Source organism: Promicromonospora sp. NPDC110617 (genome assembly GCF_055598465.1).
In genome coordinates, this window is sequence record NZ_JBVKBM010000005.1 from 278,205 (window position 1) to 334,783 (window position 56,579).

Genomic DNA, 56,579 nt, shown 5'->3' on the forward strand with positions numbered 1-56,579 from the left:
CCAGGACCACGCCCTGTCCCCCGTGGCACAACGCTTCTTCGCACAGCGCATGCACGCGCACACCACCACGATCAACGCCTCGCACGCCGGGTACGTCTCGCACCCGGCCGAGACGGCGAAGGTCATCGAGAACGCGGCCCGCGCGACCCGCTGACGCACCGACCGCCGGGCGTCCAGGTCACCGACCTGGGCGCCCGGCGCGCTGTTCACGACGCTCGACGGGGACGCAGACGGCCCACGACCGTCCACGCGATCATGCGCGCCATCCGCAGCGGCCCGTAGCGGACGCCGGACGCGAACGGCGCCTCACCACGGAGCGTGGCCTCCGCCCCGCCGTCGACGAAGAGCACCTGCCCGGTCACGAACGCGGCGTCCGGCGCCAGGAGCCAGGCGATCGCCGCGGCGACCGGCTCGACCGGGCCGGGCATCCCGAGGGGCTGCGGCAGGGCGTCCTGGAGCACGCGCACGCTCGCGGCGTCGGCGAGCAGGGTGCGCCGCGCGGTGCCGGTATCGACGACACCCGGGGCGACGGCGTTCAGCGGGATGCCCGCACCAGCCCACTCCTCGGTGACGGCGGTGCGGCGCAGCCACCGGTTAAGGGCGATCTTGGTCGACCGGTAGACGACGCCCCCGCGACCACGTGCGGCCATCCGGTCCGCGACCGCCAGGGCGCGGGCCTCGTCGCCGGCGAGGCACGCCTCGACGAGATCGCCCTCACCGGCGGAGAGCGAGGAGGCCGAGCTGACGACGACGGCCCGGGGAGCGGTCCGGCGCGCCAGGTCGCCGCGCAGGGCGGCGAGCAGCCCGACGGTCCCGAAGTAGTTGAGGCCGACGGCGACACGCGCGTCCGCGCTGCCCGCGACGAGCGCCACCCCGTCGATCCCGCACGGGGCCAGCTCCCGGACCCGCGCGACGGCGGCATCCCGCCCGCCCGCGGTGGTCAGGTCGGCGCGGACGTCGGCGGTGTCGGCGAGGCCGCACCGCAGCACCCGCGCACCCTCCCGGTCGAGCCGGTCCGCGACGGCGGCGCCGATCCCGGAGTCGGCGCCGGTCACCACGCAGGTCCGGCCGGCGTGCTGCGACATGGGCCCCTCCTCGATCTCGAATTGATGCACTAGTGCATTTCTACACTAGTGCATCCATCTCGCGCTACGCTGGGCGCATGAGCAAGGAGACCGGGATCCGGGAGCGCAAGCGGGCTCAGACGCGGCGCGCGATCGTCGCCGCGGCAACGACGCTGTTCCTCGACCGGGGCATCGCCGGGACGTCGATCGAGGACATCGCGGCCGGCGCCGGGGTCGCACGGCGCACGTTCTTCCTCCACTTCCCCTCGAAGGAGGACGTGCTCTTCCACTACCTGGAGGGCCACGTCCGGCGGGCGGTCCTGGCGCTGGACGACCTCCCCGCCGACGCGGACGCGGCGCAGGGCGTCCGGGCGGTGATGACGGCGTTCGTCGACCTCTTCGAGGACCCGGGCGCCGGCACCGACGAGCTCGCGGACCTGCGGGCCGAGCTCGTCACCACCTCGCACGGCCTGCCGGCGTCGCTCCTGGTGCGCCTCCAGCGGGCGCAGACCGACCTGGTCGGCGCCCTGCGCGCCCGGTTCCCGGACCGCGCGGGGTGGCCGCTGATGTCGGCGCACCTCGGCGCCTGCATGGGCGGCGCGACGGCGGCGGCGGTCGCCGTCGAGCGGCCCGAGGACCGGGACGCCGCCATCCGCGCGGCCGTGGACCGGGCGAGCGCGGGGTTCGAGGGCTGACCGCACGGACGCAAGGGACGGGGCGTTACGCTCCAGGCGACGAGCTCCCGGCGACGAAAGGATGCCCATGCCCGCAACGGCCGACCTCTACGACGAACTCGGCGAGACGGTCCAGTCCGTACCGGTCCAGTTCCAGCTCCACGGCGGCGTCGCCCGGTTCGAGGGGCACGTCCGCACCGTGCGGTGCTTCGAGGACAACGCGCTGCTGAAGTCGATCGTCTCGACACCGGGCGACGGCGCCGTGCTGGTCGTCGACGGCGGCGGGTCGCTGGAGCGCGCGCTGATGGGCGACATGATCGCCCAGATCGCCGCCGACAACGGCTGGGCGGGCGTCGTCATCCACGGCGCGGTCCGCGACCGCGTGGCACTGGCCGAGATCCCGATCGGGATCAAGGCCCTGGGCACCAACCCGCGCAAGAGCACCAAGACCGGCGCGGGCGAGGCGGACGTCGAGGTCGCCTTCGGCGGCGTCACGTTCCGGCCGGGCGCCCGGCTCTGGAGCGACGAGGACGGGATCCTCGTCGAGCGCTGACGCGCCCCGGCGCGGAGCCTCAGCCCCGCCGCACCACCTCCAGCCGGGTCAGGCGCCGCCCCTGGACCGCGGTGACGACCAGGTCGACGTCCGCGACGTGGACCTGGTCGCCCACCTCGGCGATCCGGCCCAGCCGGCTGACGACGTACCCCGCGACGGTCTCGTAGGGCCCGTCGGCCAGCTCCACGCCGGTCCGGTCGGCGAACTCCTCGATCGTGACCCCGGCGTCGACGACGGACGTGCCCTCGGCCTGCTGCGGTGCGCCCTCCAGCGCGTCGTACTCGTCCTGGATGTCGCCGACCATCTCCTCCACGAGGTCCTCGAGCGTGACGATCCCGAACGTGCCGCCGTACTCGTCGACCACCACCGCCAGGTGGCGGCGCTCCCGCCGCATCTGCGACAGCGCCGGGATGAGGTGCGCGGTGGCCGGCAGGTAGAGCATGCTGCGCGTCAGCTCGCGCACCGGGGTGGTCCCCGGCGCCCCGAACAGGTCCCGCACGTGCAGCAGGCCGGTCACGTCGTCGAAGTCCCTGCCCGTGACCGGGTAGCGCGAGTACGGGCTGGCCCGGACGATCTCCAGGACCTCGGACACCGTCAGGTCGCCGTCGACGAACGTGACCTCGCCGCGCGGGCGCATCACCTCGCCGACCGACCGCTCGGCGGCGTCGAACACGTCGCTCAGGATGCGGCGCTCCTCCGCGGGCAGGCCCTCGTGCGCCACGACGACGTCGCGCAGCTCCTCCTCGGTCATGCCCTCGGACGTGGCCCGCGGGTCGCCGCCGAGCAGGCGCACCACCGCGTTGGTGGAGACCGACAGCAGCCAGACGACCGGGCGCATCAGGTTCGCGAACACGTCGAGCGGCGGCCCGACCACCAGGGCGACCCCCTGGGAGCGCTGCAGCGCGAACCGCTTGGGGACCAGCTCGCCCAGCACCAGCGAGAGGTACGCGATCACGAGCGTCAGGGCGATGAGCGAGACGGTCGCGGCGACGTCGGCCGGCAGCCCGAGGCCCTCCAGCACGGGCACGAAGTCCGGCGCGAGCGTCGAGGCGCCGTAGGCGGCGGAGAAGAACCCCGCCACGGTCACGCCGATCTGCACCGCGGCGAGGAACCGGTTGGGGTCCCGGGCCACCGCCGCGACCCGGGCGCCCCGCCCGCCCCGGGCCTCCAGCCGGCTGATCTGGCTCTCCCGCAGCGAGACCAGGGCGAGCTCCGTGCCGGCGAAGACGCCGCCGACCAGGATGAACACCAGGACCAGCGCGACGTTGACCCACGTGTCCTGGTCCATCAGCCGCCCACCGCCCCGGTGCGGCGCGGGCGGCGGGCGCAGAGACTGTGAGCGTCGTCCATGGCGTCGAGTAGATGGTCCGTGACCTCGTGTGTCAAACCGGCACGACCCGGGCCCGGGGCCGACGCGCAGGCACGCGTCAGGCGGCGCGGCGCTCCGCGGCGAACGCCAGGATCCGGGGCACGGCGCGCTCGACGAACGCGTCGAAGTCGCGCTGTTCCGTGTACAGGTGCACGGACAGACGCAGGTAGCCCACACCCCAGATGCTCGTGAAGGCCGACTCGACGCCGGCCAGGTCGAGCAGGCGCAGGCGCAGCTCGTCGGCGTCCGTACGGTCCCGGCCCAGCCCGGCGGGCAGCCGGAGCAGGCGCATGGAGGCCACGGGCATGCCCACGTCGGTGGCCACCGGGGCGTCGACGTGCGGCTGCAGGGCGGCGCCGATGACGGCGGCGCCGTGGTCCGCGAGCGCCGTCATCGTATCGCGCGCCCGCGCCCAGCCGTGCTCGCGCTCGACGAACTCGATCGCACGGCCGGAGGCGAGGTAGCCGGTCGCGTCGAGGGTGCCCTGCGAGTCGAACCGCGCGGGGTAGCGCTCCTCGGCGCCCCACGAGTCGATGAGCGGCCACAGGTCGTCCCGGTCGGCGGCCTCGGTGACGAGCAGCGCCGAGCCGCGGGGCGCGCAGGGCCACTTGTGCAGGTTGCCGAACCACCAGTCGCCGCCGGCGGCGGCCGCGGCGTCGGGCACGAGGCCCGGGGCGTGCGCGCCGTCGACCAGCACGCGGGCGCCGCGCTCGTGGGCCAGCTCGGTGATGCGGGCGGTCGGGAGCAGGCGGGCGGTGGGCGACGTGATCTGGTCGACGACGACGAGGCGCACCGCGTCGGTGAGCGCGGCCCGGAACCGGTCGACGACGTCGTCCGCGCTCGCCGCGAGCGGGATCGCGACCGTCCGTACCCGGGCGCCGAAGCGGCGGGCGAGCCGCAGCGCGCCCATCGTGATGGCCCCGTACCCGTGGTCGGTCACGAGGATCTCGTCGCCGGGTGCGAGCCGCAGCGAGTTGAGCACGACGGTCGCCGCGGCCGAGGCGTTGGGCACGAACGCGGTGTCCTCGGCCCGCGCGCCGACGAACGGGGCGACCTCGTGGCGGGCCGCGGCGACGAGCTCCGCGACCCGCGGGAACCAGCCGACGGGGCTCAGGTCCGCCTGGCGGCGCAGCTCGTCCTGGTGGCGCAGCACGTCGGTGGGTACCGCGCCGAACGAGCCGTGGTTGAGGTGCACCACGGCGGGGTCCAGCGGCCATGCCTCGCGGGCCGGGATGCCGGACGCGAGCCGGACGGGCGCCGGGGCAGGTGCTGTGCGTGTCTGGTCCATCGACGCCTCTCTCGGGTTGTGCCGGACAACCATGGCAGGCCGGACCCGGCAGCACCAGAGCGGCTGCCCGGCGGACGGACACGGCCGGACCCACGCCCGCGTGGGTCCGGCCGTCCGACGGCGGGTCAGGACACCTCGACGTCCAGGTACGGCCGCTGCGCGGCGTCCCCCTCGCGCGACGTCACGAGCACGAGCGGACCGTAGTTCGCCACCGCGCCCGTCAGCGCGAAGCCGGCGGGCGTGCCGTCGTCCTGCGCGGCGCGGACGGCGTCCGTCACGTCGATCTCGTACCAGCGCGGGGTGGCGTCCTGGACCGTGACCGTGCCGAGGCTCGGCGCGCGCTCCGGCATGGTGCTCCACGTCAGCGCGGCCTCGGTCCAGGTCGGGTTCGCGACCTGGTGCACGCCCACGGCGGTGGCCGCCCCCGCGCTGCTCAGCCGGCCGTACACGTGCAGCGTCGCGGCGGTCGCGGCCCGGTCGCCCACGGCGTCCAGCGGGAACGTGAGGTACGAGACGCGCTCGAACCCGCTCGCGTTGTCCGGGTTGTTGCGGACCTCCAGGTTACCTGTGCCGAACACCCCGTCCGGCGCGGCGTTGCGCACCACGGCGTCCGCGGTGGGTTCGATGTGCCCCGGGTCCTGCACGGTCACCGTGGTGCGGACGGTGCTCCAGCCCACGCCGGAGCGGACGACGGCGCCGACCGTCACCGAGCCGCCGGAGACGCCCGTGACGGTGCCGTCCGCGGCGACCGACGCCACGCCCGGGTTCGCGGAGAACCACAGCACCTCGGCGCCCGCCAGGTCGACGGCGCCGCCGCCGGTGCTGGTCCCGGCCAGGCTCAACGCCCGGTCCTCCCCCACCGACAGCGCCGGGACGGGAGCCGGTGCGAGCTCCAGCCCGCTCAGCCGGTCCTGCGGTACCGGCTGGTCGGCCCGGGCGGTGGCGCCCGAGGCGTAGGCGCGGATCTCGGTGATGCTGTTGAAGGCGCTCGCCGAGTTGCCGTGCCCCACGAGCCGCACGTAGCGCGCCGTGCGGGCGGCGAAGCCGTGCACCTCCAGGTCGTCGGTGGTGCCGCTGGTCGTCTCGCCCGTCAGCGCGGTCTGCCAGGCCGCGCCGTCGGTGGAGGTCAGCACGTCGAAGGTCGAGGTGCGGGTGTGCCCGTTGTAGTAGGCGACGGAGACCGCGCCCACGGTCCGGGCGGCGCCGAGGTCGAGCGTGACGTGCTGGCCGTCGCCCTCCGCGCTCCACCGGGTGCCGAGGCTGCCGTCCACGACGGACGACGCCGCGTTGCCGTCGTCGGCGCTGGCCCGGACGGACGCGACCGGGAGGGACCGGCCGAGCACGCCCGGCTGGTGCGCGTGGATCACGTAGGTGGGGCCGGCCACGGTCCCTCGCCTGGTGGTGACGCGCACGACGCCGGGCAGCGTGCCGGACCGCTCGACCTTGGCCTGCACGCCGGGGGCGGCCGTCGCGGTGACGGCGGGCGGCCGGGTGGCCGCGGCGCCGGTGGTGACGTCGTAGCGGAACCGGCCGGTGTCGAACCCGGGCAGCGCGGCGCCGTCCACCTTCAGGCCGGTCAGCCACTCGGCGTCCGCTCCCCCGGCGTCCCAGCCGGCGATCGGGCCCACGGCCGTCGTGTCGGACGGCGGCTGCTGGCCGGAGTCCAGCGGGACCATGCGCACCGCGACGGACGTGTCGGTCACGTCGGGGACCGAGATCATCAGGCTCGTCACGCCGGTCATGGCCTTCTGGCCGCCCGGGTCCTGCACCCAGGGCAGGGGCGCGGCGCGGCCCGCGGTGATCGTGCCGTCGGGGGTCAGGAGCTGGAGCCACAGGCGCTGGCCGCCGCGTTCGAGCAGGGCGCTGCGACCGCCGTCGGCCACCGTGACCTGGGCGCGGGTGAGCAGGAACTGCCGGTAGTCGATCGGCTCGGCGGACTCGACCTCGTCCTGGACCAGCACCTGCCGGCGGTCGTCGAACAGCAGGACGCCGCGCTCGGCGCGCTCGACCCGCCCGCCGTAGAGGCCGGTCAGGTCGGTCACCGCGTACCAGCGGCGGGCGGTCGACCCCGTCCGGGTCACGGGCGCCCCCGCGGTGAGGGCCGCCGACGGCACGGGCCCGTCGCCGAGCACCATGGTGTTCTGCCCCTCGGCGCGGGTGGCGAAGTAGCCCCAGCGCCCGCCGGAGTCGGTCTTCCAGGTGAAGTACTGGTCCTGGTACGTGTCGGCGCCGAGCTCCTCGAACCAGCGCATGCCGTTCGCCTCGACCACGAGGTCGCCGGCGTCGAGGTTCATGTGCGCGTTGACCTGGTCGTACCCGGCGCGCAGCCCCTTGGTGGCGACGTAGACGGCGTAGGGGTCGTCCCAGGCGCTGCGGGCCGTGGCGATCTCGGTGTTGCCGAACGTCGCGTCCGTGGCCTCCGGGTGCGGTGCGGCGCCCGCCGTCGCGGGGTCGTACCAGAGGATGTCGAGCGGGCTCGGCGACCGGTCGGCGCGCTCGGCCTGCCAGGCGGCGAGGTGTCCGGCGTCGTAGCGGCCGGCGAGCCACATCATGAACGGCGAGTGCCAGCCGCCGGTGACGCCGCCGTACATGTCCGTGCCGCCGTCGCCGTAGTTGAACGTGTGCCCGGCGGGGCCGGTGACGTGGATGCCGAAGTCGCCGGTGCCGGACAGGCCGGGCAGCCCCGAGAGGCCGAAGTCCGTGCCGGTCGCCGTCGTCATCGCGGCGAGGTAGCTCACCAGGTAGTCCGTGCCGTACTGCCAGTAGGCGGGGCTCTCGGCGTAGGCGCCGTCCGGCGCGTACTCGGAGATGCCGTACTGGATCGATGTGATGCTGCGGGTCAGCACGGCGTCCGCGAGCTGCGGCGACTCGTCGCCGATGGCGAGCGCGCCCAGGGCGACGTTGTTGGTGATGAGGTTCCAGTTGTGGGTCTGCCCCACGAAGAAGTTCGACCCGGTCGTGTCGTAGTACGGCAGCGCGACCTCGAGCGCCTTGTCCTCGATCGCGGTGCGCACCGTCGCGCGCTGCGCCGCGTCCATCGCGTCGTACATCCAGTCGTAGCCGACGGCGACGGCGCCCGTCATCTCGCCGACGTCGAGGAAGTGCGCGGGGCTCCAGTCGGTGTAGCCGCTGGCGGAGAGCAGCTCCTCGATCCCCCGCTCGGCGTACTTGTCCTCGCCGGTGAGCTGCCACAGGAAGCCGAGCGTGAGGACGCGGCGCTTGACCTCGCGCACGGCGCTGAGGATGTTCGAGCCGCCGGGGCGCGCGACGGGCGAGGTCGGCAGGATCGCGTCGCCGGTGGCACGGATCGCGGCGAACCAGCCGGCGACGCGCTCGTCCTGCTCGACGCGCAGGCGGGCGGCGTCGAAGTCTGTCTCGTCGGCCAGCAGGCGCGGGTGGCCGTCGCGGAGCAGGGCGACCACGCTCGACGGCGGCTCGATGGCCGGGGCCGCGGCGACGGTCTCGGCGGCGGCCGGGACGGAGGCCCCCGCGCCGGGTACAACGGTTGCAGAGGCTGGTGCAGCGAGCAGGCCCAGGACGAGCGCGGCCACGGCGAGCGCGCCGGTCCCGAGCTGAGCCCTGGTACGACGGGGTCTGGAGAGGTGCACGAGGTTGCCCTTCGACGTTGAGGGGGTGGACGTTCATGCTGCAATTCGGCTGTGTGGAGCACCACGCGGTGCGCAAGAAGTAAAACGCTTGCACTCCTGGCCGTCAAGAACCCGGGCTCGTCCGGAGCCCGGGCCGTCAGGAGATCCGAGGAGCCTCAGGCGCCGCGCGGCGCCACGACGCTCCCGCGCACGACGACGTGCGTCGCGAACATCTCCCGGCCCTCCCGCGCGTCCGGCGCGAGCAGCATCCGCACGGCCGTGCGGCCGAGCTCCGCCGACGGGATGCGGACCGAGGTGAGGTCGAGGTCGGCGGCCACGGGCGAGTCGTCGAAACCGACGAACGACATGTCCCGCGGCAGGCGCAGCCCCTGCTCGCGCAGGTACTGCATGGCGCCCGCGGCGACCTGGTCGGTGTGCGCGAGCACGGCGGTGAAGGATGACCGGTCGAGCCGGCTCAGCACCGCGCGGCCGGTGGCGCGGTCCCACGCGGGACCCACCTCGAGCGCAGGGTCGAGCGGCACCCCGAGGTCGGCCAGCGCCTTGCGGTAGCCCGTGCGCCGCTCCTTGCTGATGGTGCTGGCCGGCGGGCCGCCGAGCAGGAGGATCCGGCGGTGGCCGCGGGAGACGAGGTGGCTCGTGGCCGCGTAGGCCCCGCCGGTGTTGTCGTACTGCACCACGGCGTGCGACTCCGCCCCCTCCACGGGCGGGCGGGCGCAGAGCACGAGGCGCGTGCGGGACCGGTCCAGCGAGGCGATGTAGCCGGTCATCGCCGTGCGGTACGCCTCAGTCTCCTCCACCGCACCGACCACGATGACGCCGCGCACGTGCTGGCCGTGCATCTGGCGCAGCACCTCGATCTCCTTGCCCGGCTCGTTGCCGGTGGTCCCGATGAGGCACAGCATGCCGGCGTCCTCGACGGCCGTGGCGATGGCTTGCACCAGGGCCAGCAGGAACCCGTCGTCGAGCTGCCGCACCACGATCCCGACGGTGTTGCTCTCGGTGCCGGTCAGGGCGCGCGCGTGCGGGTTGGGCGAGTAGTTCAGCTCCTGGACGGCGCGCATCACCTTGCCGCGGGTCTTGGGCGCGGGCGGATAGTTGCCGTTGAGGATGCGCGAGACGGTCGAGACGGACACCCCGGCCCGCTCCGCGACGTCGCGGATGCTGGCGCGGGCCACGGACGTCGTCGACTCCGGCTGGTCGGTGGTCACGTTCCCGATCGTAGCCCACGCCCGCTGCAAACGGTCTACCTCCGGCGATTCGGCTGGATCTCCATGTCACGAGCCCCGCACGTGCGGGTTCGCAGCGGGCTGTTGACACTCAAAGGTAAACCGCTATAACTTCCGTTCGCACCGGCGTGCTCCCGGCGTCGGACGACCATCAAAGGAGAAGGTTGTGTCCTCACCACGAACTTCCGCGGCCCCCCTCCGCCGCCGGACGGCCCCCGTCGCCGCGCTGGCGGTCGCCACGACCCTGCTGGCCGCGTGTGCGGGCCAGACCGGCGGCGCGGAGACGGAGGAGAACGCCGACGTGCCGCACGGCACCATCACCCACCTCACGCATCTCGACCCCGCGCGCTTCGAGCCGTACGTCCAGGCGTTCCAGGAGAAGTACCCCGAGGTCGACGAGGTGCGGATCGAGCGGCTGACCGACTACGGCGCCGAGATCAAGACCCGCATGTCCACCGAGGACTACGGGGACGTGCTGAACGTCCAGGGCGTCTCCCCCGACCAGCTCCCCGACTTCTTCGAGCCGCTCGGCGACTACGACGAGCTGTCGCAGGAGTACCGCTGGCTGACCAAGACCTACGAGGGCACCACCTACGCCATCCCCGATCTCGGCAACGCCTGGGGCTTCCTCTACAACAAGCAGGTCTGGGCCGACGCCGGGATCGACGACTGGCCCACCACGACCGACGAGTTCCTCGCGGACCTGCGGACCATCAAGGAGGAGGCACCGGATGTCACGCCGCTGGTGACCAACTACAAGGACGGCTGGATGCTCAGCCAGTGGGAGGGTTACCGCGGCCTGGTGTCGCTGAACCCGGACATCGCCCACGACATGAGCACCCAGGACGACCCGTGGGGCTCGGGCAACGACTACGAGATCATCGACGGCCTGCTGTACGACCTCGCGGCGGACGACCTGATCGAGGCCGACCCCACCACGGCGACGTACGACGAGACGAAGATCAAGATCGGCTCCGGCGAGATCGCCACCATGCCCGTGGCGTCGTGGGCGATCACGCGGGCCGGCGGCGACATCGAGAAGGCGGGCCTGGACCCGTCGGTGCTCGGCTACATGCCGTTCCCGATCCAGCACGACGGCGAGTTCTGGACCACCACCGGGCCGGACATCTCGCTCGGCATCAACGTGCACTCCGAGAACAAGGTGACGGCGCGCGCCTGGCTCGACTTCCTCGCGGACGAGTCGTCGTACTCGGCCGACATGGGCGGCCTGTCCCCGCGCAAGGACGGTCCCGAGCCGGAGATCCTCGCCGACTTCCTCGCGGACGTGCAGATCTTCGAGCCGGCGCTGCCGCCGGCCGGCGAGGAGTCCCGCTTCGACGAGGTCAGCACCACCTCGGGCATCATCACGACCGACGGGCGCTACCGGCAGGAGCTCATCGACGCGGCCCGCACCGGGTCGAAGACCAAGGAGCAGGCGTTCGCCGAGCTCAACGAGGCCTGGGCGAAGGGCGTCGCGAGCGTCGGCTGACGCGATCGCGGACACCCATGAGCACCACTGTGACCCCCGAGCAGGCGACGGACACGGGCCGGTCCCGGCCGGGGGCCGCGCGAACCGGATCGCGCGGCCCCCGGCGGACGGACTGGCGCAGGCGGGCGACGCCGTACGCGTTCCTGCTGGTCCCCGTCGTCCTCCTGCTGGTCTTCACGTACTGGCCGGTCGTCAACATGTTCGCCTACTCCGTCACGGACTGGGACGGGCTCGACAAGGACCGGCAGTTCGTCGGGCTGGACAACTACGTCACCACGCTGACCGAGCCCGACAACCTCCAGGTCTTCCTGGTCTCCCTCTACTACTTCGCCGCCTCGCTGGTACAGATGGCGCTCGCCCTGTACTTCGCCGTCATCCTGTCGTTCCGCACCCGGCTGAAGAACATGTGGAAGGGCATCCTGTTCTTCCCGTACCTGATCAACGGCGTGGCGATCGGGATGATCTTCCTCAACTTCCTCAAGCCCGACGGCGGCCTGGACAGCCTGCTCACCCTGCTCGGCCTCGAGTCGTTCATCCGGCAGTGGACCGGGGACCCCGCGCTCGTGAACATCACGCTGGCGAGCGTCGCCGTCTGGCGGTACCTGGGCCTCAACTTCGTCATGTTCCTCGGGGCGATCCAGTCGATCCCGCCCCAGACGCTGGAGGCCGCGCAGCTCGACGGCGCCAACCGCTGGCAGGAGGTGCGGCACATCATCCTGCCGTCCATCCGGCCCATCGTGGGCCTCCAGTTCGTGCTGGCGATCTCCGGCGCCCTGGCGATGTTCGAGGTGCCGTACGTGATGACCGCGGGCGGCAACGGGTCCGAGACGTTCGTCATCCGCACCATCTGGACCGCCTTCGAGCGCAACATGGTCGGCCTCGCCTCGGCGATGGCCGTGATCATGCTCGTCATCGTGCTGATCCTGACCTGGATCCAGCGCAGGGTGGTCCCCGACCGCGAGGTGGAGATCTCATGAGAACGACCGTGACGGCCACGCTCAAGTACGCCTCGCTCGTGGTCGCGGCGCTGTTCGCCCTGGTGCCGCTGCTCCTCGTCCTGTTCGGTGCGTTCAAGGACTACCAGGAGTACGTCTCCACGAGCCCCCTGGACCCGCCGCGGAACTGGCTCAACCTCGACAACTTCGTGGTCGCCTTCGTCGACGGCGGCATGGCGCTCGCGTTCGTCAACACCGTGGTCATCCTCGGGGTGTCGCTCGTGGGCGCCGTGCTCAGCTCGGCGTTCGCCGCCTACGCGATCGACCGGTTCCGGTTCGCCGGACGCCGGCTGGTGCTGGGGCTGTTCCTGCTGGCCGCCCTGGTGCCGGAGGTGACCACCCAGGTGGCCACGTTCCAGCTCATCAAGAACCTGGGCATCTACAACACCCAGTGGGCGCTGATCGCGCTGTACACCGGCACCGGGATCATCTCGATCTACATCTTCCTGCAGTTCATGCGGGCACTGCCCACCTCGCTCGACGAGGCGGCGCGGATCGACGGCGCCGGCCAGGTGCGCATCTTCTTCCGCATCGTGCTGCCCAACCTCAAGCCGGCCATCGCGACCGTCGTGATCATCCGCGGCATCGCGATGTACAACGAGTTCTACCTGCCGTTCCTGTACCTCAGCGACACCAGCCAGCGGCCCATCTCGACCACCCTGTTCGCCTTCAAGGGCCAGTACGGCGCCCAGTGGGAGGTGATCAGCGCCGGGGTGCTCCTGACGATCGTCCCGATCCTGATCCTCTTCCTGTTCATGCAGCGCTACGTCTACAACGGCTTCACCGCCGGCGCCGTCAAGTGACCGATTGGAAACCATGGCCCAGTTCGACATGCCCACCGAACAGCTCGAGACCTACCACCCCGACGTGCCCCAGCCCGCGGACTTCGACGCCTTCTGGGCCGAGACGCTCACCCGGTCGCGGGCGGCCGCGCCCGGTCCCGCCCGGTTCGAGCCCGCGGACACCCTGCTGCGCGACGTCCGGGTCGAGGACGTGACCTTCCCCGGCTTCGCGGGCCAGCCCGTGCGGGCCTGGCTGCTCACGCCGCGGCACGAGGCGCCGCGCGGCTGCGTGGTGCAGTACATGGGCTACAACTCCGGGCGCGGTTTCGCCGAGCAGTGGACGCTGCTGCCGAGCGCCGGGTACGCCCTGTTCGTCATGGACAGCCGCGGGCAGGGCACCGGGGCCGCGCCGGGCTGGACGGCCGACCCGTCCGGCGGAGCCGCCCAGATCGCCGGACGCGTGACGGCCGGCATCGACGACCCGCGCGAGTACTACTACCGGCGCCTGTTCACCGACGCCGCGCTCGCCGTCGACGCCGTCCGCGCCCACCCCGCCGTCGACCCCGACCGGGTGCTCGTCTCCGGCGGGAGCCAGGGCGGGGCGATCGCGCTGGCCGCCGCGGGGCTCGTCCCCGGGCTCCTCGGCGCGACGGTCGACGTGCCGTTCCTCAGCCACGTGCGCCGGGCGGTCCGGATCACCGACGCCGCGCCGTACAGCGAGCTGGTGCGCTACCTGCAGATGCGGCGCGGGGCCGAGGAGGACGTGTTCCGCACGCTCGACTACTTCGACGGCGTGAACTTCGCGCGCCGGGCGCACGCCCCGGCGTTGTTCTCGGTGGCGCTCGGCGACGTCGTCTGCCCGCCGTCGACCGTGTACGCGGCCTTCAACGCCTACGCGGGGACCGAGAAGTCGATCGAGGTGTACCCGTTCAACGGGCACGAGGGCGGGCAGTCGCACCACACGCGCCGGCAGCTCGCGTTCCTCGACAAGGTGTTCGGGACCGGTCAGGAGGGCGCGGCATGACCGGGCACCGCCCGCGCGCGACCCTCGTCATGGAGGAGGCCGCGCGGGACGCCGTCTACACGCCGGCGCTGGTGGCCCGGATCGACGCCGTCGCCGACCTGCGGCGCCCGTTCCTCACCGCCGACGAGTTCCGCGGGGACCCGCTCGCGGCCGCCGAGACCGAGATCCTGCTGACCGGCTGGGGCGCCCCGGTGCTCGACGCCGCCGCGCTCGGGCGCGCGCCCCGGCTGCGCGCGGTGTTCCACGCCGCCGGGACGGTCAAGGGCTTCGTGCACGACGCCGTCTTCGAGCGGGGTATCGCGGTGGTCAACGCCGCCGCGGCGAACGCCGAGGCCGTGGCCGAGTTCGCGGTGGCCCAGATCCTGCTGGCGGGGCGCGGGTTCTGGCACGCACAGCGCGAGTACCGGACCCAGGGCCTGGCCACCACCAGCAGCCTCGCCCACGGCAGCAGCGACAGCACGGTGGGCCTGGTCGCGCTCGGCGAGATCGGCCGGCGCGTGGCCGAACGGCTGCGTGCACACCCGGTGCGGGTGCTGGTCCACGACCCGGGGGTCGACGACGGCCGGGTGCGCGCCCTCGGCGCCGAGCCCGCCGGGCTGGAGCGGCTGTTCCGGGAGTCGCGGGTGGTCAGCGTGCACGCGCCGCTGCTGCCCTCGACCCGGGGGCTGGTCACCGAGGCCCTGCTGCGCTCGCTCCCCCACGGCGCGGTGCTGGTCAACACGGCCCGTGGCGCGGTGGTCGACGAGGACGCCCTCATCGACGTGCTCACGCACCGCACCGACCTGACGGCGCTGCTCGACGTCACCCGGCACGAACCGATCCGGCCCGGCTCCGCCCTGTGGGGGCTGCCGAACGTCGAGCTGTCCCCGCACATCGCGGGCGCGACCGGGGCCGACCGTGAGAGCCTGGGCGCGCTCGTGGTCGCCGAGCTGGAGCGGTACCTGGGCGGCGCGGAGCTGCGCCACCGTATCGAGCCCGCCATGCTCGACCGGTCCGCGTAGCGCTACTTGGTCGAGGCCGGGTCCTCGTCGCCGATGTGCCCCGGCGCGTTGGCGGCCAGCACCCGCTGGACGAACCCGCAGTACTCCGACATGTAGTGCCGCAGGAACGTCGCCGTGGTCTCGTTGACCACGGTGCCGTCCGGGCCGAAGTCGGCGGCGTCGAAGGTGATGTACGCCTCGGGCGCGTTGAGCTGCGGCGCGTCGAGGAAGCTCAGCACGCTGCGCATCGACGACTGCATCACGGCCGTGCCGATCCCGCCCGGCGAGGCGCCGATGATGCCGGTCGGCTTGCGGGCGAAGGAGTTCTGGCCCCAGGGCCGCGAGCCCCAGTCGATGGCGTTCTTCAGCGCGCCCGGGATCGAGCGGTTGTACTCCGGCGAGACGAACAGCAGCCCGTCCGAGGCCTCGATCGCGGCCTTGAACGCCCGCCCCTCCGCCGGGAAGTCGGCGTCGAAGTCCCAGCTGTACAGCGGCAGGTTGCCGATGGGGACCTCGGTGAACGTGAGGTCGTCCGGCGCCGAGGCGATCAGCGCCTTCGACAGCGTGCGGTTGATGGATCCCTTGGCCAGGCTGCCCACCAGGTAGCCGATCTCGTAGGTCATGACGCCTCCCGTGCGCTCCTCTCCACTGTGCGCTCAGAAGGCCGGACCGGCGAGTCCGGCGGCGGCGTCCAGGGGCGGCGCTCAGCCGTCGCCGTCGAACAGGCCGCCGTCGAGCAGCCAGTTGTAGCGCAGGCGCAGGGTGCGCTCGGTGCTGGCCAGCAGGGTGGCCACCAGGATCGAGAGGTTCAGCCACCCGGGCAGCTGGACCGGCGACGTGAAGGTGCTGCCGATCCGCTCGGCGACCGGCGGGAACTGGGAGATCTCCTCGATGATCTGCGGGACTCCGAGCACCAGCCCGATCACCAGGACGACGATGCTGACCAGCCCGACGGACCGGCCCGCGACCGGGTGCGCGTGCTCCAGCCAGGCGCGGCGGCCCTCGGCCGAGGCGGTGTCCGGGGCGAGCTGGCGCTCGGTGCCGTCGTCGGACACGTAGTGGCAGCGGCGGAGGCCGAAGCCGCTGGTGACCACCTCGATGACCCCGCCGGTGACCGGGAAGCGGGCCGGGAGCTTCGAGACGGCGTGCAGCCGGCCGTCGAGGTAGAGCTTCGCGCGGACCGTGCCGTTGTCGTCGCCGCCGTGCCGGATGTCCACGGACCAGGTCTCGGGGCGGCCGTCCGCGGTGGTCAGCTCCAGGTGGTACAGCGAGCGCGAGAGCGGCTGCCACCACCTGAACCGCTGGAGCGGGCTGCCGTCTCCTGGCCGTACCCGCTGGTCAGCACGCCGGCGACTCCAGTCCGAGAACATGTCCGACACCGTAACAACGCGCCCGCGGGGCCGCACCGAAGCTGACCGGCGCGGCCCCGCGGGCGTCGTCGGGCCTACCCGGCGAGCGAGGTCTCCGCCTCGGCGAACCACCGGTCGGCCGCCTCGTCCGGGGTCAGCGTGCCATAGGCGACCTCCAGGGCGATGGTCGTGAAGCTGGCCTCCAGGTTGCTGAGGCCGGCCACGGGCGGCGGCGCCGAGCCCACGAGGTGGGGTTCGAGCGCGCCCTCGTAGTCGAGGATCTGCTGGTCGAGCTCGTCGAGCTCGACGCCCTCCAGCGTGGCGCTCGACGCGGGCACGCCGCGGGACATGCCGAAGATCTCGCCGACACGGGGGTCGTTGACCAGGAAGTCGACCAGCTTCGCGGCCTCGTCGGGGTGCTCGCTGTTGGCCGCGACCGAGAGCTGCAGGCCGGGCTTGAGGAACATGCCGCTGTTGTTCTCGAAGTCGTCGGCCGGCACGGGCAGCAGCGTCAGGTTCGGCTCCGCCTGCCCCTCGCTGAACCGGACCAGGAAGTTGTCCCAGCTGATCTCGGCGGCGGTCTCGCCGACGCCGATCGCGTCCGCGCCGGAGAGCTGCTCCTGGCGCTTGGTCGGCAGGAACCCGTCCTGCTCGTGGATCGCGGCGCTCTTGCCCCACCAGGTGGCCAGGTCGTCCTGCGTGAAGCCGAGCTGGTCGCCGTCGAACAGCGACCTGCCGTTCTGCTGCAGCCAGATCTGGAACAGCCAGAAGAACTGGGTGTAGTCGACGGAGCCGTGGACGGCGGGGTCGCGCTCGGCCCCGGCGGCGGAGATCTCGGCCAGCAGGGCGTCGTACTCGTCCCAGGTCAGACCCTTCTCGGGCACGTCGACGCCGAGCTCGTCGAGCAGGTCGGTGTTGACGAAGGTGCCGAGCGTGCTGGCGCTGCTGGCCAGGCCGTAGGTCTGGCCGTCCATCTGCCCCGAGGCCAGCAGTGGCTCGGCGATGGTGTCGACGTCGATCGTGTCGCCGAAGTACTCGTCGAGCGGGATCACGTGCCCGAACTCGGTGTACTCGGTGAGGTAGGCGAGGTCCATCTGGAGCACGTCGGGCAGGGTGCGGCTCGCGGCCTCGGTGTTGCGGGCGGTCCAGTAGTCGGCGAAGCCCGCGTAGTTGGTCTGGACGGTGATCCCCGGGTTGTCCTCCTCGAAGATCTCCAGCGCCTGCTCGTACCGCTCGGCGCGGCTGGCGTCGCCCCACCAGGAGAACGTCAGCGACACGTCCTCGCCCGAGCCGCCCGAGCCCGAGCCGCCGGACGAGCACGCGGCCACGGCCAGCACGGCCGCCACGGCCACCCCGGCGCGGAACATCCTCCGGCGGCCGCGACCGCGGGCGATGCCGCGGTCGCTCCTCGCGTGCAGATACATGTGAGCCTCCTTGCTCGTGTTCGTCGCAGGACGGATACGCCCTGACCCGCGCACAGCGTGCAGGCCCGCGCGCAGCCCGCCGCGCGAACGGACAAAAGCGGTCACGGCCGGGGCACCGCCCCGCAGGAGGCGCGCACGGTGAGCCAGGGCAGCAGCTCGATGTGCCGCGGCGGCCGGTGCTCGTCGCCGTGGCGTCCGTCCGCGTCGCGCTCGCCCCTGGCGTGGGCGATCCGGTCGACCAGGAGCTGGAGCGCCTCGCGCCCGAGCTCGCGGCGCGGTGTGGTCACGGTGGTCAGGGGAACGGCGGCGAGCTCGGCGTTCTCGTCGTCGTAGGCCACCACGGCGAGATCGTCGGGCACGCGCAGGCCCCGGTCGAGCGCGGTCTCCACGAGGCGTGCGGCGTGGTCGTCGGTGTGCACGAGCACGGCGCGGGTGCCCGTGGCGAGGCACCGGTCCAGCAGGTCGGCGAGCTCACGCCGCAGCCGCGCCGGGTCCTCGTCGCCCTTGGACAGCGCGACGTCCGGACCCGGTTCGAGGCCCAGCCGGGCCACGGCCATGGCGTGGCCCTCCCGCACGCGGGGCGCGGTGGGGGTCCGGTCGTAGACGCCGAGCCCCACCCGGCGGTGCCCCAGCCGGGCCAGGTGCTCGACGGCGAGCACGGCGCCGTGCGCGTGGTCGGTGCGGGCCACGTCGAGCTCGCTGAGGCTCGTCAGCGCGTCGATGCGGCGCTCGACGAGCACCAGCGGCACGGGGATGGAGCCGAGCCACGCCGCGAGGTCCTCCGGGCTGCGGTCCCGCGTGGTGGGGGCCAGCACCAGCCCCGTCGCACCCAGCGCGAGGAGCCGCTCGACCTGCTGCACCTCGAGCTCGGACCGGTAGTGCGAGACGCCGAGCACGAGCCGCACGCGCAGCGACGGCGCCAGCGCCTCCATGCCGCGCACGGTGTCCAGGAAGTGCGCCACGGCGCTCGGCACCACCACGCCCACCAGGGCCTGCGCGGCCTGCGGGCCCCGGTCGGAGCGCAGCGCGATGGCCCCGCCGTGCACGCGCCCGAGCTTGCCCGCCTGCTCCAGCTCGCGGATGTCGCGGCGGATGGTCACCTCGGAGACGCCCAGCCGGGCCGCGACCTCGGCCGAGCGCACGCTCCCCCGCAGCTCGACCTCGCGCAGCAGGTACTCGTGCCGGCTCCTCGGCAGGTGCATGTCTCTCTCCTCGTGCGCGGCGGCGTCCCCGTCGACGCCGGAGGACACTGTAGCCAGCCGATGACCGGAATTGTCCGGTCGGACAGTTCCGGGCCGCGCGGCGGCGACGATGCGCGCGTGACGACCGCACCCCTGCCCGAACCCGCGCCCGAGACCACCCCGCGCTGGAGCCGCGACCGCTGGCTGGCGACCGCCGACGACCTGCTGCGAGCCACCGAGCCGTATGCCTCCCCCGGCCGTGCCCTGCTGCCGCTGCCCGGCCCGGTCAGTGCCTCCGGTGCCTGGAGCGACGGGCTGGAGGGCTTCGCCCGGACGTTCCTCCTGGCGGCCTTCCGGGTGCGCGGGCAGGACGGCGACGACCCCGACGGCCTGCTGCAGCGGTACGCCGAGGGGCTGCGGAACGGCACCGACCCCGCGAGCCCGGAGCGCTGGCCGCGCATCGACGAGCGCCGGCAGGCCGTCGTGGAGGCGGCGTCGGTCGCGGTGGGGCTGGCCGAGACACGGCCTTGGCTGTGGGACCGGCTGGACCACGACGTCCGCGAGCGCGTGCTCGCGTGGCTCGCCGGGGTGGTCGGCACCAGCGGGTACCGCAACAACTGGGTCTGGTTCCAGAACGTGATCGAGGCGTTCCTGGCGTCCGTGGGCGGGCCGTGGGACCAGGCCGACCTGGACCGCAACGAGGAGCTGGCCGAGGGCCTGTACGTGGGCGACGGCTGGTACTCGGACGGGCGGGGCCGCGACGGGCGGCTCCAGACGTTCGACTGGTACGCCGGATGGGCGTGGCACCTGTACCCGGTGCTGCACGCCCGGATCGAAGGCCGGCCGTTGGCCGGGCGGCACGCCGAGCGGCTGCGGTCCTACCTGGAGCAGGCGCAGCACCTGGTCGGGCCGAACGGGGCGCCGGTGCTCCAGGGCCGGTCGGTCACCTACCGGTTCGCGGTGCTGGCCCCGTTCTGGGCGGGGGCGCTGGCGGGCGCGACGCCGCTGTCGCCGGGTGCGACGGGCGCGCTGACGTCGGCGGTGGCGGAGCACTTCTTCGCGCACGGCGCGGTGGACGAGCGCGGCCTGCTGCCGATCGGGTGGCACGGCCGGTTCGACCGGCTGCGGCAGCTCTACTCCGGCGGGGCGTCGCCGTACTGGGCGAGCAAGGGTTTCGCGGGCCTGCTCCTGCCGCCGGACCATCCGGTGTGGACGGCGCCGGACGACATGCCCGAGCCGTGGCGTCAGGAGCACGTGGTGCCGCTGCGCGAGCCGGGGTGGCTGGTGGCGGGGACGCCGTCGGACGGGATCGTGCGGGTGCTCAACCACGGCTCGGACCGGCTGCTGGAGCCCTCCGCGCAGGCGCATGCCGACGACCCGTTCTACCGGCGGGTCGGCTACGCGAACGTCGTCTCGCCGCAGCTCGGGCCCGCGGACGTCGCCGCACCGTCCGACTCGCACGTGGCGCTGCTCGACGGCGCGGGCCGACCGTCGCACCGCGACGGCATCGAGCGCGTGCACCTGGGCGACCGGGTCGCCGTCTCCCGGTCGCGGGTGCACTGGCTGGACGTGCCGGGCGCCGGCCCGGACGGCGACCACGCGGGCTGGGCGGCGGCGCGCCGCGGGCCGGTGGTCACCGTCGCGAGCGTGGTGCGCGGCCCGCTGGAGGTGCGCCTGGCGTGGTGGACGCCGTTGGCCGCTTCCGGGGCGGCCGCCGCCGGGCCGGTTGCTCCGCCGCCGGGCGCGGACCTGGACGCCGACGTCGCCTGGCCCGCCGACCCCGGGCCGTGGACGTTCTGGCTGGGCGGGTGGGCGCTCGCCGCGGGGTCCGAGCAGGAGCTGGCCGCGGACGCCGCCGACGGCGTAGACAGCGCTGACAGCGCGGGCGGCACCGTGCGAGTCACCCGGGCCGACGGCACCACGTCGGCCCTGCGGGGGCTGCGCGGCCTGCCCCGGGCGGGCGTGCAGCGGCGGACGGGCGCCGACCCGTTCGGGCCGGCCTCGGCGGTCCCGTCGCTGAGCGGCGGCGTCCCGGCGGGGCCCGGCGACGTGGTCGCCGCGCTCGTGGTGCTGACCGGAGACTCGGCGGCCGACCTGGACGCCGTCGAGGCCGTGGTGCCGGTGCCCGGCCGCGGCGTGATCGAGGTGCGCTGGCGGGACGGCGTGGTCGACGTCGTCCCCACCGGACCGGTGGACCACGCGACGGACGGAGACGCAGCGTGACCCGACCCCGCGTGCTGTTCGCGCTCCGCGACCCCGCCCTGCTGCCCGACCTGTTCGACGACGCCGCGCTCGCCCGCCTGCGGGCGGCAGCCGACGTCGCCGACGGGGTGCTGACGCCGGGGGCGACCGAGGACGACCCGACCCACACCGACCTGGCCACCGCCGACATCCTCGTCACCGGCTGGGGCGCGCCGTACCTGGACCAGGCGTTCCTGCGGCGCGCGCCGCGGCTGCGGGCCGTGGTGCACACGGCGGGCACGGTCAAGTCGTTCGTCACGCCCGCACTCTGGGAGCGCGGCATCCGCGTCTCGACGGCGGCCGAGGCGAACGCGCGGCCGGTCGCGGAGTACACGCTCGCGATGGTGCTGCTGGCGGGCAAGCGAGTGCTGGAGTCGGCCGCGGCCTACGGCCGGGACCGCACGCTGCGGGGCTGGTCACCGCCGGCGCCGCTGGGGAACAACGGGCTGACGGTCGGCGTGATCGGCGCCTCCCGGATCGGGCGCCAGGTGCTGGGTCTGCTGGCGCCGTTCGACGTGGACGCGCTGCTGCACGACCCGTGGGTGGACGCCGCGGCCGCGCGCGCCCTGGGCAGCACGGCGGTGCGCCTGGACGAGCTGCTGACCCGGTCCGACGTCGTGACGGTGCACGCGCCCGCCCTCCCGGAGACCTACCGGATGCTCGGCGCGCGGGAGCTGGCCCGGATGCGCGACGCGACGACGCTGGTCAACACCGCGCGCGGGCAGCTCGTGGACACCGAGGCGCTGACGCGCGAGGTCGTGGCGGGCCGGCTCCGCGCCGTCCTCGACGTGACCGACCCGGAGCCGCTGCCCCGCGACCATCCCCTGTTCGAGGCGCCCGGCGCGCTGCTCACCCCGCACGTGGCGGGCTCGCTGGGCAACGAGCTGCGGCGGCTCGGCGCGTCCGCCGTCGCCGAGGTGGAACGGCTCGCCGCCGGCCAGGACCTGCGGCACGAGGTGCTGCCCGACCAGCTCGCCACGACGGCCTGAACCCTTGAGCGACTGACCGCATTTGTCCGTTCGTCCGCGGCCCACGGGCCGCGGACCCAGGATGTCCGACGCCCGACGACGGGCGACCTCACTTCGCGCGAAGGAGCTGAACATCGTGGTTCACATCAGTCGGCGTACCGTCCTGACCTCGGCGCTGGCCGCGGGCGCGGGGGTGGCCCTCGGGCCACGCCTCGCCACGGCGCACGCGGCCCAGGGCGTCCCCACGCTGGTCCCGGCCGGGCACGACCCGGTCGACCTGCACTGGCTGGAGGGCGGCTCCCCCGCCGCCCTGGCTGCGGGCGCCACCTGGGGCGTGCCCTGGCCGCGGGGCGCGTTCGCCCCCGACCAGCAGCTCGCGCTCACGACGGCGAGCGGCGAGCCGGTGCCGGTCCAGACCTGGCCCACGGGCTGGTGGCCGGACGGCAGCGTGAAGTGGACCGCGCACGCCGTCAGCGCGGACGCGCCGCGGGCCGAGTCGTACCGCCTGGCCGCCGGCCGGCCGAGCGCGCCCGCCGACCGGGTGACGGTCCGGGAGACGCCGGGCGAGATCACCGTCGACACCGGCACGGTGCAGGTGGTCTTCGCCCGCAACGGCAACCAGGTGGTCCGCGCGATCCGCCGCGGCGGGCAGGAGGTGGCCCGGAACGGCCGGCTCGTCGTCTCGCGGCAGGACGCTCCCGACACCGACCGGGGCGGCAGCGTGCGGCACGAGTCGTTCACCGGCGCCGTGGACCGCGTGACCGTCGAGCAGTCCGGGCCCGTGCGCGCCGTCGTCAAGGTCGAGGGAAAGCACCGCAAGGGCCACCGTTCCTGGCTCCCGTTCGTGCTGCGGTTCTACCTGTACGCGGGGTCGGACGGCGTCCGCGTGGTGCACACCTTCGTGTTCGACGGCGACGAGAACCGCGACTTCATCACCGGCATCGGCGTGACGTTCTCGGTGCCGATGCGCGGCGAGGCGTACGACCGCCACGTGCGGTTCGCGGGGGCCGACGGCGGCGTGCTGTCCGAGGCCGTGCGCGGCGTCACCGGCCTGCGCCGGGACCCCGGGGCCGCCGTCCGCACCGCCCAGGTCGAGGGCCGCGCCCTGCCCGACCCGGCCACGTGGGACCAGCGCGTCACCTCCCGCCTGCACTGGATCCCGCAGTGGGGCGACTACAGCCTGTCCCAGCTCACGGCGCACGGGTTCGAGATCCGCAAGCGCACCGGCCCGGGCCACTCGTGGATCCGGGTCGACGGCGGCACCCGCGCCGCGGGGCTCGGGTACGTCGGCACGCCGTCGGGCGGCCTGGCCTTCGGCATGCGCGACTTCTGGCAGCTGCACCCCACCGAGCTGGAGGTCACGCGCGCCGCGACCGACGAGGCCGAGGCCACGGTCTGGCTGTGGTCGCCGCGGGCCGAGGCCATGGACCTGCGCTTCTACCACGACGGCCTGGGCCAGGACACCTACCCCGAGCAGCTCGACGCCCTGGAGATCACCTACGAGGACTACGAGCCCGAGTTCGGCACGCCCTACGGCGTGGCCCGCACCACCGAGCTGATGTTCTGGGCGCTGGCCGCGACCCCGACCGCCGAGCGCTTCGCCGAGCTCGCCACGGCGAACGCCACGCCGCCGCTGCTGGTGGCCGGGCCGGGGCACGTGCACTCGGCCGGGGTGTTCGGCTCGTGGGCGCCGGCGGACCGGTCGACCCCGGCGCGGGCGGCGATCGAGGACAACCTGGACCGGATGCACGCGTACTACGTGGACCAGGTGGACCAGCGGTCCTGGTACGGGTTCTGGGACCACGGCGACGTGATGCACGAGTACGACGGCGACCGGCACCAGTGGCGCTACGACGTCGGCGGGTACGCGTGGGACAACTCGGAGCTGTCCACGGACCTGTGGCTCTGGTACCACTACCTGCGCACGGGTGACGCGACGGCGTTCCGGCTCGCCGAGGCGATGACCCGGCACACGGGCGAGGTGGACCAGTACCACCTGGGCACGTGGAAGGGGCTGGGCACGCGGCACGGTGTCATGCACTGGGGTGACAGCGCCAAGCAGGTGCGCATCAGCAACGCGAACTACCGGCGGTTCCACTACTTCCTGACGGCCGACGAGCGGGTGGGCGACACCCTCCACGAGCTCGTGGACTCCGACCGGACGTTCCTGGTGCTGGACCCGGGCCGCAAGATCAACGGCGGCGGCCCGTTCGACCCGGACCCCTCGGCGCTGGGCGTGGGGCAGACCACCGACTGGGGCGCCCTGGCGGGTGCGTGGCTCACCGAGTGGGAGCGGAACGGCGACCCGATCGCGCGGACCAAGCTGCTCAACGGCGCGCGGTCCATCGCGGCGCTGCCCAACCACTGGGTGCAGGGGTCGGTGCGCTACGCCCTGGCCGACGGCACGTTCACCGGCCCGGCCGAGCCGTCGGTGTCGATCGGCAGCCTGAGCAGCGTGTTCGGGCTGATCGAGGTGATGACCGAGCTGATCGACCTGGTGGACGAGCCGGAGGTGGAGGCGGCGTGGGTCGAGTTCTGCCGGCTGTACAACGGCACGGCCGCGGAGCAGGTGGCGGCCACCGGGGCGTCGTGGGGCAGCCTCAACCTGCGGCAGTCCTACTCGCGGGCCACCGCCTACGCGGCGTCGCGCCTGGACGACACCACCCTGGCGCGCCGGGCCTGGACCGAGTTCCGCACCGGGCACGCCGGATACCCGGCCGACCACCCCTTCGAGACGGTCCGCGTGGAACCGCCGCGCGTGCTCAACGCGGTGGACGAGGGCCGCTTCTCGACGAACGCCAGCGCCCAGTACGGCCTGGCGGCCATCCAGTGCCTGGCGCTGGTCGGGGACCAGCTGTCGTGAGGACCTGACCCAGGGGCGAGGGCCGGCACCCGCGGTGCCGGCCCTCGTCCGTGGTCACTTGCTGTCGCGCTTGCCCTGACGCCGCGCGCCCTGCGCCCGGCTCGACGCGTCGCGCTTCTTGCCGCCGGTGGTCTTCTGGTGGCTCCGGGCCCGGCCGGGCCCGACCTTGTCCGGCTTCGGGTGGTCGGCCGTCCTCGGGCCGGACGACCTGCCCGCACGGGCCTGGGCCAGCCGCTCCTCCTTGAGGGCCTCGGCCTGCACGTGCGCGACGTGCGCCAGCCGCCCGCTGACGATCGAGAGCGCCTCCTCGAACGCGGCCGCCCGCCAGCGGGGCTTGCCGCCCTTGGGCCCTGCCTTGCCCCTGCCGCCGAGCTCCTTGACGTTCTGCGCCGCCTTGCGCCGGTAGTTCTTGACGTGCTTGTTCCGTGCCCGGCGCACCCGCCGGTGCAGGTCGAGCAGCTCGTCCTCGTCGAGTGCCTTGAGCCGCTTCGGTTCGAGCTCGCGCACCAGCGCGAGCTCGTCGTCCTTGAGCACCCACAGGTAGTCGTCCATCGCTGACCGTCCTCCGCGCCGGGTCCTGGGCCTCTCCCACCTTCGCAGGTTTGGCCGCACCCAGCGCGCCGGACGCCGTCAGGTCTTCAGGATCTCCCCGTCGCTCTCCAGCACGATCGGCACGCCCGAGGTCTTCCAGCGCAGCGGGACCACCTCGACCGGGGTGTCGCACACGTTGAGGATCGCCCGCGGCGTCCGCCCGAGCCGGGCGGTGCGCCCCAGCCCGCGGTGGTGTCGCGCGACCATCAGCACGTCGGCGTCGGCCGCCGCCTCGACGAGCACCTCGTCCGGGCGGCCCAGCACGACCGACGTCTCCACGGCCACCCCCGGGTAGACGACGGCCCAGTCGTGCACCACGGTCTCCAGCAGCCGGGTGGCTGCCGTGACCGACTCGCCGGCGTAGGAGTCCGCGAGGCCCAGGTCGGTGGCCAGGTCCGGGACCTCGACGGCGTGCACCACCCGCACGGCGGCGTGCCGGCAGGACGCCACGGACAGCGCGCGGGTCAGCAGCTCGCCCGCGCTGGTGAAGGTCTTGATCCCGACGACGATGCGGTTGTGCCTGCCGTCCTGCCACCGTGCGGGCACGACCGCCACGGGGACCCCGGCCCGTGCGGTGACCTCGGCGGTCGTCGCCCGCGCGACCAGGCGCTCGGCCCCGTGGCGCGTCTCGCGGCCCAGCACGAGCAGGCCGCCCGAGGCCGCCGCGGCGACGAGCTGCGCGACGCGCGGGCCGAGGGCGAGCACCGGCTCGATGTCCAGGTCCGGGGCGGCGGCACGCGCTGTCTCCGCCTCCCGGGTGACGGTCCCGCGTCCCGACCGCTCGAGGTACGCGACGTCGCCCGCCTCCGCCGGCCAGAGCCCGCTCTCGGGCAGCGGCGCCGGGACCACGTGGACCATCCGCACCCCGCCGCGCCGGATCCGGGCCTCGTTGATCGCGTACCGGACGGCTCCCGCGCTGCGGTCGCTCCCGTCCACGGCGACGACGACGGGAGCCGGCCGCTGGTCGGCGGTCATGTCAGGCCTCGCCCAGCCGGCCCTGCGGGTGGGGGCGCGGCCGCTGGAACGCGTGCTGGCGCGCCGCCCGGGAGAACGGCCGGGTGGGCCGCCGCACGGCGACCTCGGCACCCAGGGCCTTGCCCCACTCGAGCGCGCGGTCGAGCTCTCCGGTCACGAGCGGTCCGGTGACGTCGGTGACCCAGAAGCTCGCGGGCGAGGCGATGAGGGGAAAGCCCAGCCGGTCCAGCCGGCGGCTCGCCGCTCGCGCGGCGGAGCCGCTCAGCCGCGAGGTCGCCCGCGTGTCGAACGCAGCGGCCGCCGTCAGTGTCGTCGCCCCCGGCAGCGCCCCGAGCCACTCGCGGATGCCGCGGTCGCGCGAGATGACGGACGTGGCCCGCCCGGCCGCGTCCCGCCGGGTGGAGGGCCACGACATGCTGAAGGCGTGGGTGGGTCCGCCCACGACCAGCATCGTGACGTCGGCCGGCACGATGGCGGGTGCCCCGCTCACCTCGACGACGTCGGCGTGCATCGACGACTCGATCCCGTCCGCGATCGCCCGCGCGACCGCCTCGGTGTTCCCGAACATGGACTCATAGACCACCAGTGCGCGCATCGTGGTCACCTCTCTCTGGTTCTGTCTCCACGCTCGTTCCCCGGCAGGTCGGGCGTCAGGGCCGTCCGGCCCACGTCCGCGGGACCTTTGGCCCGTGCCCGCGCCCGCCCCGTCGCGAAGACTGTGGCGATGGACGTCGTCGACTCGCGGGTGGAGCGGATCCTGCGGGCCGCCGCGAGCGCCCCGAGCGTCTACAACACCCAGCCGTGGCAGGTGGAGGTCGCGGGCCGCACCATCACGCTCCGGGCGGATCCGGCGCGGCAGCTGCACCACTGCGACCCGGACGGCCGGGAGATGCTGATCAGCTGCGGAGCCTTCCTGTTCAACGCCCGGACGGCCGCCCGCAGGGAGTCGATGAGCCCCGCCGTCCGCGTGCTGCCCTCGCGGGAGGACCCCCTGCTGGTGGCCACGATGCGGCTCGAGCCCGGCCCGGCGCCCAACACCGACGAGCTGGAGCTGGCCGTGTCGATCGCGCGGCGCAGGACGTCGCGGGTCCCGTTCGACGACCAGCCGCTGTTCACGGACGTGCTGATGGCGATCGGTCAGGCCGCCCGGGACGAGGGCGCGGACCTGCGCCCGATCCAGCCGTCCGAGCCGGCGCGTGCGGAGGTGCTGGGCCTGGTCCGCCGGGCCGAGGCGCTCGCCGCGGAGGACCCGGTGGCGCGGGGCGAGGAGCTGGCGTGGACCGCCACGGACGCGGACCGCGCCGACGGCATCCCCGCTGACCTCCTGGGACCGGCGGCCGTCGACGACGGCGCGCCGGTCCGGCGGTTCCTCGCCAGCAGGGGCAGCGCCCAGTTCGAGCAGCACTCGACGATGGCCCTGCTCTGCACGCCCGGCGACCTGCCCCGCGACTGGGTCGCCGCGGGGCAGGCGCTGGAGCGCGTGCTGCTGGTCGCGATCACCTACTTCGTCCACGCGTCGTTCGCGACGACGGTGCTGGAGAACCCGACGACGCGGCACGACCTGCGCCGGGTCCTGTCGCTCCAGGAGGCGCCGCAGATGCTGATGCGGCTCGGCTACAGCTCGCTGCCCCGGCACACGCCGCGGCGGACGGAGGAGGAGATCACGCGGTGAACCACGCAGGCCTCAGGAGCGGATGAACTCCAGCAGGTCGGCGTTGATCACCTCGGCGTGCGTGGTGGGCATGCCGTGCGGGAAGCCCGGGTAGGTCTTCAGCGTGCCGTTCGGCAGCAGCTCGGCCGACATCGGGCCCGCGTTGGCGTACGGGACGATCTGGTCGTCGTCGCCGTGCATGACCAGCACCGGCACGGTGATCTTGCGCAGGTCCTCGGTGAAGTCGGTCTCCGAGAACGCCGCGATGCCGTCGTAGTGCGCCTTGGCGCCGCCCTGCATGCCCTGGCGCCACCAGTTGCGCACCAGGGGCTCGCGGGTCTCGACGCCGGGCCGGTTGAACCCGTAGAACGGGCCGGCGGGCAGGGCGGTGTAGAACTCCGAGCGGCTGGCCGCGAGCTGGGCACGGAGGTCGTCGAACACGCTCTTCGGCAGGCCGCCGGGGTTGGCGTCGGTCTGCACCATGAGCGGCGGCACGGCGGCGATGATCGCGGCCTTGGCCACGCGCGACTCGCCGTGCCGGGCGATGTAGTGGACCACCTCGCCGCCGCCGGTGGAGTGGCCCACGTGCACGGCGTCGCGCAGGTCGAGGTAGGTGGTCAGCGCGGCCAGGTCGTCCGCATAGTGGTCCATGTCGTGACCGTCGGCCACCTGCGTGGACCGGCCGTGCCCGCGGCGGTCGTGGGCGATGACCCGGTAGCCCTGGTGCAGGAAGAACAACAGCTGGGCGTCCCAGTCGTCGGCCGACAGGGGCCAGCCGTGGCTGAAGACGATGGGCTGCCCGGTCCCCCAGTCCTTGTAGAAGATCTCGACGCCGTCATCAGTGACAATCTTCGGCACGTTTCCGTCTCCGTTCGCTGGTGCTGAGGCCCGGCTCCCCGAGCCGTCCTGCCAGCATCCATCGACCGGGCCGCGCGCGCAGGCCAGGATCGGCCCCACGACTGACTTTCCCGGGTGAAACCGAGCCTCGCGGGCGCCGGGCGGATCAGTCCTGGATGAGCGCGACGACGTTGCCCGCCGGGTCGGTGATCCAGCCGATGGTCGGACCCTGGGCGGGGTCGGAGCTCCGCGCCACGCCGCGTTCGTCCTGCTCGAACCCGGGGTACCGCAGCAGGCTCACCCCGGCTGCCTCCAGCTCCGTGACCGCGTCGTCGATGTCCGGCACCACGAGGTTCAGCACGGTGTACGACGCCGGCGCGTGGTCCGGCCCCTTGGGGTAGACGAACACCGACGAGCCCTCGGTCAGCTCGATCTCGAGACCACCCATCTGGTTCGTGCGGACGGGCAGGCCGAGGGTGTCGCGGTAGAAGCGGAGGGCGGGGTCGAGGTCGTCGACGGAGAAGCCGCTGAAGGTGCGGAGCGTGGTGACCATGGTGGGGTTCCTTTTCTCGGGTGCGTCCCACGGCTGACGACGGCGGGCGGCGGAACTCATCGGCCCGCGCTGCCCGCCGACCGCTCCGCAATGGATTGAGCAACTGCTAAATTCACTGCGTGGACACGCAGCCCCTCTACGCGATCAAGGCCGAGCTCTTCAAGAGCCTGGCCCACCCGGTGCGCATCCAGGTGCTGGAGGTGCTCGCGGCAGACCCCGACCTGACCGCGCCGGTCTCCCGCCTGCTGACCGTCACGCGGTCCGAGCCGTCCGCGCTCTCCCAGCACCTGGCCGTGCTCAAGCGCGCCGGGGTGGTCGAGGCGACCCGGTCGGGCAACGCCGTGCACTACCGGCTCACGGAGCCGCTGGTGGCCGAGCTGCTCGTGGTCGCGCGCGCGTTCCTGCTGCACCGCCTGGCGGGCCAGGACGCCGACGCCGACCGGCTCGCCGCCGCCCGGCGCCTGCCGGCACTGCCCGGCGCGAGCGCCCGCGCCGTCCTGGAGGCGGCGCTGGCCCGGACCGGGGCGGAGCGGTGACGACCGTCCGTGCCGCCGTGGCCGCCCTCGACGTGCGCGACCTGCTCCCCCGGCGCGAGGACTACGACCTGCGGCCCAGGTCGCTCGGCGCGGACCTCCTGGCGGGGCTCACGGTGGGAGTCGTCGCGCTGCCGCTCGCCCTCGCGTTCGGCGTCGCCTCCGGCACCGGGCCCGCGGCGGGGCTGGTGACCGCGGTCGTCGCGGGCGTCGTCGCGGCCGTGCTCGGCGGCTCCCGGTTCCAGGTCTCGGGGCCGACGGGGGCGATGGCCGTCGTGCTGGCCCCGATCGTCGCCGAGCACGGGCTCGCCTCGGTCGTCCTGGTCACCGTGCTCGGCGGAGCGATCGTCCTGCTCGCCGGCGTGCTGCGGCTGGGCCGGCTCGTCACCTTCATCCCCTGGCCCGTGGTCGAGGGGTTCACGCTCGGGATCGCGGCGATCATCTTCCTCCAGCAGGTCCCCGCCGCCGTCGGGCAGGAAGCTCCCGCGGGGCAGAACCCGCTGGTCTCCGCCGTCCGCGCGCTCGGGTCGACCGCCAAGGCACTGGGCGGGCTCAGCCTCGACGCCGCCACGCTGTGGGCGTTGGCGATCGTGGTCCTGGTGGCGGCGGTCATGGTGCTGCTGCCCCGGCTGCACGCCGCGATCCCGGCCTCGCTCGTGGCCGTCGCGCTCGCCACGGTGCTCGCCGAGATCACCGGCGCACCGGTGGCCCGCATCGGCGCCCTGCCCCCGGCGCTCCCCGCCCCGGCGCTGCCCGGGTTCGGCGCCGCGGCGGCGGGCGACCTCGTGGGGGCGGCGGTCGCGGTCGCGGCCCTGGCCGCGATCGAGTCGCTCCTGTCGGCCCGGGTGGCGGCCACCATGGCCCCCGGGTCGGTGTACCACCCGGACCGCGAGCTCGTGGGGCAGGGCCTGGCCTCGCTGGCGTCGGGACTGTTCGGCGGGATGCCCGCGACCGGGGCCATCGCACGCACCGCCGTCAACGTGCGCTCCGGGGCGCGCACCCGCCTGGCCGCCGTCGTCCACGCGCTCGTGATCCTCGCCGTGATCTACCTGGCCACCGGGCCCGTGAGCCGCATCCCGCTGGCCGCGCTCGCCGGCGTGCTCATGGTCACCGCGTTCCGGATGATCGGCGCGGGCACGATCCGCACGGTGCTGGGCTCCACCCGGTCCGACGCCGCCACGTTCCTGGTCACGGCCGTGATCACCGTCGCGTTCGACCTGATCGAGGCCGTCCAGATCGGGCTGGTCGTCGCCGCGTTCTTCGCCCTGCGCCGGCTGGCCCGCGCCTCGGCCGTGCACCGGGAGCCGCTGCCCGGGGCCGCGCACGAGGGCGACGAGCGCATCGCGCTGTTCCGCCTGGACGGTGCGATGTTCTTCGGGGCCGCCGACCGGATCCTCGGCGAGGTCACCGACGCCTCGGTCCGGGACGACGTGCTGGTGGTCGTCCTGCGCCTGTCCCAGCTGGACATGGTCGACGCCACGGGCGCGCGCGCCCTCGCCGACCTGGTCACCGCCCTGGAGCAGCGCGGGGTCACCGTGCTGGTCAAGGGCGTGCAGGGCCGGCACCGCAGGCTCATGACGACGGTGGGCGTGCTGGCCGGGCTCCGGCACGAGAACCACGTGTTCGCCTCGCTCGACGCCGCTGTCGCGCATGCCCGCTCCCATGTCCGGCGGGCGGCGCAGGGCGTCGACGTGCCGCAGCTCGACGGGCGGCGCTGAGCCGCGCACGAGTTCACCCGCCGGACCCGCGGAACGGGGTCGCCGGCCGTATCACGTCGTCTCCCCCGCGACTCCCTCCGGGTAGGCGGACAAGGAGGTGCGCCTGATGCGACACCAGACCGGAACTCGACCGGCGCGACGGCGGCTCGCGCCGCTGGCCCTGCTCGTGGCGCTCGTGCTCTCGGCAGGAACGGCCTGCTCCTGGGGTGACGACGACACCGCGGGCGAGGACACGACGCAGACCGACAACACCGACGGCAACGGTGGCGGTGGGGGCGGCAATGACAACGGCGGCGGGGGCGGGGGCGGGGGCGGCGGGGGCGGAGGTGCGCAACCCTCCCCGATCGTTCTCGGTAGCCCCCTGGACCGGGCCGGCGGCGACCAGACCGTGTCCGAGATCGCGGACCTGGCAGCCGATGCGCTGGCGGACGAGTGTCCCGACGGGAACCTGTGCGTGGAGATCACGTTCGAGCCCGCCGTCGGCGACTGCATCTACTCCGGCTCCGACCCCGCGTTCGGCGAGACCATCGAGGTCGGCGCGACCCTGACGCTGTTCGGGGACCGCGAAGACCCCGAGGGCTGCGCGGACGGCGGCACGGACGGCGAGAACGGCGGGGAGGTCGATCCGACCGACGACACCACCGACACCGACACCGATCAGAACGGCGACGGCACCACCGACGAGCCGACCGGCACGGACGAGAGCCCCGCCGAGGGCAGCCAGGGGTAACCACGGATGAGCGGTCGGGAGAGGACCGTGCCCGACGAGGACGCGTCGGCCGACGTGGGCCGGGACATCGGCCGGATCGCGCGCGTCGCCACGGAGGTCATCGCGCCCGTCACCCTGATCACGGCGCTGCTGTACTTCTTCGGGCGCAAGCAGATCACGTTCTTCTTCGAGTACTTCGGCGTGGACGTCTCGTCGCTGGGGCTGACCACCACCGACTACCTCTATCTCGCGCAGGACGGGCTCCTGATCCCGCTGGCCGTGGTGGCCACGGGGGTGCTCGTGGCGCTGTGGGTCCGGGGCGGGTCCCGCGCCGGAAGCTCCGGACCCGACATCGACCGCTGGCTCGTGCGCGTGGCAGGCCCGGTCGGGGCGGTCCTGGCCCTGTTCGGGCTCGTCCAGGCGTTCCGGCCGGGCGTGGGTCTGGCCGACTGGGTGCCGTCGTGGGTGGCCCCCGTCTGCCTGGCCGGCGGGGTGCTGCTGCTCGGCCTGGCCGTGCGCCACCGGCGCGCGGTGCGGCGTCGCGACGACGAGTCGTGGGTCCCGCCGTCGCAGGCGGCCCGGCTCGCCGAGTGGGGTGCGATGTTCGCGCTCGTGGCGGTGGCGCTGTTCTGGGCGGTGGCGGACTACTCCGCGGCAGTCGGCCGTGAACGAGCCGAGCAGTTCGCGGACGGCTTGTCCAAGGACTCGTCCGTCGTGGTGCGCAGCACCGTGGACCTGCAGATCGCCGGGCCGGGCGTCACCGCGGCGGCGTGCCCGGCGGGCGCGGACGGGTTCCGCTACCGGTACGACGGTCTGGTCCTCATGGCGGCCTCGGGCGGCCAGTACGTGCTGATCCCGCGCGCCTGGTCGGCGGAGGACGCCGGCGTGGTCTCGGTGCCCGCGACCGACGACGTCCGGCTCGACCACCTGAGCCCGTCACCCGACGGCAGGGCACGTCAGGGCCCCACGGCCGAGCCCGGCGGACCGTGCTGAGCGTGCTTCGTGAAGCACCGGCGATCGGGTAGCCTCCCTGCGTGCGCCTGCTCCCGCTCCTCCGCTCGGCCCTCACCGGCCCTCGGCAGAGCCTGGTCGGAGCACTGGCGATCCTCACCGTGATCGTCGGTGTGGTCACGATGCACTCGATGAGCGGCTCGCCGACGTCCCACGGGCACGCGGTGCCGCACGAGGCCACCGCGGTCGTCTCGGAGCAGGTCGCGTCGGAGCAGGTCGCGACCGCACAGGCGGGCACGGCACAGGCCGTGACCGGACCCGTCCTGCTCCAGGCCCCCGCGACGGACGACCACGCCGCGGGCGACGAGGGCTCCTGCTGCGACGGGTGCGGCGGGCACGACGCCGCGATGGCGATGTGCCTCATGATCCTCGTCGCGCTCCTCGCGCTGGTCGCGCCCGTACGGCGGCTCCTGTGGCGGGCCCCGCTCCCGCTCGCGGCGGCCCTGGCGCCGGCCTTCGCCGGCGTCCGCGACCTCGCGGCCCCCTCCTTGCACGAGCTCTGCATCTCCCGGACGTAGACCCGGGCCCCGGCGCGCACCCGCGCCGACCCGAGAGCGCGACCGTGCCCCAACGCCGTCGCGCCAGTGAGTGCTACCCCGAGACGACCCAGAGGAAGACCCCATGAAGCGCACCCTGCTGCCCACGATCGCCCTGTCCGCCGCCCTGGCCCTCACGGGCTGTTCCGCGGCCGGCGAGCACGCCGGGCACAGCGACGCGGACGTGATGTTCGCGCAGATGATGATCCCGCACCACGAGCAGGCGATCGAGATGGCGGACGCCGTCCTGGCCCGACCCGACGCCGATCCCCAGGTCGCCGAGCTGGCCACCGAGGTCAAGGCGGCCCAGGCCCCCGAGATCGAGACGCTCACCGGCTGGCTCGACACCTGGGGCGCCGAGCCCACCGGCGAGCACGGGGGCCACGCCGGGATGGACGGCATGATGTCCGACGAGGACCTCCAGGCGCTCGCCGCGGCCACCGGCCCCGCGGCGGACCGGCTGTTCCTGGAGCAGATGATCGTGCACCACGAGGGCGCCGTCGAGATGGCGCAGGCCCAGGTCGAGGACGGCCAGGACGCGGGCGCGGTCGAGATGGCGCAGACCATCGTCGACACGCAGGCCGCCGAGATCGAGACGATGGAAGAGCTCCTCGCCTCGATGTGACCGCCGGGTGGTGCGCCGGCGCACGCCGGCGCACCACCCCCTCCCCAAGGAGCCTGCCCATGCGCAGTTCGCTCGCCGGAGCGCGCCCTTGCGCGGTCCGCACCGGGGTGGCGGCCACGCTGCTCGCCCTGCTCACCTCCCTCGTCCTGACGCTCTGCTGCGCGCCGCCCGCCGCCGCGCACACCCGGCTCGAGTCGTCGGTCCCCGCCGCCGGGTCGACGGCGCAGGCCCCGGTCACCGCGGTCACGCTGCGGTTCACCCTGCCTGTGAGCCTGCTCGGCGACGGCGTGGTGATCGAGGGCCCGGACGGCGTCGTGCCCGCCGACGTCGCACCTGCCGAGGACGACCTGGTGCTGGTCGCGACCCCGGCCGCGGCCCTGGCCACCGGCCCGTACACGGTGACCTGGACCGCCGCGGCCCAGGACGGCCACCCGCTGGAGGGCACCTTCGGCTTCACCGTGCCGGGCGCGGCCGCGAGCGCGGCGCCCGACGGCGGCACCAGCCACGACGACATGAGCGGCATGAGCGGCTCGAACCACGACATGGGCCACGACATGGGCCACGACCCGGCCGCGATGGGTACCCCTGCGACCGACGCCGCGGGGGCAGTCGCCCGGCTCGGCGGCGCCGCCGCGCTGTGGGGCTGTCTGGTCGCCGGGGGCGCCCTGGCGTTCGCCGGCCTCGTGCTGCGCGGGCGGGACGAGGCGGACGTGCCGCACGTGCTGCGGCTGGTCCGCTGGTCGGGCGTGCTGTTGCTCGGCGGGCTCGCCGTGCGCGTCCTGGCGGGCGCGGTGCTCGTGGCGCACGGCGACCTCGCCGCCGCCGTCTCGCCGTCCGCGATCGGCGACTCGCTCGCCGGGACGACGCGCTGGGACGTCGGCCTCCAGGGCGCCGGCGCGGTCGCCGTGGTGGTGGGCGCCCGGCGCACGCTGCCCGGCGCGTGGCCCGCGGCGCTCGGCGCCGTCCTGGCCGGCGCCGGACAGGTCCTCGGCGGCCACAGCAACACCGTGGAACCCCGGTGGCTCGTGGTGACGGCGGACGTGGCGCACCTGGCGGCCGCCGCCGTCTGGGTGGGCGGCGTCGTCACGCTGACGCACCTGCTCCGGGCCCGGCGCCGGGACGGCCGCGACCTCGACGCCGCGCTGCTGGGGGCCCGCTTCTCCGTGGTCGCGGGCCTCTCCCTCGCGGTCGTCGGCGTGGCCGGGGTGCTGCTCGCCGTCGGGATCCTCGACCGCCCGGCGCAGCTCTGGGAGAGCACCTGGGGGCTGCTCCTGCTGACCAAGGTCGCCGTGGTCGTGCTGGTCGCGGCGATCGGCACGCACAACCATCTCCGCGTCGTCCCGCGGCTCACGGCACGCCGCCGGGCGGTGGTCCGGCACGCCGGCCGGTCACGCACCGCGGGCGAGGCGCTGCGCCGCAGCGCCTACCGGGAGACGGCGCTCATGGTGGCGGTCGTGCTGCTCACGGCCTGGCTCGTGGCGGCGTCCGTCCAGGCACCCGGGTGATGTCGCCCCGGCGCGGTATCAACCCGACGGCCGACGGCTCCGCACCTGTGAGAGCTGTTGGCAGGGGGCAGCGGCAGAAGAGGCGATGGTGCCATGTCCACGAACATCCCCTGGACCGTCCGGCAGGGTCCGCGCGGGCCGGTCCCCGTGTACGTGCTCCAGTTCGACGCCCGGGGCACCCTGACGTCGCCGCGGTCCCTGGCGGCCCTGGTCGAGGACGCGCGGGACGCCACCGACCTCGTCGTCGTCTCGCACGGCTGGAACAACGACTGGCTGGCGGCCACCTCGCGGTACGACGACTTCTTCGACCACCTCGACACGGTGCTGCGGTCGCACCCGCCCGCCGCGGACCGCCCGTTCCGCCCCGTGTACGTGGGCGTGTTCTGGCCGAGTGCCGCGCTGGTCATGCCGTGGGAGCAGGGGCCCGACATCGCGGCCGGCGGCGACGGCCTGGTCGGGGAGCTCGCCGACGAGCTCGCCGTGCTGGGCGCGGACCTCGGACCGGAGCTGAGCGGCGAGCTCCACGCCCTGCTGGCCGACCCGGAACTGGCCGACCCGGCGGTGGGCGGGGACCGCGCCGACCTGGCCGCCGAGATCCTCGCGCACCTGCCCGTGGCCGACCCGGACGAGACCGGCGCGGCGGGTGCCCGGACGGACGGGCCGGCGCTGCGCGCCGTCTGGGAGGACACGCTCGCGCGGATCGAGCCGGAGCCGGTGCGCCCCGGCGGCATCATCCCCGACGACGCCGGCCCCGCGGCCGCTCCCCGCGTCGCGGGCTTCAACCCGCTGGAGCTGATCCGCTCCGGGATCCGCCTGGCCACGGTGCGCCAGATGAAGGACCGGGCCGGGCGCGTGGGCGGCGCCGGTGTGGCCGCCGCCCTGCGCCGGCTGGCCGACGAGACGCCCGCGCGGATCCACCTGGTGGGCCACTCCTACGGCGGGCGGGTCGTGCTCTCCGCCGTGTGCAACGGCCCCTGGACGGGCCGGCCGGTCGACTCGGTGCTGCTGCTGCAGCCCGCGCTGTCCGCCTGGGCCTTCGCGAGCGACGTCTACGGGCGGCCCGGCGGGTACCGGCCGGCGTTCGAGCGGGTGCGCAACCCGGTCATCACCACCCGGTCGGCGCACGACCTGCCGCTCACGCGGGTGTTCCACCTCGCGCTGCGGCGCCGGGCGGACCTCGGCGAGGCCGAGATCGCCGGGCGGCCGCCGTCGCGGTTCGCGGCCCTCGGCGGCTACGGCCCGCAGGGCGTGGGCGCCGAGGCGCTCCAGATCGACCGGATGCCCGACGTCGGCCAGCACTACCCGATCGGCGAGCACGCCGTCGACGGCCGGTACGAGGTGATCGGCGTGGACGGCACGTGGTGCATCCCGGGCCACGGCGCCGTCCAGTCCGGCCAGACCGCGTGGGCGCTGCTGAGCCAGATCCGGGCCGCGGCGCACGCGGACGGGTGAGGGGCCGTCGATGACCAAGACCCTGCGGTCGGAGATCGACCTGCCGACCCTGCGGATCAGCGTGGACCTGGCCACCTCGGAGGCCGTGTTCGCGGTGGTCCGCGGGCGACGCCGGCCCACCGAGGTCGCGCGCTGCCCGCTGGCGGACCTCGGCCTACCGGCCAGCGCCGTGCAGCACGTGCGGGACGCCGACCTGACCGTCCCCGTGGCAGTCGTGACCCAGCTCGTGACGGCCGCGGAGCAGCTCGGCACGTCGCCGCTGCCCCCGCACAACGCGCTGTGGCTGGAGTTCCCTGTGCCGCGCGGCCTGGTGCACGTGCTGCCGTGGGAGCGTCTGCTCGCCGGGCTGGGGCGGCCCCTGTTCCGGCTGCCGTTCCACCCCGTGCGCCCGCAGAAGCCCGGGGTGCAGCTCGACGTCGCGATCTGCTCCAGCTCGCCGTTCCCGGCGGTCCGGTTCGACCCGGCAGAGGTGGTCACGCAGCTCGCCCACCAGTACGTCGACACCCCGGGGCGGCACGTCACGGTGCACCTGTTCACCGACGCCGACCGGTACGCGGCCACGTGCGACGCCGTCCGCCCGATGCTGGGCCGCGGCGACGTCGTCGTGCACGTGCCGGTGGAGCACGGCGCCGCCGCGCGGCGCGCGGCCGGCCGGCCCGCCGGCCCGCACGCGATCGCCAACCCGTGGCTCACCTGGATCCTGGCCGCCGTCGAGGGCGGCCGGCTCGACGTCGTGCACTTCGTGGCGCACGGGCACCTGTCCGACGGCCGCGGGGCGCTGGCGCTGGCCGGGTCGCCGACGACGGACGAGGGCCCTGCGACGTTCGTCGAGGCCGTCGAGGTGATCGAGCTGCTCACGCGGGTCGGGGCCGTGGGCCTGGCGCTGTCCGACCCGCCCGGCAGCGACAGCGCCGCGGGCCTGCGCGACCTCGCCGACTACGTGGCCCAGTCCAGGCCCGGGGTCACGGCCGTGCACGACGTCGCGGCGGACCCGGGCGGCGAGCAGCTCGGCCGGAGCCTGCGCACGGCGCTGACGCCCTCCGGCCCGCTCGCGGCGCCGTTCCCGGCGATGAGCGCCTGGGTGCACCCGCTGTTCGTCGAGGTCACCCCCGACCCCGAGCCCGCCGGCGAGCCGCTGACCACAGACCTGCGCACGCTCACCGACGGGCTCATGCTCCGCAAGGACGGGCGGTCCGCGTTCCTGCACGAGGCCACGCGCAAGGCCGCGGTGGAGGTCGACGGCGACTCCTGGGTCGCCTCCGCGTCGCGCAGCATCGAGCACCTGCAGATGAACTGGCTCCCCTACACCCCCGACCTCCCGGTCGACCAGGCCGCGGTGGACGCGCTGAACAACGTCTCCGCCCTGCTGGAGCGGCACGTGCACCTCGCGTACCCCGAGGAGCCCCCGGAGCCCGCACCACCGGAGGAAGGTGCCCCATGAGCCGCGTCGTCTTCCAGCTCTCCGCCTTCGGCGAGGAGGGTGCGACCACGCCCCTGGTGCGGCTGGTCGAACCCGTCGACGACCAGGCCCTCGACCGGACCTTCGACTGCCCCACGGACGGCCCGGTCAGCCCCCAGGCGCTGGACGCCGACGTCAACGCGCGCGAGGGCGACCGCCTGTTCCAGGCGCTCGCCGCGCACGAGCAGCTCGGCGACCAGCTCGCCGTGGCCCGGAACAGCGCCGACCGCCGGTTCCCCGTCTACGCGGAGATCCTGCCGCGCAGCGGCGCGGACAGCCTGCCGTGGGAGGCCCTCCGGTTCCCCGGCGACGGTCCCTACCTGGCGCTGGAGGACAAGTACGCGCTGGCCCGCGTGGTGCGCACGACGGCGCCCCCGGTGCCCCTGTACCAGCTCGAGCCGCCGCTGCGGATCATGGCCCTGCTGTCGTGTCTGGGCCTGGGCGCCGCGGCCGAGCTGCGCGAGCTGCGGGCCGCCGCCCTGGAGGCCGGGCCGGGCATGGCCCGCCTCCTGGTCGTCGTCAGCGAGGAGGAGCTGGCGACCGGCCTGCAGGCCGAGATCGACGCCGGTACCGCCCCTGAGGTCGCGGGCGTGCACCTCGTGCCGCCGGACCACCACGACCTGGTCCGCCTGGTCAACGAGTTCAAGCCCCACGTGCTGCACCTGTTCTGCCACGGCTCCGCCGAGCCCGTGCCGCACGTGCGGCTCGCCCTCAAGCAGGACTGGGCCTCGGCGAGCCCGGGGATCGGGCTGGCCCTGGAGAAGGAGCAGTTCGCGAAGTTCGTCTGGGACACGGACGGCGGCCCCTGGCTCGTCGTCCTCAACTGCTGCGAGGGCGCCGCCTCGTCGGGGGACGGGGCGACGTCCCTCGCTCGCGACCTCGTCACCAAGGGCGTGGCGCCCGCCGCCGTCGGCATGCGCGAGCCGATCCGGAGCGCCGTGGCCAGCACGCTGACGCAGGGCCTGTACGGCGCCCTGCTGGGCGAGCTGACCACGCGGACCAAGGCGGGCGCGACGCTGTCGGCGCCCCTGGACTGGGCGGCCCTGACCGTGGCGGCCCGCAACCGGCTGGTCACGGAGCTGGGCGCCGGGCTGTCGCCCACGCAGGCCAGGAACCAGAGCCGCGAGTGGACCCTGCCCGCGCTCTACCTGCGCTGGGAGGAGTTCCAGCTCCAGCTCACGCCCGCGCGGGACGGCGGCGCGCCGCGGGTCGACCCGGAGCAGGCCCGGACCTGGCGCCTGGAGGTCGCGGCGCTGCAGAGCCTGCTCGCGGCGCTGCCGCCCGGCCAGGGCGCGGCGTTCCGCGCCGGCGCCGTGGAGCGGATCGCCGAGCTCGCCGCGCTGCTCGGCGTCACGCCCGAGGCCCTGGCGGAGTCGTGAGCGTCAGCCCCGGTGCCGCCCCCGCCGTCGACCCCGGCCTCGAGATCACCAGCGACGCGTGGTCGGGCACCGCGCCGGTCACCGGGCGGTTCGCCCAGGACGTGCGGCCCTGGCTCACCCAGGAGTTCACGGTCGCCGAGCGGACGGCGCGGCCCGCCCCGGCCGACCCGTGGGACTGGCGGCACCCCGACGTCGGCTGGGGGCTGGTGGCCCGCGAGCCCGACGGGGCCACCCGGGACGAGCTGGTGGCGCTGACCGACCTGCCCGCCGACATCCGGCGCCTGGTCGCGGCGCGCTCCGGCCGGGTGTTCCGCTACCGGCCCGCCGGCGGGTACGCCCAGTGGACCCTGACCGACTACGCGGGCGACGCGCAGCCCTTCGTGCCGGCCGCCCCGGCCGGCGCCGACGCCGGGGAGCTGCCGGCCTTCCTGCTCATCTACGGCAGCCCCGAGCAGGTCCCGTGGCGGGTCCAGTACATCCTCAACCCGGTGCGCCACGTGGGCCGGCTCGACCTGACGGGCCCCGCCCTGACGCGCTACGTCGACGCTCTGCTCGGCGAGTGGCGGGACTCGGCGGCCCGGTGGTCCCGGCCCGTCGTCTGGGCGGTGGACCACCGGATGGGCGAGATCACCACCCTGATGCGCGACGTCGTCGCGGAGCCCCTGCACGGCGACCTGAGCGCGGACGCCGAGCTGACACCCACGTTCGTCGACGGTCGGTCGGTGCCCGCCACGGTCGCCGCGCTGACCGCGGCGCTGACGACCGCGCGGCCCGCCGTCGTCGTCACCACGAGCCACGGCCAGACCGGGCCCCTGACCGACCCGGCGCGCCTGCGCGCCGACCTCGGCAAACCGGTGGACCACGACCATTCGCCGCTCGACCCCGAGACCCTGCTGCGTGCCTGGCAGCCGGACGGCGCGATCTGGTTCGCCCAGGCCTGCTGCTCCGCCGGCGCGGACAGCCCCTCGGCCTACGCCGGGCTGTTCGACGGCGACCTGGCCCGGACGTTCGACGGCGTCGCCGCGCTCGGCGCCCTGACCTCGCCGCTCCCCCGGGCGCTGCTCGGCGCGAAGAAGCCGCTGCGCGCGTTCATCGGGCACGTCGAGCCCACGTTCAACTGGACGCTGAGCTTTCCGCCGAACGCGCAGCCGCTGACCGCGCAGCTGCGCGAGGCACTGTACGCGCGGCTGTTCCTCGGCAAGCCGGTGGGGTACGCCATGGAGCCCTGGTACCGGCCCATCGGCGCGCTGCTGGAGGGCTACCAGCTCGCCGAGAAGGAGTACCAGACGACCTTCGGGGCGCAGGCGAAGCCCAGCCTCGACCTCCTGGTCTACAGCCGCGTGACGGCCCACGACCGCGCCAGCACCGTCATCCTGGGCGATCCCACCGTCGCGATCCCCCTGCCGCCGGCCGGTCAGGAGCCGGCGGCTCAGGCCAGGAACTCCAGCCAGAGCGGGTAGTGGTCGCTCAGGCGCCACGACACCTGGCCCTTGGTCAGGTCCCGCAGCGCGTGCGGGAGGAAGTCGAAGCTGCCGCCGTGCCCCGTGTACGTCAGGCCGTCCAGGAGTGACGGCGCGCCGGGCCGGGTGGGGTCGCTGAACCAGGCGATCTGGTCGTACTGGTGGTGGTCCTTGTCGTCGTCGAAGATCGTGCGCGGCACCGTGCCGAGCTCCGCGGGCGGCCACAGCCCGGTCGAGACGAACGCCGCGAACAGCGGGTCGTCGAGCCGGTCGAGGTTGAAGTCGCCCAGGACCAGCAGGTTGTGGTTCCAGTCGTCGGGCCGGTCGGCCCAGCCCCGCATCCACGTGGCGAAGGCGGTCAGCTCGCCGACCCGGTCGGCGGGCGCCTTGCCCCACAGCACGTGCACGGTGGTCAGGATGAACTCCGTCGCGCCGCGCACGAAGCCCGCGGCGTACGGGGTGCGGGCGAACTGGTCGACGTCGTCGTTGCGCGCCTCCTTGGGCAGGACGAGCTCCCCGACCAGGCCCGAGGCCTGGACGCGCTCGGAGTCGTAGACGTAGGCGAGGCGCTCGCCGTTGCCGGGGCCGCCCTCGGTGACGTCGGAAGCGATGACCTGGTAGCGCGGGCCCAGCAGGCTCAGCAGGGCGAACAGCGACGTCGTGTCGCGCCGGGTCTCCTGGACGGCCGTCACGTCGAAGCGCTGGACCACCTCGGCGATGCAGGCCAGCGCGTGCCAGTCGCGCTTGGGGCTGTCGTCCGGCGCGGACTGCCCCTTGTGCGTGAGGTCGCCGAAGGCGCGGAGGTTCCACGTGCCGATCAGCAGGTTCTTGGTCGTCTTGGCCGGGATCTGGGCCGCGAGCGCGGCGCGCACCCGGTCGACGTCGCCGGCGACCGCTCCGGGGACCGGCCCGGGCGGCGGGGCGATGGTCGTGGTCATGGCACATCACCTGCATGCGGAGGGATCGGGAGGCACCGCTACCTGCCAAGAGGGCGCCCGGCCGTGGGCTGATACCGCCGGACCCGGATGAAACAGGTGATATCACAGCTAAATTTCGATGCTTCCGCATCCAGGGCGAGACTGCTGTCAGCCGGTAGAAACCGGGCAACGTGTGCGCAGGGGGCAGGTTCACGTGACGTCCAGCAGTGCTGTGCGGTTCGATCAGGCGGTGCGGTTCGACCAGCAGGAGTGCCGGTCCACGCGCGCGGCGATCCCTGGTTACCTCGACCGACGCCTCGAGCCGCGCAGCCTGCGCCGCTTCGAGACCCACATCGACCGGTGCCCCGGGTGCATCCGCGCGTTCATCGACGTGCGCCAGGTGGCCTGGGCCCGGCGCACCGCGGCCACCCACTCCATCGAGGCGGCTGCCAGGTGAACATCAGATGAACGATGAAGGAACAGTGCCTTGATATCAGCCGAAATCGCAGATCACGCCAAGGTTCGCCTCGCAAAATCGGGGCCGTGACCGAAACGCTCCTGCTCGCGCTCGTCGTCGTGACCGCGCTCGCCTTCGACTTCACGAACGGTTTTCACGACACCGGGAACGCGATGGCCACCTCCATCGCCACCCGTGCCCTCAAGCCCAAGACGGCCGTCGCGCTGTCCGCGGTCCTCAACCTCGTCGGAGCGTTCCTCTCGCTCGCCGTCGCCGCGACCATCGCGAAGGGCATCGTCGACGCCGGTGTCATCACCCTGCCCGTGGTGCTCGCCGGCCTGGTCGGCGGCATCGTCTGGAACCTGCTGACCTGGTTGCTCGGCATCCCGTCCAGCTCCTCGCACGCGCTCGTCGGCGGCATGGTCGGCGCGGTGCTGGCCGCCGTCGGCACCTCGGGCGTGCTGTGGACCGGCGTCGTGTCCAAGGTGCTGGTGCCGGCCCTCCTCGCCCCGCTCATCGCGATCGCCGTCGCGGGCCTGGGCACCTGGTGCGTCGCCAAGCTGACCCGCGGGGTGCCGCAGGACCTGACCAACCGCGGCTTCCGCTGGGGCCAGATCGGCTCCGCGTCGCTCGTCTCGCTGGCGCACGGCACCAACGACGCGCAGAAGTCGATGGGCATCATCCTGCTCGCGCTCATCGCGGGCGGCGCCGTGCCCGCCGACGCCGGGGTGCCGCTCTGGGTGATCCTGAGCTGCGCGATCGCCATGGCGCTGGGCACGTACCTGGGCGGCTGGCGGGTCATCCGCACGCTCGGCAAGGGGCTCGTCGAGATCGACACCCGGCAGGGCATGGCCGCCGAGACGTCGTCGGCCGCCGTCATCCTGCTCTCCAGCCACTTCGGGTTCTCGCTGTCCACGACGCACGTCGCCACCGGCTCGGTGCTGGGCTCCGGCGTCGGCATGCCGGGCGCGAAGGTGCGCTGGAGCGTGGCCGGGCGCATGTTCGTCGCCTGGATGCTCACCCTCCCGGCGGCGGGCCTGGTGGGCGCGCTGTGCCACTGGATCGAGTCCGCGATCGGCGGGACCGCGGGCACGCTCGCCGTCTTCGGCGTGCTGGTGCTCTCGTCCGCGGCCATCTGGCTCGTCTCGCGCCGCAAGCCGGTGGACCACACCAACGTGAACGAGGAGTGGGACGAGGAGCGCGGCGCGGCCATCGAGCCCGTCGCCGCCACGACGGGCGAGGCGGGCGGCGAGCGCGTCGGCCCGGTGCCCGCCCTCGCGACGGCCTCGTCCGTCGGCCCGGCCATCGAGTCCGTGGGAACCGTGGGGACGGTGGCCGCCCCGGGCGCCGACACCTCGTCGAAGGGAGACAACTGATGAACGACTTCATCGAGTGGGGCGCGCTGGGCCAGGTCCTGGTGGCCGGCGTGCTCGTCGGCGCGGGCATCCCCGCGCTGTTCGCCCTGGGGCTGCGCCTGCTGGCGGGCCCGGCCCGGGACCGCGAGGAGGCTGCGGCCCGTGCGGCGGCGGCCCGCCGGACGTCGCCGGACGACGCCGTCGCCGTCGCGGTCCCCCGCCCCGGCCCCGCGCGACTGGCCGGAGCGGTCCTCTGCCTGACCCTCGTGGTCGCGGCGGTGGCCACGGGCCTGTTCGTCGTGGTCTCCGGCGGGCACTAGCGGTCCGGGGCGGGCCGTCGTCCCCGACGCGCGCACCGGCACATAGCCAACGCACAGGTCCGGCCCAGGAACACCACGGGATCGGGACGCACCCTGGTGCGATGAGCCCCGCACCCGCCGGCACCCCCGACCAGGCCCGACCCACCCGCGCCGACGGGTCGCCCGTGCGGGTGCTCGTGGTCGACGACGAGCCCAACCTCGCGGAGCTCCTCACGTCCGCGCTGCGCCTGGAGGGGATGGACGTCACCGCCGTCCTGGACGGCGCCTCCGCCCTCCGCGCGGTCCGCGAGTCCGTCCCGGACATCGTGGTGCTCGACGTCATGCTCCCGGACATGGACGGGCTCACGGTGCTGAGCCGGCTGCGCGAGCACGGCGAGCGCGTCCCGGTCCTGTTCCTCACGGCGCGCGACGCGGTCGAGGACCGCGTCAAGGGCCTGACCGCGGGCGGCGACGACTACGTCACCAAGCCGTTCAGCCTGGAGGAGGTGGTCGCCCGGCTGCGCGGGCTGCTGCGGCGGCACGGCGCGACGGCGCAGCGCGGGAACGGCGTGGGCAACGGCGTGCTGGCCGTGGGCGACCTGGCGCTCGACGAGGACGCGCACGAGGTGTGGCGCGCGGGCGAGGAGATCCACCTGACGGCCACGGAGTTCGAGCTGCTGCGCTACCTCATGCGCAACGCGCGGCGTGTGCTGTCCAAGGCCCAGATCCTCGACCGGGTCTGGAACTACGACTTCGGGGGCCAGGCGAACATCGTCGAGCTGTACGTGTCCTACCTGCGCCGCAAGATCGACAAGGGGCGCGAGCCCATGATCCACACGCTGCGCGGCGTCGGGTACGTGCTGCGGCCCACCAAGGTCACGGACGAGGCACGTGCCTGACACGCCCTCGCCCCGTCGCCCCACCGCGCTGCGGCGGCGTCTCGTGCTGGTGCTCGCCGCCGTCGTCCTCGTGGTCACGGTGGGCCTGGCCGTGGCGTCGACCGCGGTGCTGCGCTCCCAGCTCCTGAGCCAGGTCGACACCGAGCTGGAGCAGGCGAGCCAGCGCCTGGCGCAAGGTCCCGTGCAGATCCAGCTCCGCGACCTCACGCCCGGCGACGACGCCTCGGCCGCGCAGCCGGGGCAGGACCTCCCCACCCTGCCGCTGCCCGCGCCGGACGGCGCCTCCGACACCGTCCGGCCCGCGTTCCCGCCAGGCCTGGGCCCCGGCAGCGCCGTCGTGCGCTACGTGGACGGCGCGCCCGTGCTCGCCGACCACGTCACGACCTCCCTGGAGCGCGAGGCTCTCGACGACGACCAGATCGCCGAGCTCCTGGCCGTCCCCGCCGACGGGCACCCGCACGACGTGCGGCTGGACGGCCTCGGCGCCTTCCGCGCGGTGCACGGCACCACGGACGACGACCAGCCGCTGGTCGTGGCGACCAGCACCGCGACCGTGGACGCGACCGTGCACCGCTACGTGCTGGTCGAGGTGGCGCTCGGCGTCGCGGCGCTGCTGGCCGCCGTCGGCGTCGGCGCGTGGCTGGTGCGCCGCTCCCTGCGGCCGCTCGACGGCGTGGCGGACGCCGCGAGCCGCGTCTCCGAGCTCGAGCTCTCGCGCGGCGCGATCGACGCCATCCCCCGCGTGCCCGCGACCCTCACGGACGAGCGGACCGAGGTCGGGCAGGTGGGCGCCGCCCTGAACCGCATGCTCGAGAACGTCGAGGTGTCGCTCCAGGCACGGCACGACTCGGAGACGCAGGTGCGCAGCTTCGTGGCCGACGCGAGCCACGAGCTGCGCACGCCCCTGGCGTCGATCCGTGGGTACGCCGAGCTCGTGCACCGCGCCCCCGAGGAGCTCCCGCCCACCGCGGCGCGGTCCCTGGACCGCATCGAGTCCGAGGCCGTGCGCATGACGGGCCTGGTCGAGGACCTGCTGCTCCTGGCCCGGCTCGACGCCGGGCGCGGGCTCGACCGCGCACCCGTCGACCTGGTCGCGCTCGCCGTCGACGGCGTCATGGACGCCCACGCGGCCAGCCCCGGCCACGGCTGGAAGCTGGAGCTGCCGACCGGTCAGGACGACGACGCGCGCGCCGGCGGGGACGGGTCGGACGAGCTGGTCGTCACCGGGGACGAGGCCAGCCTGCGCCAGGTCGTGGCCAACCTGCTCGCCAACGCGCGCACCCACACCCCGGCGGGCACGCAGGTGCGTGTGCGGCTCCTGCGCGACGGCGACGCCGTCGTCCTGCACGTCGCCGACGACGGGCCCGGCATCCCCGCCGGGCTGCGCCCCGCGCTCTTCCACCGGTTCACGCGCGGCGACGTGGCGCGCAACCGCACCGGCGGGTCGACCGGCCTGGGCCTCTCGATCGCAGACGCCATCGTGACCGAGCACGGCGGGAGCATCGCCGTCCGCTCCCGCACGGCGGACGAGGGCCCCGCGACCGGGACCACGTTCACGGTGCGCCTGCCGCACGCACCCGCGTGACGGCCCGGACCGTCCTCCCGGTCTCGGGAACGGGCCTTCGATGCTAAGAAGGAACGGTCGTGGTGGTCACCGGACGTCCGTGAGGAGCAGGTTGCGATGACGGAGATGACGGAGATGACGGAAGCATCGAGCAGGCCGGTCGTGGTGGGGGTGGACGGGTCGGAGTCGAGCACGCAGGCCGTCCGGTGGGCGGCGCACGAGGCCGCCCGCCGCGCCGTACCCCTGGTGCTCTTCAGCGTGTGGACGCCGGTCCCCGCCGCCGTACCGCACGCGCCGGCGCTCGGTTCCTACGAGGACGAGCTGGTCAAGGAGGGCCACCGCTGGCTGGAGGCCGCCGCCGCGACCGCCGAGGACGCGGCGCCCGGCGTACGCACCAGCATGCTGCAGGCGAGCGGCTCGGCCGCCGCGCGGCTGATCGGCCAGTCGGCGTCCGCGGACCTGATCGTGCTCGGCTCGCGCGGGCTCGGCGGGTTCAGCGGGCTGCTGATCGGGTCCACCGCGGTGTCGCTCGCAGCCCACGGGTACTGCCCGGTCGTGGTCGTGCGCGGTGAGCGGGCCGAGTCGGCCGCCGCGGACGCACCCGTGGTCGTCGGCGTGGACGGGTCGGCGACCAGCCGGGAGGCCCTCGCCTTCGCGTTCGAGGCCGCCGACGTGCGCGGCGCGCCGCTGGTCGCCGTGCGCGCCTGGAGCGACCTGCCCGTGCCGACCGGCTGGGAGCTGGAGCTGGGCCCGTGGCCGGAGGTCGAGCAGGAGGAGTCGGAGCTGCTGGAGGCGTCCCTGGCCGACGAACGGGCCCGGCACCCCCGGGTCCACGTGGAGCAGGTGCTGGTCCGGGACGCCCCGACCCGGGCGCTGCTCGAGGAGGCCGCCAAGGCCCAGCTCGTGGTGGCTGGGTCCCGCGGCCGCGGCGGGTTCCGCGGCCTGCTGCTGGGCTCGACGAGCCAGGCCCTGATCTACCACTCGCCCTGTCCGGTGGCGGTCGTCCCGCCGTCACGCACCTGAGGCGGCCCGGTCCGTCCGGTCGGCCAGGATCTGGTGCGTGAGCTGGTCCACGAGCTGCGCGACCTCCGGCTCGTCCCCGCCGGGCCACTGCTCGACGTACCGCCGCAGCCGCTCCCGCTCCGCCTCCCGGATCGCCTCGGCGACGACGTCGCCGGCGGGCAGCGCCCGGACCGTGTCGCCGTCCACGGCCACGAGCCCGCGGGTCGCGAGGGTGCCCGCGACGTCGCGCACCACGTCCTCGGCGCGCCCGGTGCGCTCGGCCATGAGCCGCACGGACCGGGTGCGTTTCAGCGAGACGCGGGTGAGCATCCACGCCTGGCCGGGCGTCAGGCCGACGTCCTGCGCCACGAGGTCGTAGACCCGCAGCGGGTCCCGCTTGCCGACGCGGCGCCACAGGATCAGGCGCAGCTCCTCGAGCGAGGTGCGCGACGACGGGAGCGCGAAGGTGGCGCCCGTCGCGTGGCCGGCCTCGTCGTCGCCGCCCCGTGTGGCCGTGCGCAGCTCCACCTCGGGCAGCAGCCACGTGAGGAGGAACGCGAGCGCCGCTACCGGCACCGCCCCCAGGAAGACGATGTGCAGCGCCTGCGTGTACGCGTCGAGGAACCAGGTCTGCACGTCGGGCGGGCACTGCGCGAGCGTCTGCGTGGACGCCGTGAGCGCCGCGGGCCCGCAGACGCCCTGGGCGGCGTCCGGCACGGAGGTCGCGGCCTCGGCCGCGAGCCGGTTCGCGAAGATCGTGCCGAACACCGCCACGCCCACCGACGAGCCGATGGTGCGGAAGTACGTGGTGCCGGACGTCGCGGTGCCCAGGTCGCGGTAGCTCACGGCGTTCTGGACCGCGATGACGAGCACCTGGGTGACCATGCCGAGCCCGGCGCCGAACACGAACATGCTCAGGCCCGCCTCGAGCGTGGTGGTGCCCTGGTCCATGAGCGAGAGCAGGTAGAGCCCCACGGCCGTGACGGCCGTGCCGACGATCGGGAAGACCTTGTAGCGCCCGGTGCGGGAGATGAGCTGCCCCGAGCCGATGGACGTGAGGAGCAGGCCGAGCATCATCGGCGTCATCTCCAGCCCGGACTCGGTGGGCGTGGAGCCCTTGACGGTCTGCAGGTACAGGGGGATGAAGGTGATGGCGCCGAACATCGCGAAGCCCACGGCGAACCCGATGACCGCGGAGACGGAGAAGACCCGGTTGCGGAACAGGTGCAGCGGCAGCACCGGTTCGGGCGCGCGCCGCTCGACGGCGACGAACGCGACCAGCCCGAGGACCGCGAGCGCGATCATGGCGTAGACGGGGGCGGAGCTCCACTCCCAGGTGGTGCCGCCCAGGCTGGTGACCAGCACGACCGCCGTCGAGATCGTGGCGAGCAGGATGATGCCCGCGTAGTCGATGCGCGGTCGCGTGTCGGTGGTGATGCGGGGCAGCACCGAGGCGACGACGACCAGCGCGACGATCCCGACGGGGATGTTGACGTAGAAGACCCAGCGCCAGTCGAGGTTGTCCACGAAGAACCCGCCGAGCAGCGGGCCGGCGACCGAGGAGACCCCGAAGACCGCGCCGAACAGCCCCTGGTAGCGGCCGCGGTCCCGGGGCGGCACGACGTCGCCGATGATCGCCTGGGAGAGCACCATGAGGCCGCCGCCGCCCACGCCCTGCACGGCGCGCCAGGCGATGAGCTGACCCATCGTCTGCGACGTGCCGGACAGGATCGAGCCGACCAGGAAGATCAGGATGCAGGCGATGAACAGGGTCTTGCGGCCGAACAGGTCGCCGAGCTTGCCCCAGAGCACCGTGGTGGCGGTGCTCGCCAGCATGTAGGACGTCACGACCCAGGACAGGTGCTCGGCGCCGCCGAGGTCGGAGACGATCGTGGGCAGCGCGGTGGCGACGATGGTCTGGTCGAGGGCGGCGAGCAGCATCGCGAGCATGAGGCCGGCGAAGATGGCCCAGACCCTGGCCTGCGGCAGGGTCTGCGGTTCCGCCGCTGCGCTTGGTGCGGTCATGCGGTGCCTCCCGGGTCCGGTGGACGGCGAGGCCTGCGCGCCCGTGCGTGTGCCCCCGGAGGCAGACTGTCACGGCCCGCGCGGGTCGGCGCGGGGAGGCGCCGGCGGTGCGGCGTCCCTCCCCGCGCCGGGGCCCGGTCAGTCCTGGAGGGCGGACCGGAGCGTCGCGGACGCCTGGGCGACGGCGGCCTGCGCGGCGTGCGTGTCGTGCAGGGCGTTGAGCATGACGAAGTCGTGGATGACCCCGCCGTACCGGACGCTGGTCACCTCGACGCCGGCCCGGCGGAGCTTGGCGGCATAGGCCTCGCCCTCGTCGCGCAGCACGTCGGCCTCCGCGGTGATGACCAGGGCGGGCGGCAGCCCGGCGAGCTGCTCCTCGGTGGCACGCAGCGGCGAGACGGTGATCAGGTCACGCTCCTGCGGGTCGGTCGTGTACTGGTCCCAGAACCAGCGCATGCCCTCCAGCGTGAGGAAGTAGCCGGTGGCGAACTCGCGGTAGGAGGCGGTGTCGAACGCGGCGTCGGTCACCGGGTAGAACAGCACCTGCTGCCGGAACGTGACGTCGCCGCGCTCCTTGGCGAGCAGGGTGAGGGCGGCGGACATGTTGCCGCCCACGGAGTCGCCGGCCACGGCCAGACGGCCGCCGTCCAGCCCCTGGTCGGCGCCCTCCTTGGTGACCCACTGCGCCACGGCGTAGGCCTGCTCGACGGCGACGGGGTACCGCACCTCGGGCGACCGGTCGTACTCGGGGAAGACGACGGCGGCCTGCGCGCCGACCGCCAGGTCGCGCACGAGGCGGTCGTGCGTGTGCGCGTCGCCGAACACCCAGCCGGCGCCGTGCACGTAGAGCACCACCGGCAGCGGGCCCTGGACGCCGGCGGGCCGGACGATCCGCACCGGCACGGTGCCGGTGGGCCCGCCCTCGACGGTGACCCACACGTCGTCGACCTCGGGCTTGAAGATCTCGCCCGACTGCACGTCGTCGACGGCCTTGCGGCCCTCCTCGGGCGCGAGCTGGTACAGGTACGGCGGGTTGTCGGTGGCCTCGGCGAACGCCTGGGCGGCGGGCTCCAGGGACAGGCCGTGGGGGTTTGCGGTCATGGTGGTTCCTTCGTTCCGGAGGTGGTGCTGGGTGTGCTGGGGGGGTGCTGGGCTGTGCGCGGCGGGCGGCGCCGTCAGGCGGTCTGCCCCGCGGCCCGGGCGATGAGGCCGGCGACCTCGGCGGGGTGGGTGAGCATCACGAGGTGCGGCGCGTCGAGCTCGACGCTCTCGCGGACCCCGGCGCGCTCGTAGCCGAAGCGCTCGACGTCGGGGTTGATGGTGTGGTCCGCGGCCGCGACGATCCCCCAGGACGGCTTGGCCCGCCAGGCGGCGACCGGTGCCGGCTCGCCGAAGGCCACGGCGGACAGGGGGCGCTGCGACACGGCGAGCACCGTCGCGACGTCGTCCGGCACTCCCGCGGCGAAGACCGCGGGGAACGCGTCGACGGCGACGGACACGTCGGTGCCCGGCTCCGCGCCGTCGACCGGGTACGGCGTGTAGACGAGGTGAGCCGCGAGGTCGGAGTCGGGGAAGCCGCCCTGCAGCTCGCCCAGGCTCTCGCCCTCGGCGAGCGCGTAGCCGGCCACGAAGACCAGGCCGACGACGTTCTCGGCCGCGCCGGCGACGGTGATCACCGCGCCGCCGTAGGAGTGGCCCGCGAGCAGCACGGGGCCGTCGATCGCCTCGACGATCGACCGGACGTACGCGGCGTCGCCGGTCAGCGAACGGTTGAGCACGGGCGGGACGACGACCCGGAAGCCCTGGTCGAGCAGTGCGCGCGTGACCGGGGTCCAGCTGCCGGCGTCGGCGAAGGCGCCGTGCACCAGCACGACGGTCGGAGTGGATGACATGTGGTTCCTTTCCGCGGGACGACCGCGGGAGCACGGCCGCCACGATGAGACACTTCGATCCAAGGCCGTCACCGGTGACTGCGTCCACGAAGGAAGCACGCAGGAATGGGGAGAGATGACCGAGGCGCTGGGCCCGCTGCTCCGTCGGTTCCGGCACGAGGCCGACCTGACGCTCGAACGCCTCGCGGAGCTCTCCGGGGTGAGCGACCGCACGATCAGCGACATCGAGCGCGGGGCCAGCCTCGGTCCGCAGCGACGCACGATGGACCTCGTGGCGGACGGCCTGGGCCTGGCACCCGCCGACCGCGCAGCGCTCCTGACGGCCGCCCGGGCGGGCCGGCACCGGCCCCCGGCCGGCGTCGTCGCCCCGCTGCCGCTCCCCCGCGCCGTCGCCGACCTCGTGGGCCGGGACGCCGAGCTGTCCGCGATCGGCGTGCACGTGGCGTCGGGCACCGGCGGCGCGCCGTCACCGCTCGTGGTGCTGTCCGGACCCGCGGTGCTCGGCAAGACGTCGCTCGCGGTCCGCGCCGCCGGCGACGTCCGCGACGGGTTCGACGCCGTCCGGTACATCGACCTGGGCGGGTTCGGCGGGCGCCCGCTCGACCCGCACCTGGTGCTGCGCCGCCTGATCCAGTCGTGCGAGCCGGCCGTGCGGTCCGTGCCGCAGGACCTGGACGACGCGGCCGCGCTCTGGCGCTCCCTCCTCGACGACCGGCGGGTCCTGGTGGTCCTCGACGACGCCGCCGGCGAGGAGCAGGTGCGCCCCGTCCTGCCCGCCACCGGGCCGTCCGCCGTGATCGTCACCGCCCGCCGTCCGCTGGCCGGGCTGGACGCGTCCCTGCGCGTCGAGCTCGACCGGCTCGCGCACGACGACGCCGTCACGCTCCTGCGCCGCATCATCCCCGCCGACCAGGCGCCCGAGGACGACCTGCACCGCCTCGCCGACCTCTGCGACGGCTGCCCGCTCGCCCTGCGCATCGCCGGCAACCGCGTGGCGAGCCACCGCGCCTGGACCGCGGGCCGGCTCGCGGACCGGCTGGCATCCGAGGACCATCGCCTGGACGGCTTCCGCGCGGGCGACCTGGAGCTGCGCAAGGCCTTCGCGATGTCCTACGACCAGCTCTCCGACGCCGCGCGCACGCTGTTCCGGCGCCTCGGCGTCCTGACGGGACCCACGTTCCCCGCCGAGCTCGGCGCGGTCCTGGCCGGCTCCGGCCGGCACAGCGCCGTCGACCTGCTCGACGAGCTCGTGGACCTCGGCCTGCTGGAGGCCGCCACCCACGACCGCTACCACCTGCACGACCTGCTGCGGATCTTCGCCCGCGACCGGCTCCGCCAGGACGAGGGCCCGGACGCGCAGGCCGGGCACGCGGTGCGCCTGCGGCACTGGATCCTGACGACGACCGTCGACGCCGGCCTCTGGTTCGAGCCCGCCCGCGGGCACGGGCCGGACCGGCCCGGGCTGGCCGACCTGTCCACCCGGGCGGCCGCGAGCGCCTGGCTGCACGACGAGGCGGACCACTGGTTCCACGCGCTGCGCGCCGCCGCGGCCGACCAGGACGACGCCCTGGTGGTCCGGGTGGCCGAGTCGCTGCACTGGTTCTCCGACCTGTGGGCGCAGTGGGGCCAGTGGCACCAGGTCTACGACCTGGCCGTCCGGGCGGCGGAGCGCCTCGCCGACGACGACCTGCTGGCCACCCAGCTCGGGTATCTGAGCTGGGCCGAGCTCTACACCCGGGACGATCCGGCCCGCGGCCTGGAGCACGCGCAGCACGCCCGGGACGTCGCGCGGCGCGCGGGCAACCGCGCCCAGGAGGGCTGGGCCCTGTACTACACAGGCTGGTGCGAGCTGCTGCTCGGCTCCCCCGGCGACGTCGTGCGGGACGCGCAGGAGGCGCGCCGGTGCTTCACCGAGGCCGACGACGCGGCCGGCCTGCTCCAGACGCACCGCATGCTCGCCGAGGCGTTCACGCTGCTCGGGCGGCGCGCCGACGCGATCGGCGCCGACCGCGCCGCGATCGACCTGCTCGACCGACAGCCGCACCGGTTCCCCCGGGACATCGCGCTGACCACCCGGGTCGCCGCGGCGTCCGCGATCGTCAAGAACCTCGTCGAGCTCGGCGACGGCGCGGGCGCGCTCGCGACCGCGGACGCCGCCGCGTCCGCCGTCGACGAGCTCGACGTGCCCGCCCACCGCGCCATGTACCTGCGCGTGCGGGCCCTGGCGCTCGCCGCGGCCGGGCGGAGGGCCGAGGCGGCCGCCGCGCTGGAGCGTGTCGTGGAGATCCGCGAGGCGCTGGGCGACCGCCGGCGGGCCGACGCGGCCCGGGCGCAGCTCGCCGGGCTCGGGTGATCCGCGCGGCCGCGCTCGACCCTGCTCCCGGGAAGGGTCGACAGTGGTGCGCAGCTGCTCAGGCGCCGCCGTCCTGGTGACGACGGGGCGTGCGCCGCAGCCAGTACCACCCGAGCACGACGCACACGAGGCCGTTGAGCACTCCTACGGCGACGTCGCTCGGATAGTGCATCCCCCGGTACAACCGGGAGTAGATGACGAGCAGGGGCAGTACCACCAGCACGACGGTCACGCTCACGCGCAGCCACGGGTACCGGATCCGCTGGGCCATCAGCGCCAGCGAGACGTAGAGCGCTACCGAGGCGCCGGAGTGGCCGCTCGGGAAGCTCGAGGTCGGAGGTGCCGCGTCGAGCTGTTCCACCTCGGGGCGTTCGGCGCTCACGACGAGCGCCGCCAGCATGAAGACGGCCGCCTGGACGGCGACCGCGATCGCCGGGACCACCGCGTACCACCACTGCCTGGTTCGCCACCAGACGACGCCGGACACGACGAGGCAGATCCCGATGATCGTCTCGGTGGTCCCCACCACGCCCCAGACCTCTGTGAGCAGGTCGAGGGTCGCCGTGCGCTGCGCGACGAACCATTCGTTGACCGCGTTCTCCCGCTCTCTGAGCTCCGCCAGCGGGCCGGTGAGCAGGAACCCGAGCCCCACGACGAACACCCACCACACCGCAGCCGGAACCCCGACCCGCAGGCCGAGGTCGCGGGCCGCCTCGCGCCCCTCGGGTGTCGATGTGTCGTCGGCCCACCGATCGAGGTCGAGCATCAGGAGGACGTACCCGGCTCGCGGCGCGGCGTCGACCAGTGCTGGTAGGCGAGGTACGACGCCAGCACGAAACCGACGCCGAACAGCACGCCGGCCACCACGTCGGAGGGATAGTGGACGCCGAGCATGACCCGGTCGACCCCCGTGGCGACCGTGAGCACCACCGCCCCCGCCACCGCAGCGGCCCGCATGGCCCGCGACGTGAGCGACGGCCACACGAGCACCACCAGCGTCGTCGTCATCGCCGCCGTGTTCGCGGCGTGCCCTGACGGGAACGAGAAACCGCCCGCGCTCTCCACCGGCTGGTCCAGCACCGGCCGCGCGCGTCGGACAAGCTCCTTCAGCAGGTTGGACAGTCCCCAGGCCGTGAGGATCGTCGTGAGTGCCCACCAGGTGCGCGTGGCGTTGCCGGTGCGCCACCAGTAGACCAGGCAGAGCGCGGCGACGGGCACCAGCAGGCGCGCCGCGAGGAAGGCCCACTGCCACACGACGAGCGTGCGCAGCAGCCCAGGGTGCGCCGCGACGAGTGCCGTACCCGCGGTCACGGCGCGCTCGTCGAGCTGGACCAGCGGCGGCCACTGTTCGCGCACGAGAAGTGCGATGACGACGACGGCAGCGCCGGTCGCCACACCAACCAGCACGGCGCGTACCAGACGGCGCGCGCGACCTGCGGTCGCCCGCGCTGCCCCGGCGGACTCCGGACCGCGGGCAGGGCTGCGGTGCCGTGCGGGTCTCATGCCGCCACGCTCCCACAGAGCGTCTGAGCTCGCCTACTACCTTCTGCACGCCACGGAGCCGTACCGCCGCGCGGCCTGACCGGATCCGGAGCCACCCACCCCAGGCATCCGGGGCGGCAAACGCCGCGAACGCTCGCCGGCTGGTCGCTGGTGGTCCTCGGCTGTCGTCGCTCGGAAGTCGCGGCTCAGAACGGCGGCTCGCCGGGCGGGGGCGAGGTCCCGGCCTCTTCGGTGCGTGCTG

51 protein-coding genes (2 of these 51 cut by a window edge) are annotated in these 56,579 nt (G+C 74.3%); 30 read left to right on the forward strand and 21 right to left on the reverse strand.

What is annotated here, in order from left to right; genetic code table 11:
• A protein-coding gene (locus ACZ7LE_RS25285; protein WP_470405977.1) for an alpha/beta fold hydrolase crosses the window boundary here: on the forward strand, positions 1-154 show its 3' portion. The gene continues 680 nt to the left of window position 1, outside the view; the window shows 154 of its 834 coding nt (coding positions 681-834); its start codon lies beyond the left edge, outside the window; the stop codon is at positions 152-154.
• Positions 155-206: 52 nt separating this feature from the next.
• Here ACZ7LE_RS25285 and ACZ7LE_RS25290 read toward each other — a convergent pair whose 3' ends face one another.
• A complete protein-coding gene (locus ACZ7LE_RS25290) occupies positions 207-1,085 on the reverse strand; it encodes an SDR family oxidoreductase (RefSeq protein ID WP_470405978.1) in 879 nt (292 codons plus the stop codon).
• A 77-nt stretch (positions 1,086-1,162) separates the two neighbouring features.
• On the opposite strand from ACZ7LE_RS25290, the gene ACZ7LE_RS25295 reads away from it, so the two are divergent.
• A complete protein-coding gene (locus tag ACZ7LE_RS25295; protein WP_470405979.1) occupies positions 1,163-1,759 on the forward strand; it encodes a TetR/AcrR family transcriptional regulator in 597 nt (198 codons plus the stop codon).
• A 67-nt stretch (positions 1,760-1,826) separates the two neighbouring features.
• Positions 1,827-2,291 carry a ribonuclease E activity regulator RraA gene (rraA, locus tag ACZ7LE_RS25300; protein ID WP_470405980.1) on the forward strand — a complete coding sequence of 155 codons (465 nt, stop codon included), beginning with the start codon at positions 1,827-1,829 and terminating at the stop codon, positions 2,289-2,291.
• Positions 2,292-2,310: 19 nt separating this feature from the next.
• Here the strand turns inward: rraA and ACZ7LE_RS25305 are convergent, their stop codons facing one another.
• From ACZ7LE_RS25305 to ACZ7LE_RS25320, 4 genes are all read right to left on the reverse strand, one after another.
• Positions 2,311-3,579 carry a hemolysin family protein gene (locus ACZ7LE_RS25305; protein WP_470405981.1) on the reverse strand — a complete coding sequence of 423 codons (1,269 nt, stop codon included), beginning with the start codon at positions 3,577-3,579 and terminating at the stop codon, positions 2,311-2,313.
• Between the two features lie 139 nt (positions 3,580-3,718).
• Positions 3,719-4,948: an aminotransferase class V-fold PLP-dependent enzyme gene (locus ACZ7LE_RS25310; protein ID WP_470405982.1), complete on the reverse strand. Its 1,230-nt coding sequence runs from the start codon at positions 4,946-4,948 to the stop codon at positions 3,719-3,721.
• Between the two features lie 125 nt (positions 4,949-5,073).
• Positions 5,074-8,556, reverse strand: coding sequence for a CBM96 family carbohydrate-binding protein (locus ACZ7LE_RS25315; RefSeq protein WP_470405983.1), 3,483 nt, complete (start codon positions 8,554-8,556; stop codon positions 5,074-5,076).
• A gap of 155 nt (positions 8,557-8,711) precedes the next feature.
• Positions 8,712-9,764 (reverse strand): LacI family DNA-binding transcriptional regulator, encoded by a 1,053-nt coding sequence (locus tag ACZ7LE_RS25320; protein WP_470405984.1) that lies wholly within the window; start codon positions 9,762-9,764, stop codon positions 8,712-8,714.
• Between the two features lie 184 nt (positions 9,765-9,948).
• Between ACZ7LE_RS25320 and ACZ7LE_RS25325 the strand changes: the two genes are divergently transcribed.
• From ACZ7LE_RS25325 to ACZ7LE_RS25345, 5 genes are read left to right on the forward strand one after another with little or no spacing between them, the layout of a single operon-like run.
• Positions 9,949-11,271, forward strand: coding sequence for an ABC transporter substrate-binding protein (locus tag ACZ7LE_RS25325; RefSeq protein ID WP_470405985.1), 1,323 nt, complete (start codon positions 9,949-9,951; stop codon positions 11,269-11,271).
• Between the two features lie 17 nt (positions 11,272-11,288).
• Entirely contained in the window at positions 11,289-12,248 is a 960-nt protein-coding gene (locus ACZ7LE_RS25330; protein WP_470405986.1) for a carbohydrate ABC transporter permease, read from the forward strand.
• On the forward strand, positions 12,245-13,069 hold the full coding sequence (locus ACZ7LE_RS25335; RefSeq protein WP_470405987.1) for a carbohydrate ABC transporter permease: 825 nt from the start codon (positions 12,245-12,247) through the stop codon (positions 13,067-13,069). Before ACZ7LE_RS25330 ends, ACZ7LE_RS25335 begins: the two co-directional genes overlap by 4 nt.
• A 13-nt stretch (positions 13,070-13,082) precedes the next feature.
• Positions 13,083-14,072 (forward strand): acetylxylan esterase, encoded by a 990-nt coding sequence (locus ACZ7LE_RS25340; RefSeq protein ID WP_470405988.1) that lies wholly within the window; start codon positions 13,083-13,085, stop codon positions 14,070-14,072.
• Positions 14,069-15,073, forward strand: coding sequence for a hydroxyacid dehydrogenase (locus ACZ7LE_RS25345; protein WP_470405989.1), 1,005 nt, complete (start codon positions 14,069-14,071; stop codon positions 15,071-15,073). The genes ACZ7LE_RS25340 and ACZ7LE_RS25345 overlap by 4 nt, the downstream gene beginning before the upstream one ends.
• Positions 15,074-15,075: 2 nt before the next feature.
• Here the strand turns inward: ACZ7LE_RS25345 and ACZ7LE_RS25350 are convergent, their stop codons facing one another.
• From ACZ7LE_RS25350 to ACZ7LE_RS25365, 4 genes are all read right to left on the reverse strand, one after another.
• A complete protein-coding gene (locus ACZ7LE_RS25350; RefSeq protein WP_470405990.1) occupies positions 15,076-15,675 on the reverse strand; it encodes an NADPH-dependent FMN reductase in 600 nt (199 codons plus the stop codon).
• A gap of 81 nt (positions 15,676-15,756) precedes the next feature.
• A complete protein-coding gene (locus ACZ7LE_RS25355) occupies positions 15,757-16,422 on the reverse strand; it encodes a hypothetical protein (RefSeq protein WP_470405991.1) in 666 nt (221 codons plus the stop codon).
• A 74-nt stretch (positions 16,423-16,496) separates the two neighbouring features.
• Positions 16,497-17,825 (reverse strand): ABC transporter substrate-binding protein, encoded by a 1,329-nt coding sequence (locus ACZ7LE_RS25360; protein ID WP_470405992.1) that lies wholly within the window; start codon positions 17,823-17,825, stop codon positions 16,497-16,499.
• Positions 17,826-17,926: 101 nt separating this feature from the next.
• A complete protein-coding gene (locus ACZ7LE_RS25365; RefSeq protein ID WP_470405993.1) occupies positions 17,927-19,027 on the reverse strand; it encodes a LacI family DNA-binding transcriptional regulator in 1,101 nt (366 codons plus the stop codon).
• Positions 19,028-19,144: 117 nt separating this feature from the next.
• Here ACZ7LE_RS25365 and ACZ7LE_RS25370 point away from each other — a divergent pair, with 117 nt between their 5' ends.
• From ACZ7LE_RS25370 to ACZ7LE_RS25380, 3 genes are all read left to right on the forward strand, one after another.
• Positions 19,145-21,229 (forward strand): DUF2264 domain-containing protein, encoded by a 2,085-nt coding sequence (locus ACZ7LE_RS25370; protein ID WP_470405994.1) that lies wholly within the window; start codon positions 19,145-19,147, stop codon positions 21,227-21,229.
• Positions 21,226-22,236, forward strand: coding sequence for a hydroxyacid dehydrogenase (locus tag ACZ7LE_RS25375; protein WP_470405995.1), 1,011 nt, complete (start codon positions 21,226-21,228; stop codon positions 22,234-22,236). The genes ACZ7LE_RS25370 and ACZ7LE_RS25375 overlap by 4 nt, the downstream gene beginning before the upstream one ends.
• A gap of 115 nt (positions 22,237-22,351) precedes the next feature.
• Positions 22,352-25,078: an exo-rhamnogalacturonan lyase family protein gene (locus ACZ7LE_RS25380; RefSeq protein WP_470405996.1), complete on the forward strand. Its 2,727-nt coding sequence runs from the start codon at positions 22,352-22,354 to the stop codon at positions 25,076-25,078.
• Positions 25,079-25,132: 54 nt separating this feature from the next.
• On the opposite strand, the gene ACZ7LE_RS25385 is transcribed toward ACZ7LE_RS25380, so the two are convergent.
• The 3 genes from ACZ7LE_RS25385 to ACZ7LE_RS25395 form a co-directional block, all read right to left on the reverse strand.
• Complete coding sequence (locus tag ACZ7LE_RS25385; RefSeq protein ID WP_470405997.1) at positions 25,133-25,630, reverse strand: hypothetical protein; 498 nt, start codon at positions 25,628-25,630, stop codon at positions 25,133-25,135.
• A 78-nt stretch (positions 25,631-25,708) separates the two neighbouring features.
• On the reverse strand, positions 25,709-26,644 hold the full coding sequence (locus tag ACZ7LE_RS25390; protein WP_470405998.1) for a universal stress protein: 936 nt from the start codon (positions 26,642-26,644) through the stop codon (positions 25,709-25,711).
• A 1-nt stretch (position 26,645) separates the two neighbouring features.
• Positions 26,646-27,239, reverse strand: coding sequence for a flavodoxin family protein (locus ACZ7LE_RS25395; RefSeq protein WP_470405999.1), 594 nt, complete (start codon positions 27,237-27,239; stop codon positions 26,646-26,648).
• 129 nt (positions 27,240-27,368) lie between these two features.
• On the opposite strand from ACZ7LE_RS25395, the gene ACZ7LE_RS25400 reads away from it, so the two are divergent.
• Positions 27,369-28,316 (forward strand): Acg family FMN-binding oxidoreductase, encoded by a 948-nt coding sequence (locus ACZ7LE_RS25400; RefSeq protein ID WP_470406000.1) that lies wholly within the window; start codon positions 27,369-27,371, stop codon positions 28,314-28,316.
• Between the two features lie 12 nt (positions 28,317-28,328).
• Here the strand turns inward: ACZ7LE_RS25400 and ACZ7LE_RS25405 are convergent, their stop codons facing one another.
• Positions 28,329-29,153: an alpha/beta fold hydrolase gene (locus tag ACZ7LE_RS25405; RefSeq protein WP_470406001.1), complete on the reverse strand. Its 825-nt coding sequence runs from the start codon at positions 29,151-29,153 to the stop codon at positions 28,329-28,331.
• 145 nt (positions 29,154-29,298) lie between these two features.
• Positions 29,299-29,685 (reverse strand): VOC family protein, encoded by a 387-nt coding sequence (locus ACZ7LE_RS25410; RefSeq protein WP_470406002.1) that lies wholly within the window; start codon positions 29,683-29,685, stop codon positions 29,299-29,301.
• A gap of 119 nt (positions 29,686-29,804) precedes the next feature.
• Between ACZ7LE_RS25410 and ACZ7LE_RS25415 the strand changes: the two genes are divergently transcribed.
• The 11 genes from ACZ7LE_RS25415 (at position 29,805) to ACZ7LE_RS25465 (ending at position 42,072) form a co-directional block, all read left to right on the forward strand.
• Positions 29,805-30,221, forward strand: a complete 417-nt coding sequence (locus ACZ7LE_RS25415) for an ArsR/SmtB family transcription factor (protein ID WP_470406003.1) — start codon at positions 29,805-29,807, stop codon at positions 30,219-30,221.
• Positions 30,218-31,936: a SulP family inorganic anion transporter gene (locus ACZ7LE_RS25420; RefSeq protein WP_470406004.1), complete on the forward strand. Its 1,719-nt coding sequence runs from the start codon at positions 30,218-30,220 to the stop codon at positions 31,934-31,936. The genes ACZ7LE_RS25415 and ACZ7LE_RS25420 overlap by 4 nt, the downstream gene beginning before the upstream one ends.
• Before the next feature lie 106 nt (positions 31,937-32,042).
• Positions 32,043-32,666 (forward strand): hypothetical protein, encoded by a 624-nt coding sequence (locus ACZ7LE_RS25425; RefSeq protein WP_470406005.1) that lies wholly within the window; start codon positions 32,043-32,045, stop codon positions 32,664-32,666.
• A gap of 27 nt (positions 32,667-32,693) precedes the next feature.
• On the forward strand, positions 32,694-33,638 hold the full coding sequence (locus ACZ7LE_RS25430; RefSeq protein WP_470406006.1) for a hypothetical protein: 945 nt from the start codon (positions 32,694-32,696) through the stop codon (positions 33,636-33,638).
• Positions 33,639-33,679: 41 nt separating this feature from the next.
• The gene (locus tag ACZ7LE_RS25435) at positions 33,680-34,174 is read left to right on the forward strand and encodes a DUF6153 family protein (RefSeq protein ID WP_470406007.1); all 495 of its coding nucleotides are present in this window, start codon (positions 33,680-33,682) and stop codon (positions 34,172-34,174) included.
• A 103-nt stretch (positions 34,175-34,277) separates the two neighbouring features.
• Positions 34,278-34,817 carry a DUF305 domain-containing protein gene (locus tag ACZ7LE_RS25440; protein ID WP_470406008.1) on the forward strand — a complete coding sequence of 180 codons (540 nt, stop codon included), beginning with the start codon at positions 34,278-34,280 and terminating at the stop codon, positions 34,815-34,817.
• Between the two features lie 59 nt (positions 34,818-34,876).
• Positions 34,877-36,322, forward strand: coding sequence for a copper resistance CopC/CopD family protein (locus ACZ7LE_RS25445; protein WP_470406009.1), 1,446 nt, complete (start codon positions 34,877-34,879; stop codon positions 36,320-36,322).
• 93 nt (positions 36,323-36,415) lie between these two features.
• The gene (locus ACZ7LE_RS25450) at positions 36,416-37,774 is read left to right on the forward strand and encodes a hypothetical protein (protein ID WP_470406010.1); all 1,359 of its coding nucleotides are present in this window, start codon (positions 36,416-36,418) and stop codon (positions 37,772-37,774) included.
• Between the two features lie 10 nt (positions 37,775-37,784).
• Positions 37,785-39,215: a hypothetical protein gene (locus ACZ7LE_RS25455; RefSeq protein WP_470406011.1), complete on the forward strand. Its 1,431-nt coding sequence runs from the start codon at positions 37,785-37,787 to the stop codon at positions 39,213-39,215.
• Positions 39,212-40,612 carry a CHAT domain-containing protein gene (locus ACZ7LE_RS25460; RefSeq protein WP_470406012.1) on the forward strand — a complete coding sequence of 467 codons (1,401 nt, stop codon included), beginning with the start codon at positions 39,212-39,214 and terminating at the stop codon, positions 40,610-40,612. Before ACZ7LE_RS25455 ends, ACZ7LE_RS25460 begins: the two co-directional genes overlap by 4 nt.
• Positions 40,609-42,072 carry a hypothetical protein gene (locus ACZ7LE_RS25465; RefSeq protein ID WP_470406013.1) on the forward strand — a complete coding sequence of 488 codons (1,464 nt, stop codon included), beginning with the start codon at positions 40,609-40,611 and terminating at the stop codon, positions 42,070-42,072. The genes ACZ7LE_RS25460 and ACZ7LE_RS25465 overlap by 4 nt, the downstream gene beginning before the upstream one ends.
• Here the strand turns inward: ACZ7LE_RS25465 and ACZ7LE_RS25470 are convergent.
• Positions 42,042-43,010: an endonuclease/exonuclease/phosphatase family protein gene (locus ACZ7LE_RS25470; protein WP_470406014.1), complete on the reverse strand. Its 969-nt coding sequence runs from the start codon at positions 43,008-43,010 to the stop codon at positions 42,042-42,044. The two genes, ACZ7LE_RS25465 and ACZ7LE_RS25470, sit on opposite strands and share 31 nt — an antisense overlap.
• Positions 43,011-43,239: 229 nt before the next feature.
• On the opposite strand from ACZ7LE_RS25470, the gene ACZ7LE_RS25475 reads away from it, so the two are divergent.
• The 6 genes from ACZ7LE_RS25475 to ACZ7LE_RS25500 all read left to right on the forward strand — a co-directional run bounded on the left by ACZ7LE_RS25475 (position 43,240) and on the right by ACZ7LE_RS25500 (position 48,586).
• Entirely contained in the window at positions 43,240-43,446 is a 207-nt protein-coding gene (locus ACZ7LE_RS25475) for a zf-HC2 domain-containing protein (protein ID WP_470406015.1), read from the forward strand.
• 86 nt (positions 43,447-43,532) lie between these two features.
• Entirely contained in the window at positions 43,533-44,822 is a 1,290-nt protein-coding gene (locus ACZ7LE_RS25480) for an inorganic phosphate transporter (protein WP_470406016.1), read from the forward strand.
• Entirely contained in the window at positions 44,822-45,121 is a 300-nt protein-coding gene (locus ACZ7LE_RS25485; RefSeq protein WP_470406017.1) for a hypothetical protein, read from the forward strand. Before ACZ7LE_RS25480 ends, ACZ7LE_RS25485 begins: the two co-directional genes overlap by 1 nt.
• A 101-nt stretch (positions 45,122-45,222) precedes the next feature.
• Positions 45,223-45,999 (forward strand): response regulator transcription factor, encoded by a 777-nt coding sequence (locus ACZ7LE_RS25490; protein ID WP_470406018.1) that lies wholly within the window; start codon positions 45,223-45,225, stop codon positions 45,997-45,999.
• Complete coding sequence (locus ACZ7LE_RS25495) at positions 45,992-47,584, forward strand: sensor histidine kinase (protein WP_470406019.1); 1,593 nt, start codon at positions 45,992-45,994, stop codon at positions 47,582-47,584. The genes ACZ7LE_RS25490 and ACZ7LE_RS25495 overlap by 8 nt, the downstream gene beginning before the upstream one ends.
• Positions 47,585-47,680: 96 nt before the next feature.
• Positions 47,681-48,586: a universal stress protein gene (locus tag ACZ7LE_RS25500; RefSeq protein ID WP_470406020.1), complete on the forward strand. Its 906-nt coding sequence runs from the start codon at positions 47,681-47,683 to the stop codon at positions 48,584-48,586.
• On the opposite strand, the gene ACZ7LE_RS25505 is transcribed toward ACZ7LE_RS25500, so the two are convergent.
• The 3 genes from ACZ7LE_RS25505 to ACZ7LE_RS25515 form a co-directional block, all read right to left on the reverse strand.
• On the reverse strand, positions 48,575-50,590 hold the full coding sequence (locus tag ACZ7LE_RS25505; RefSeq protein WP_470406021.1) for an MDR family MFS transporter: 2,016 nt from the start codon (positions 50,588-50,590) through the stop codon (positions 48,575-48,577). The two genes, ACZ7LE_RS25500 and ACZ7LE_RS25505, sit on opposite strands and share 12 nt — an antisense overlap.
• Before the next feature lie 138 nt (positions 50,591-50,728).
• Complete coding sequence (locus ACZ7LE_RS25510; RefSeq protein WP_470406022.1) at positions 50,729-51,691, reverse strand: alpha/beta hydrolase; 963 nt, start codon at positions 51,689-51,691, stop codon at positions 50,729-50,731.
• Positions 51,692-51,765: 74 nt separating this feature from the next.
• Complete coding sequence (locus ACZ7LE_RS25515; protein ID WP_470406023.1) at positions 51,766-52,482, reverse strand: alpha/beta fold hydrolase; 717 nt, start codon at positions 52,480-52,482, stop codon at positions 51,766-51,768.
• A gap of 115 nt (positions 52,483-52,597) precedes the next feature.
• Between ACZ7LE_RS25515 and ACZ7LE_RS25520 the strand changes: the two genes are divergently transcribed.
• Complete coding sequence (locus ACZ7LE_RS25520; protein ID WP_470406024.1) at positions 52,598-54,835, forward strand: ATP-binding protein; 2,238 nt, start codon at positions 52,598-52,600, stop codon at positions 54,833-54,835.
• A gap of 58 nt (positions 54,836-54,893) precedes the next feature.
• Here the strand turns inward: ACZ7LE_RS25520 and ACZ7LE_RS25525 are convergent, their stop codons facing one another.
• The 3 genes from ACZ7LE_RS25525 to ACZ7LE_RS25535 all read right to left on the reverse strand — a co-directional run.
• Complete coding sequence (locus ACZ7LE_RS25525; RefSeq protein WP_470406025.1) at positions 54,894-55,601, reverse strand: phosphatase PAP2 family protein; 708 nt, start codon at positions 55,599-55,601, stop codon at positions 54,894-54,896.
• Positions 55,601-56,338, reverse strand: coding sequence for a phosphatase PAP2 family protein (locus ACZ7LE_RS25530; RefSeq protein ID WP_470406026.1), 738 nt, complete (start codon positions 56,336-56,338; stop codon positions 55,601-55,603). Before ACZ7LE_RS25530 ends, ACZ7LE_RS25525 begins: the two co-directional genes overlap by 1 nt.
• A 185-nt stretch (positions 56,339-56,523) precedes the next feature.
• On the reverse strand, positions 56,524-56,579 hold part of the coding region annotated (locus ACZ7LE_RS25535) for an HNH endonuclease signature motif containing protein (protein WP_470406027.1) (this coding region is incomplete at its 5' end). Its footprint extends 552 nt past the window's final position; 56 of 608 annotated nt are visible.

Bases quoted from the DNA above. Each gene is read 5' to 3' on its own strand.
- ACZ7LE_RS25335 (WP_470405987.1), top strand. From the start codon at position 12,245: ATGAGAACGACCGTGACGGCCACGCTCAAGTACGCCTCGCTCGTGGTC.
- ACZ7LE_RS25400 (WP_470406000.1), top strand. From the start codon at position 27,369: ATGGACGTCGTCGACTCGCGGGTGGAGCGGATCCTGCGGGCCGCCGCG.
- ACZ7LE_RS25365 (WP_470405993.1), bottom strand. From the start codon at position 19,027: ATGCACCTGCCGAGGAGCCGGCACGAGTACCTGCTGCGCGAGGTCGAG.
- ACZ7LE_RS25510 (WP_470406022.1), bottom strand. From the start codon at position 51,691: ATGACCGCAAACCCCCACGGCCTGTCCCTGGAGCCCGCCGCCCAGGCG.
- ACZ7LE_RS25525 (WP_470406025.1), bottom strand. From the start codon at position 55,601: ATGCTCGACCTCGATCGGTGGGCCGACGACACATCGACACCCGAGGGG.
- ACZ7LE_RS25350 (WP_470405990.1), bottom strand. From the start codon at position 15,675: ATGACCTACGAGATCGGCTACCTGGTGGGCAGCCTGGCCAAGGGATCC.
- ACZ7LE_RS25505 (WP_470406021.1), bottom strand. From the start codon at position 50,590: ATGACCGCACCAAGCGCAGCGGCGGAACCGCAGACCCTGCCGCAGGCC.
- ACZ7LE_RS25445 (WP_470406009.1), top strand. From the start codon at position 34,877: ATGCGCAGTTCGCTCGCCGGAGCGCGCCCTTGCGCGGTCCGCACCGGG.
- rraA (WP_470405980.1), top strand. From the start codon at position 1,827: ATGCCCGCAACGGCCGACCTCTACGACGAACTCGGCGAGACGGTCCAG.
- ACZ7LE_RS25410 (WP_470406002.1), bottom strand. From the start codon at position 29,685: ATGGTCACCACGCTCCGCACCTTCAGCGGCTTCTCCGTCGACGACCTC.
- ACZ7LE_RS25345 (WP_470405989.1), top strand. From the start codon at position 14,069: ATGACCGGGCACCGCCCGCGCGCGACCCTCGTCATGGAGGAGGCCGCG.
- ACZ7LE_RS25395 (WP_470405999.1), bottom strand. From the start codon at position 27,239: ATGCGCGCACTGGTGGTCTATGAGTCCATGTTCGGGAACACCGAGGCG.
- ACZ7LE_RS25360 (WP_470405992.1), bottom strand. From the start codon at position 17,825: ATGTATCTGCACGCGAGGAGCGACCGCGGCATCGCCCGCGGTCGCGGC.
- ACZ7LE_RS25340 (WP_470405988.1), top strand. From the start codon at position 13,083: ATGGCCCAGTTCGACATGCCCACCGAACAGCTCGAGACCTACCACCCC.
- ACZ7LE_RS25295 (WP_470405979.1), top strand. From the start codon at position 1,163: ATGAGCAAGGAGACCGGGATCCGGGAGCGCAAGCGGGCTCAGACGCGG.
- ACZ7LE_RS25470 (WP_470406014.1), bottom strand. From the start codon at position 43,010: ATGACCACGACCATCGCCCCGCCGCCCGGGCCGGTCCCCGGAGCGGTC.
- ACZ7LE_RS25485 (WP_470406017.1), top strand. From the start codon at position 44,822: ATGAACGACTTCATCGAGTGGGGCGCGCTGGGCCAGGTCCTGGTGGCC.
- ACZ7LE_RS25455 (WP_470406011.1), top strand. From the start codon at position 37,785: ATGACCAAGACCCTGCGGTCGGAGATCGACCTGCCGACCCTGCGGATC.
- ACZ7LE_RS25490 (WP_470406018.1), top strand. From the start codon at position 45,223: ATGAGCCCCGCACCCGCCGGCACCCCCGACCAGGCCCGACCCACCCGC.
- ACZ7LE_RS25330 (WP_470405986.1), top strand. From the start codon at position 11,289: ATGAGCACCACTGTGACCCCCGAGCAGGCGACGGACACGGGCCGGTCC.
- ACZ7LE_RS25440 (WP_470406008.1), top strand. From the start codon at position 34,278: ATGAAGCGCACCCTGCTGCCCACGATCGCCCTGTCCGCCGCCCTGGCC.
- ACZ7LE_RS25385 (WP_470405997.1), bottom strand. From the start codon at position 25,630: ATGGACGACTACCTGTGGGTGCTCAAGGACGACGAGCTCGCGCTGGTG.
- ACZ7LE_RS25530 (WP_470406026.1), bottom strand. From the start codon at position 56,338: ATGAGACCCGCACGGCACCGCAGCCCTGCCCGCGGTCCGGAGTCCGCC.
- ACZ7LE_RS25425 (WP_470406005.1), top strand. From the start codon at position 32,043: ATGCGACACCAGACCGGAACTCGACCGGCGCGACGGCGGCTCGCGCCG.
- ACZ7LE_RS25305 (WP_470405981.1), bottom strand. From the start codon at position 3,579: ATGGACCAGGACACGTGGGTCAACGTCGCGCTGGTCCTGGTGTTCATC.
- ACZ7LE_RS25390 (WP_470405998.1), bottom strand. From the start codon at position 26,644: ATGACCGCCGACCAGCGGCCGGCTCCCGTCGTCGTCGCCGTGGACGGG.
- ACZ7LE_RS25290 (WP_470405978.1), bottom strand. From the start codon at position 1,085: ATGTCGCAGCACGCCGGCCGGACCTGCGTGGTGACCGGCGCCGACTCC.
- ACZ7LE_RS25310 (WP_470405982.1), bottom strand. From the start codon at position 4,948: ATGGACCAGACACGCACAGCACCTGCCCCGGCGCCCGTCCGGCTCGCG.
- ACZ7LE_RS25355 (WP_470405991.1), bottom strand. From the start codon at position 16,422: ATGTTCTCGGACTGGAGTCGCCGGCGTGCTGACCAGCGGGTACGGCCA.
- ACZ7LE_RS25460 (WP_470406012.1), top strand. From the start codon at position 39,212: ATGAGCCGCGTCGTCTTCCAGCTCTCCGCCTTCGGCGAGGAGGGTGCG.
- ACZ7LE_RS25450 (WP_470406010.1), top strand. From the start codon at position 36,416: ATGTCCACGAACATCCCCTGGACCGTCCGGCAGGGTCCGCGCGGGCCG.
- ACZ7LE_RS25500 (WP_470406020.1), top strand. From the start codon at position 47,681: ATGACGGAGATGACGGAGATGACGGAAGCATCGAGCAGGCCGGTCGTG.
- ACZ7LE_RS25515 (WP_470406023.1), bottom strand. From the start codon at position 52,482: ATGTCATCCACTCCGACCGTCGTGCTGGTGCACGGCGCCTTCGCCGAC.
- ACZ7LE_RS25520 (WP_470406024.1), top strand. From the start codon at position 52,598: ATGACCGAGGCGCTGGGCCCGCTGCTCCGTCGGTTCCGGCACGAGGCC.